Consider the following 55339-nt stretch of genomic DNA (forward strand, 5'->3'; position numbering starts at 1 on the left):
CCCGTCATGCCTGATGACCATAGCGAGCTGGTCCCACCCCTTCCCATCCCGAACAGGACCGTGAAACAGCTCCACGCCGATGATAGTGCGGATTGCCCGTGTGAAAGTAGGTAATCGTCAGGCTCCTCTACAAGCGAGACCCCGGCCCTAAAAAGCCGGGGTTTTTGCTTTTCCGCTCTCCCTATAAGTGAGAGCGTTGTGGGATCGACGCCGAACAAAGTGCTTGACACGATTCGGATGTTCCCCCATAATCATCAGTTCTCTGCGGAGGGGTGCCCGAGTGGCTAAAGGGGGCAGACTGTAAATCTGTTGGCTTACGCCTACGTTGGTTCGAATCCAACCTCCTCCACCAGAATTCAGCTGTAGCAGTGACGGGCCGGTAAAGATTGCGCTAGCAGCTGCGCGATCGAAATGGCCGGCGAACCTCGCGGGTGTAGCTCAATGGTAGAGCAGAAGCCTTCCAAGCTTACGACGAGGGTTCGATTCCCTTCACCCGCTCCAGCGAAGCATTAAAGCGGTTCAGAGCAGTTTTCGCCCATGTGGCTCAGTGGTAGAGCACTCCCTTGGTAAGGGAGAGGTCGGCAGTTCGATCCTGCCCATGGGCACCAGCCGGATCTAGCGGGCGTCTAAAGCCCCGCATCGAGCAGGCAGCAGCAAGCCAGTGATTGTTTGCGCGCCCCGCGCAACGTACGGAAAAATCCTCTTAGGAGTCGAAAATGGCCAAGGGTAAGTTTGAGCGGACCAAGCCGCACGTGAACGTGGGCACGATCGGTCACGTTGACCACGGCAAGACCACGCTGACGGCAGCGATCACGACGGTTCTGACCGCGAAGTTCGGCGGCGAAGCGAAGGCGTACGACCAGATCGACGCAGCGCCGGAAGAAAAGGCACGTGGTATTACCATCAACACCGCGCACGTCGAGTACGAAACGGCTAACCGCCACTACGCACACGTCGACTGCCCGGGCCACGCTGACTACGTGAAGAACATGATCACGGGCGCGGCGCAGATGGACGGCGCGATCCTGGTGTGCTCGGCCGCTGACGGCCCGATGCCGCAAACGCGTGAGCACATCCTGCTCGCCCGTCAGGTCGGCGTGCCTTACATCATCGTGTTCCTGAACAAGTGCGACATGGTCGACGACGCCGAGCTGCTCGAGCTGGTCGAAATGGAAGTGCGCGAGCTCCTGTCGAAGTACGACTTCCCGGGCGACGACACGCCGATCATCAAGGGTTCGGCCAAGCTGGCGCTGGAAGGCGACAAGGGCGAACTGGGTGAGGTGGCGATCATGAACCTGGCCGACGCACTGGACACGTACATCCCGACGCCGGAGCGCGCAGTTGACGGCGCCTTCCTGATGCCGGTGGAAGACGTGTTCTCGATCTCGGGTCGCGGCACGGTGGTGACGGGTCGCGTCGAGCGCGGCATCGTCAAGGTCGGCGAGGAAATCGAAATCGTCGGTATCAAGCCGACGGTGAAGACGACCTGCACGGGCGTGGAAATGTTCCGCAAGCTGCTCGACCAGGGTCAGGCAGGCGACAACGTGGGTATCCTGCTGCGCGGCACGAAGCGTGAAGACGTGGAGCGTGGCCAGGTGCTGGCCAAGCCGGGTTCGATCACGCCGCACACGCACTTCACGGCTGAAGTGTACGTGCTGAGCAAGGACGAAGGCGGCCGTCACACGCCGTTCTTCAACAACTACCGTCCGCAGTTCTACTTCCGTACGACGGACGTGACGGGCTCGATCGAGCTGCCGAAGGACAAGGAAATGGTCATGCCGGGCGACAACGTGTCGATCACGGTGAAGCTGATCGCTCCGATCGCGATGGAAGAAGGTCTGCGCTTCGCAATCCGCGAAGGTGGCCGTACCGTCGGCGCCGGCGTGGTTGCAAAGATCATCGAGTAAGTTTTTTGCCAGTCTCGTTGATCGACTAAGTGGTTTCGGGGTTGGCGATGCCGCCAACCCCAAAATGGTTTAGGGGTATAGCTCAACTGGCAGAGCGTCGGTCTCCAAAACCGAAGGTTGGGGGTTCGATTCCCTCTGCCCCTGCCAACTTCTCGCGCTCAGGCGCGTTGTTCTTTAAGGTGTTATGGCGAATCCTTCCGTCGAAACTGTTAATACTTCCAGCGACAAGCTGATGCTTGCGGCGGGCGTATTGTTGGTTGTGGCCGGGTTCGTAGGGTTCTACTGGCTCGGTAGCCAGGAGTGGTATGTCCGCGGTGCAGCGCTCGCAGTGGGCGTGATCGCGGGGGTGGTGGTCGGTCTTCTCTCGGCGCCCGGCAAGAGCTTCATCGCGTTTGCCAAAGACTCGTACAAGGAAGTTCGCAAGGTCGTCTGGCCGACTCGCAAAGAGGCCACGCAAACGACCCTGGTGGTCTTCGGTTTTGTGCTGGCCATGGCCATCATTCTGTGGGTTTGCGACAAATCCATCGAGTGGGTGATTTTCTCGGCGATTCTGGGTTGGAAATGATATGAGCGATACACCGGCATCCCCGAGCGGAAAACGTTGGTATGTGGTGCACGCCTACTCCGGCATGGAGAAGAGCGTGCAACGTGCGCTTCAGGAGCGCATCGAACGTGCTGGCATGCAGGACAAGTTTGGCCAGATCCTCGTGCCGACTGAAGAAGTGGTCGAGGTGAAGGGTGGTCACAAATCGGTGACCGAGCGTCGTTTCTTTCCGGGCTACGTCCTGGTCGAGATGGAAATGACGGACGAAACGTGGCACCTCGTGAAGAACACGGCAAAGGTGACCGGTTTCGTCGGCGGGGCGCGTAATCGCCCGAGCCCGATTTCGCCGCGCGAAGTCGAAAAGATCATGTCGCAGATGCAGGAAGGCGTTGAGAAGCCGCGCCCCAAGACCCTGTTCGAAGTCGGCGAGATGGTCCGCGTGAAGGAAGGTCCGTTCACGGACTTCAACGGCAGCGTCGAAGAAGTCAACTACGAAAAGTCGCGCGTCCGGGTCTCCGTCACCATTTTCGGTCGCGCCACACCGGTCGAACTCGAATTCGGCCAGGTCGAAAAGCTGTAAATCGAATACTACGGATCGCGCCTCGGGTGCGATCCGTTTTTCCGCGCTTACGGTCCGCGTTATGGCCGTAGAGGAGCGCCAGTAGTCTAATCGGCTGTAGATGCCGCCAAAGCAGTTGGCACAGCGAAGATTGTGGCGAACGCGCGCTACCACTCACCAGAACGCTCACGCGTTCCAAAGAGGTTTCAACATGGCAAAGAAAATCATCGGCTTTATCAAGCTGCAGATTCCTGCAGGTAAAGCCAACCCGTCGCCGCCGGTCGGTCCGGCACTGGGTCAGCGCGGCCTGAACATCATGGAGTTCTGCAAGGCGTTCAACGCGCAGACTCAAGCGATGGAACCGGGTCTGCCGACGCCGGTCGTGATCACGGCATTCGCGGACAAGAGCTTCACGTTCATCCTGAAGACGCCGCCGGCCACGATTCTGATCAAGAAGGCAGCGAAGGTCGACAAGGGTTCGGCCAAGCCGCATACGGACAAGGTCGCTACGATCACCCGCGCGCAAGCCGAGGAAATCGCCAAGACCAAGATGCCGGACCTTACGGCAGCCGATATGGATGCAGCGGTTCGCACGATCGCTGGTAGCGCCCGCTCGATGGGCATCATCGTGGAGGGTGTGTAAATGGCTAAGGTTTCCAAGCGTCAAAAGGCACTGGCTGCCAAGATCGACCGCCAAAAACAGTACCCGATCGGCGACGCACTGTCGCTCGTGAAGGAATGCGCCACGGCGAAGTTCGACGAGTCGATCGACGTCGCAGTGCAGCTCGGCATCGATGCGAAGAAGTCGGACCAGGTCGTTCGCGGCTCGGTCGTTCTGCCCGCAGGTACCGGCAAGTCGGTCCGCGTTGCAGTGTTCGCGCAAGGTGAAAAGGCTGAACAAGCCAAGGCAGCAGGCGCAGAGATCGTCGGTATGGAAGACCTCGCCGAGCAGATCAAGGGCGGCAACCTGAACTTCGACATCGTGATCGCTTCGCCGGACACGATGCGCGTCGTCGGTACGCTCGGTCAGATCCTCGGCCCGCGCGGCCTCATGCCGAACCCGAAGGTCGGCACCGTGACGCCGGACGTGGCGACCGCGGTCAAGAACGCGAAGGCGGGTCAGGTGCAATTCCGTGTCGACAAGGCCGGTATCATCCACGCCACCATCGGCCGTGCATCGTTCGAGCCGACCGCGCTGCGCAGCAACCTGGACGCGCTCCTCGACGCGCTGACCAAGGCGAAGCCGGCAACGAGCAAGGGCGTGTACCTGCGCAAGATCGCTGTCTCGAGCACGATGGGCGTTGGCGTTCGCGTCGACCAGACGTCGCTCGCAGCGTAATAGTTTTGCCGCGTTGAAGCTCGAAAGGGCTGCAGCGCGGATTTAAAGGGCTTTGGGCGGTTGTGCAGCGGCGGTAAGCGCGGTGCAACCGGTTGTCAAAGACCGTTGGCGGAAGTGCAGCAGTTGGGTGCTTCCTTAATGCAAAGCCAACGCAGATGGCGAACCCGAAAAGGTTTTGAAGTGCTGATGTGAGCGGATGCAGGCGGTAACGCCTGACGATGCAAACTGATTTACTCCGGACTGGTCGGTCGCCGTTGTTGAACGCGGCACATGTAGCGAAAGCAAAGTGTGTCGAATCTGGAGGTTAACCGTGCCACTGAACAAAGAAGGTAAGCAGGCCGTCGTGGCTGAAGTCTCCGCGCAAGTCGCGAAGGCTCAGACCATGGTGCTGGCCGAGTATCGTGGAATCGCGGTTGGCGATCTGACCAAGCTGCGCGCGAAAGCGCGTGAGCAGCAGGTGTACCTCCGCGTGTTGAAGAACACGCTGGCGCGTCGCGCTGTCGAAGGTACCCCGTTTGCTCCGCTGGCAGAGCAGATGACTGGCCCCCTGATCTACGGCATCTCGGAAGATGCAATTGCTGCTGCGAAGGTCGTCAATGACTTCGCGAAGGGCAATGACAAGTTGGTCATCAAGGCTGGTTCCTACGAAGGCAAGGTGATGGACGTGGCAGGCGTGCAAGCGCTGGCCAACATCCCGAGCCGCGAAGAACTGCTCTCGAAGCTGCTGTTCGTTATGCAAGCTCCTGTTTCCGGCTTCGCGCGTGCTCTGGCCGCGCTGGCGGAGAAGAAGCAAGCAGAAGCTGCCTGATTTCAGGCAGACGAACGAGCAAGAGCGAGAAAGATCGCTAGCTGTTTCCGAATTCAAATCTGGAGTAATTTCAAATGGCAATCGCAAAAGAAGACATCCTCGAAGCCGTTGGCTCGATGTCGGTTCTTGAACTGAACGAACTGGTCAAGGCGTTCGAAGAGAAGTTTGGCGTGTCGGCAGCTGCTGTGGCAGTCGCTGGCCCGGCAGGCGGCGGCGCTGCTGCTGCTGCTGAAGAGCAGACCGAATTCACGGTCAACCTGCTCGAAGCCGGCGCAAACAAGGTTTCGGTCATTAAGGCCGTTCGTGAACTGACGGGTCTCGGCCTGAAGGAAGCGAAGGACCTGGTCGACGGCGCACCGAAGCCCGTGAAGGAAGCGGTGCCCAAGGCTGCTGCTGAAGAAGCCAAGAAGAAGCTGGAAGAAGCCGGCGCGAAGGCTGAAATCAAGTAAGTTTCAGCGCGCTGTGCGAAGGCTGGCGGTTTTTACACCGCCGGCCTTTTTGTGCTTTGTGGATTCTGCGTTTTTGTGTTCGATTTTTTAGAAGTCGGAGGCGGGATGCGGGATCCAGAAGCCAAAGAAAAACGTCTTTCGCCGGGTGAGTGCCTCAAGGGCATGATCTGTGCGCACGACGCTTCTCTTTGTCTTCTGAAGCGACTGCAGAAGGCAAGTTTGGTCGGGCAGCGGGCACGTTATGACAAGCCGAAATCCGTTGCCGTCAGCCAGCGGTTGGTAGAGGCCAACCACCAAGCTTCCAGGGCTCGCGAAGCCATCGGGTCTCAGTCGGTGAACACTCGGGTCGTCCTACCCGCCGTGATTCGGAGATCGTATGCACTATTCCTTCACCGAGAAGAAGCGTATTCGCAAGAGTTTCGCGAAACGCCCCATCGTTCACCAGGTTCCTTTCCTGCTGGCTACCCAGCTTGAATCATTCAGCACATTCCTGCAAGCAGAAACGGCGACCGCACAACGCAAACCGGAAGGTCTGCAGGCAGCGTTTTCGTCCGTTTTTCCTATTGTTTCCCATAACGGCTTTGCTCGTCTAGAGTTCGTCAGCTACATGCTGTCGTCGCCGGCATTCAACATCAAGGAATGCCAGCAACGCGGTTTGACGTACTGCTCGGCGCTGCGCGCCAAGGTCCGTCTCGTCCTGCTCGACAAGGAATCGCCGAGCAAGCCGGTCGTCAAGGAAGTGAAGGAACAGGAAGTGTACATGGGCGAAATTCCGCTCATGACGCCGACTGGTTCGTTCGTCATCAACGGCACCGAGCGTGTCATCGTCTCGCAGCTGCATCGCTCGCCTGGCGTGTTCTTCGAACACGACAAGGGCAAGACGCACAGCTCGGGCAAGCTGCTCTTCTCGGCCCGTATCATTCCTTACCGCGGTTCGTGGCTCGACTTCGAGTTCGACCCGAAGGACGTGCTGTACTTCCGCGTCGACCGTCGCCGCAAGATGCCGGTCACGATCCTGCTGAAGGCCATCGGCCTCACGCCGGAACAGATCCTCGCGAACTTCTTCGTGTTCGACAACTTCACGCTGATGCCGGAAGGCGCGCAGATGGAGTTCGTACCGGAGCGTCTGCGCGGTGAAGTCGCGCGCTTCGACATCAGCGATCGCGAAGGCAAGGTCATTGTCCAGAAGGACAAGCGCATCAACGCGAAGCACATTCGCGACCTCGAAAGCGCGAAGACGACGTACATTTCGGTCCCCGAAGATTATCTGCTCGGTCGCGTTCTCGCGAAGAACGTCGTCGACGGCGACACGGGCGAAGTGATCGCGAACGCGAACGACGAGATCACCGAAAGCGTGCTCGAGAAGCTGCGCGAAGCGAAGATCAAGGACATCCAGACGCTCTACACGAACGATCTGGACCAGGGTCCGTACATCTCGTCGACGCTGCGTATCGACGAAACCGCCGACAAGATGGCCGCGCGCATCGCGATCTACCGCATGATGCGTCCGGGCGAGCCGCCGACCGAAGAAGCGGTCGAGGCGCTGTTCAACCGCCTGTTCTACAGCGAAGAAGCGTACGACCTCTCGAAGGTGGGTCGTATGAAGTTCAACCGCCGCGTGGGCCGTGACGAAATCGTCGGCCCGATGACGCTGCAGGACGACGACATCCTCGCGACCATCAAGATCCTCGTCGAGCTGCGTAACGGCAAGGGCGAAGTGGACGACATCGACCACCTCGGCAACCGTCGCGTGCGTTGCGTGGGCGAACTCGCGGAAAACCAGTTCCGCGCGGGTCTCGTGCGCGTCGAACGTGCCGTGAAGGAACGCCTCGGCCAGGCCGAAAGCGAAAACCTGATGCCGCACGACCTGATCAACTCGAAGCCGATTTCGTCGGCGATTCGCGAGTTCTTCGGTTCGTCGCAGCTGTCGCAGTTCATGGACCAGACCAACCCGCTCTCGGAAATCACGCACAAGCGTCGTGTTTCCGCACTGGGCCCGGGCGGTCTGACGCGCGAGCGCGCAGGCTTCGAAGTCCGCGACGTGCACCCGACCCACTACGGCCGCGTGTGTCCGATTGAGACGCCGGAAGGTCCGAACATCGGTCTGATCAACTCGCTCGCACTGTACGCGCACCTGAACGAATACGGCTTCCTCGAAACGCCGTATCGCAAGGTGGCAGACGGCAAGGTGACCGACCAGATCGACTACCTGTCGGCGATCGAAGAAGGCCGTTACGTGATCGCTCAGGCGAACGCGGCGGTGGCTGAAGACGGCACGCTGACCGACGAACTGGTTTCGTCGCGTGAAGCGGGCGAAACGCTGATGGTCACGCCGGACCGCATCCAGTACATGGACGTGGCGCCGTCGCAGATCGTCTCGGTTGCAGCCTCGCTGATTCCGTTCCTCGAGCACGACGACGCGAACCGTGCACTGATGGGCTCGAACATGCAGCGTCAGGCCGTGCCTTGCCTGCGTCCGGAAAAGCCGGTCGTCGGTACGGGTATCGAGCGCACCGTTGCGGTCGACTCGGGTACGACGGTTCAGGCGCTGCGTGGCGGCGTGGTCGACTACGTCGATGCAGGCCGTATCGTGATTCGTGTGAACGACGACGAAGCGGTTGCTGGTGAAGTGGGTGTGGACATCTACAACCTCATCAAGTACACGCGTTCGAACCAGAACACGAACATCAACCAGCGTCCGATCGTGAAGATGGGCGACAAGGTTGCGCGCGGCGACGTGCTGGCTGACGGCGCATCGACCGATCTGGGCGAGCTCGCGCTCGGCCAGAACATGCTGATCGCGTTCATGCCGTGGAACGGCTACAACTTCGAAGACTCGATCCTGATCTCGGAGAAGGTGGTTGCGGACGACCGTTACACGTCGATCCACATCGAAGAACTGAATGTCGTTGCACGCGACACGAAGCTCGGACCGGAAGAAATCACGCGCGACATTTCGAACCTCGCGGAAGTGCAGCTTGGCCGTCTCGACGAGTCGGGCATCGTGTACATCGGCGCGGAAGTCGAAGCGGGCGACGTGCTCGTGGGCAAGGTCACGCCGAAGGGCGAAACCCAGCTCACGCCGGAAGAAAAGCTGCTGCGCGCGATCTTCGGCGAGAAGGCTTCGGACGTGAAGGATACGTCGCTGCGCGTGCCCTCGGGCATGAGCGGCACGGTCATCGACGTGCAGGTGTTCACGCGTGAAGGCATCCAGCGCGACAAGCGTGCTCAACAGATCATCGACGATGAACTGAAGCGCTATCGCCTCGACCTGAACGACCAGCTGCGCATCGTGGAAGGCGACGCGTTCCAGCGTCTCGCCCGCATGCTCGAAGGCAAGGTCGCCAACGGCGGTCCGAAGAAGCTCGCGAAGGGCACGAAGATCGAGCGCGCGTACCTCGAAGATCTGGATCACTACCACTGGTTCGACATCCGCCTCGCGGACGAAGAAGCAGCGGCGCAGCTCGAAGCGATCAAGAACTCGATCGAAGAGAAGCGTCACCAGTTCGATCTGGCCTTCGAAGAGAAGCGCAAGAAGCTCACGCAAGGCGACGAACTGCCGCCGGGCGTGCTGAAGATGGTCAAGGTGTACCTCGCGGTGAAGCGCCGTCTGCAGCCTGGCGACAAGATGGCAGGCCGTCACGGTAACAAGGGTGTGGTGTCGAAGATCGTTCCGATCGAAGACATGCCGTACATGGCCGATGGCCGTCCGGCAGACGTCGTGCTGAACCCGCTGGGCGTGCCGTCACGGATGAACGTGGGTCAGGTTCTCGAAGTGCACCTCGGTTGGGCCGCGAAGGGTCTGGGCTGGCGTATTGGCGAGATGCTTGCGCGTCAGACGAAGGTTGCAGAGCTGCGTGAGTTCCTCACGAAGATCTACAACGAATCGGGCCACAAGGAAGACCTCGACAGCTTCAGCGACGACGAGATCCTCGAACTCGCGAAGAACCTGCGCGAAGGCGTGCCGTTCGCAACGCCGGTGTTCGACGGTGCGACCGAAGAGGAAATGGGCAAGATGCTCGATCTGGCATTCCCGGACGACGTCGCCCAGAACCTCGGCATGACGCCCTCGAAGAACCAGGTGCGTCTGTACGACGGCCGCACGGGCGAGATGTTCGAGCGTACGGTGACCGTGGGCTACATGCACTACCTGAAGCTGCACCACCTTGTCGACGACAAGATGCACGCGCGTTCGACGGGTCCGTACTCGCTCGTCACGCAGCAGCCGCTGGGTGGTAAGGCGCAATTCGGTGGTCAGCGCTTCGGTGAAATGGAAGTGTGGGCGCTCGAAGCGTATGGCGCTTCGTATGTGCTGCAGGAAATGTTGACGGTGAAGTCCGATGACGTGACGGGCCGGACGAAGGTGTACGAGAACCTCGTCAAGGGCGACCACGTGATCGACGCGGGCATGCCGGAATCCTTCAATGTGCTGGTGAAGGAAATCCGCTCGCTCGGCATCGACATCGACCTCGACCGCAACTAATCGGACTACGGAGAGAAGGCAATGAAAGCTCTGCTCGATCTATTCAAGCAAGTCCAACAAGAAGAAGTTTTTGACGCGATCAAGATCGGTCTGGCCTCGCCGGACAAGATCCGCTCGTGGTCGTTCGGCGAAGTGAAGAAGCCGGAGACCATCAACTACCGTACCTTCAAGCCGGAACGGGATGGTCTGTTCTGCGCGAAGATCTTCGGGCCGATCAAGGACTACGAGTGCCTGTGCGGCAAGTACAAGCGCCTGAAGCACCGTGGCGTGATCTGCGAGAAGTGCGGCGTTGAAGTCACGCTGGCGAAGGTGCGTCGCGAACGCATGGGCCACATCGAGCTGGCCTCGCCGGTCGCGCACATCTGGTTCCTGAAGTCGCTGCCGTCGCGTCTGGGCATGGTGCTCGACATGACGCTGCGCGACATCGAGCGCGTGCTGTACTTCGAAGCATACGTGGTGATCGAACCGGGCATGACGCCGCTGAAGGCGCGGCAGATCATGACCGAAGAGGATTACTACAACAAGGTCGAAGAGTACGGTGACGAATTCCGTGCCGAAATGGGCGCGGAAGGCGTGCGCGAACTGCTGCGCGCGATCAACATCGACGAACAGGTCGAGACGCTGCGCACCGAGCTGAAGAACACCGGCTCGGAAGCGAAGATCAAGAAGTACGCGAAGCGCCTGAAGGTGCTCGAGGCTTTCCAGCGTTCGGGCATCAAGCCCGAATGGATGGTGCTCGAAGTGCTGCCGGTGCTGCCGCCCGAACTGCGTCCGCTGGTGCCGCTGGACGGTGGCCGTTTCGCGACTTCGGACCTGAACGATCTGTATCGCCGCGTCATCAACCGTAACAACCGTCTGAAGCGTCTGCTCGAGCTCAAGGCGCCGGAGATCATCGTCCGCAACGAAAAGCGGATGCTCCAGGAAGCCGTGGACTCGCTGCTCGACAACGGTCGTCGCGGCAAGGCGATGACGGGCGCGAACAAGCGTCCGCTGAAGTCGCTCGCCGACATGATCAAGGGTAAGGGCGGCCGCTTCCGTCAGAACCTGCTGGGCAAGCGCGTGGACTACTCGGGCCGTTCGGTCATCGTGGTGGGTCCGACGCTCAAGCTGCACCAGTGCGGTCTGCCGAAGCTGATGGCGCTCGAACTGTTCAAGCCGTTCATCTTCAACAAGCTGGAAACGATGGGCGTTGCCACGACCATCAAGGCTGCGAAGAAGGAAGTCGAGAACCAGACGCCGGTGGTGTGGGACATCCTCGAAGAGGTGATCCGCGAGCACCCGGTCATGCTCAACCGTGCGCCGACGCTGCACCGTCTTGGCATCCAGGCTTTCGAGCCGGTGCTGATCGAAGGTAAGGCAATCCAGCTGCACCCGCTCGTTTGCGCGGCGTTCAACGCCGACTTCGACGGTGACCAGATGGCCGTTCACGTTCCGCTGTCGCTCGAAGCGCAGATGGAAGCGCGTACGCTCATGCTCGCGTCGAACAACGTCCTGTTCCCGGCCAACGGCGATCCGTCGATCGTGCCGTCGCAGGATATCGTGCTGGGTCTGTACTACGCCACGCGTGAAGCGATCAACGGCAAGGGCGAAGGCATGACGTTCACGGGCGTGTCGGAAGTGCTGCGCGCGTACGAGAACAAGGAAGTCGAGCTGGCCTCGCGCGTGAACGTGCGTATTACCGAAATGGTCCACAACGAGGACAAGTCGGAAGGCGCACCGGCATTCGTGCCGAAGATCTCGCTGTACGCGACCACGGTCGGCCGTTCGATCCTGTCGGAAATCCTGCCGCCGGGTCTGCCGTTCTCGGTGCTGAACAAGCCGCTGAAGAAGAAGGAAATTTCGCGTCTGATCAACACCGCGTTCCGCAAGTGCGGTCTGCGCGAAACGGTGATCTTCGCTGACCAGCTGATGCAGTCGGGCTTCCGCCTCGCAACGCGCGCCGGTATTTCGATCTGCGTGGACGACATGCTCGTGCCGCCGCAGAAGGAAACCATCGTCGGCGAAGCCGCGAAGAAGGTGAAGGAGTACGACCGTCAGTACATGTCGGGTCTCGTCACCGCGCAGGAACGCTACAACAACGTGGTCGACATCTGGTCGAACACGTCGGAAGCGGTCGGCAAGGCGATGATGGAGCAGCTCGCGACGGAACCGGTGATCGACCGCGACGGCAAGGAAACGCGTCAGGAATCGTTCAACTCGATCTACATGATGGCCGACTCGGGCGCGCGGGGTTCCGCAACCCAGATTCGCCAGCTGGCGGGTATGCGCGGCCTGATGGCGAAGCCGGACGGCTCGATTATCGAAACGCCGATTACCGCGAACTTCCGCGAAGGTCTGAACGTGTTGCAGTACTTCATCTCGACCCACGGTGCACGTAAGGGTCTGGCTGATACGGCACTGAAGACCGCGAACTCGGGTTACCTGACGCGTCGTCTCGTCGACGTCACGCAGGATCTCGTGGTCGTCGAGGAAGATTGCGGCACGTCGAACGGCGTGGCGATGAAGGCCCTCGTGGAAGGCGGTGAAGTCGTCGAAGCGCTGCGCGACCGTATTCTCGGCCGTGTGGCGGTGGCGGACGTCGTCAATCCGGAAACGCAGGAAACGATCTACGCTTCGGGCGACCTGCTCGACGAAGACGCGGTCGAAACGATCGAAAGCCTCGGCATCGACGAAGTGCGCGTGCGCACGCCGCTGACCTGCGAAACGCGTTACGGTCTGTGCGCATCGTGCTATGGCCGCGACCTGGGCCGTGGTTCGCGCGTGAACGTCGGCGAAGCCGTCGGCGTGATCGCAGCACAGTCGATCGGCGAACCGGGCACGCAGCTCACGATGCGTACGTTCCACATCGGTGGTGCGGCGTCGCGTGCGGCAGTGGCCTCGTCGGTGGAAGCCAAGTCGAACGGTACCGTGCGCTTCACGGCGACGATGCGTTACGTTACGAATGCGAAGGGCGAGCAGGTCGTCATCTCGCGTTCGGGCGAAGCCATCATCGCCGACGATCACGGCCGCGAGCGCGAGCGTCACAAGGTGCCGTACGGCGCGACGCTGCTGCAGCTCGATGGCGCAGCGATCAAGGCCGGTACGCAGCTCGCAACGTGGGATCCGCTCACGCGTCCGATCATCACCGAGTACGGCGGTACGGTGAAGTTCGAGAACGTCGAGGAAGGCGTGACCGTGGCCAAGCAGATCGACGACGTCACGGGTCTGTCGACCCTCGTCGTGATCGACGTGAAGCGCCGCGGTTCGCAGGCGGCGAAGAGCGTGCGTCCGCAGGTCAAGCTGCTCGACGCGAACGGCGACGAAGTGAAGATCCCGGGCACGGAGCATTCGGTGCAGATCGGCTTCCAGGTCGGCGCACTGATCACCGTGAAGGACGGTCAGCAGGTGCAGGTCGGTGAAGTGCTCGCACGTATCCCGACCGAAGCCCAGAAGACGCGTGACATTACCGGTGGTCTGCCGCGTGTGGCGGAACTGTTCGAAGCACGTTCGCCGAAGGACGCAGGTATTCTGGCGGAAGTCACGGGTACGACGTCGTTCGGTAAGGACACGAAGGGCAAGCAGCGTCTCGTTATCACGGACCTCGAAGGCAATCAGCACGAGTTCCTGATCGCGAAGGAAAAGCAGGTGCTGGTCCACGACGGTCAGGTCGTCAACAAGGGCGAAATGATCGTGGACGGCCCGGCCGATCCGCACGACATCCTGCGTCTGCAGGGGATCGAGGCGCTGTCGCGTTACATCGTGGACGAAGTGCAGGACGTGTACCGTCTGCAGGGCGTGAAGATCAACGACAAGCACATCGAAGTGATCGTGCGTCAGATGCTGCGTCGTGTGCAGATCACCGACAACGGTGATACGCGCTTCATCCCGGGCGAGCAGGTCGAGCGTTCGGACATGCTGGACGAAAACGACAAGATGAACGCCGAGGACAAGCGCCCGGCAACGTACGAGAACGTGCTGCTGGGTATTACGAAGGCATCGCTCTCGACCGATTCGTTCATCTCGGCGGCATCGTTCCAGGAAACGACCCGCGTGCTGACCGAAGCGGCGATCATGGGCAAGCGCGACGATCTGCGTGGCCTGAAGGAAAACGTAATCGTCGGTCGTCTGATTCCGGCTGGTACGGGTCTCGCCTTCCACAAGGCGCGCCGTGCGAAGGAATCGTCGGATCGCGAGCGTTTCGACCAGATCGCAGCGGAAGAAGCGTTCGAGTTCGGTACGCCGGAAACCCCGGCCGCCGAGCCGCAGCCGCAACAGCCGCATACGACGGACGAGTAAGCGCGGGGCGGCGCAAGCCGCCTTTCGCTGCGGGCTCACATGCCCTCGCAAAAGCCGCCTGGTTTTCACCGGGCGGCTTTTTTATTGGCGCGCGCGTTTCTCGCTTACGCCTGCGGCCTCGTGCCGCAGTGCCGGCCCGCTCGCTGCGCACATCGGTGAGGCGTGCTAACGTAGCGCGCCAAGTCCGCCTGTGTGGGTCTTTTCGTACGACACTGGCGGCGTTTATCTGAATCTGGAGGCGGTAATCATGTGGGTGGTCGGGGTCGGTCTCATCCTGAATCTGGTGGCATGTGTCGCCAGCTTTTCGCAGCTGCTGCATCACGTCAGCAATCAGTCCGCGGCGAACTTCTTCGCGACCTTCCTCGTGATGTGGGCCTTCCTGATCATCGGTTTCATCATGCTGCTGGCGGGCAGGGTCAAGGGCGGCGCTGCGCTGCTGACGATCGGCTCGCTGATGTTCGTCGGCGCCAACGTCGTGCTCTTCGGGGCCAGCGCATTCACGATCGCAGCGGCCATCGTGGCCGTCGTAACGATCGTCGGCGCGTTTCGGATCGTGCGCCGACGCCTCGCTGCCTGACGAACCCGCTTCACCCTGGTGGTTCGCGTTCGCGATCTGCGCGCGCGACTTCCGCGGTTTCTCCTGGCCGAATGGCCAATCTTCACGGTAGCGGCGGTTAAGGCGCGTCCGGGTTGGTAAAATCCTGCCCACCGCCTCAGCTCCGCACGCTCACCGCTTTCATGTCCCGTTCCCTCGAAATCCTCAACGAAGTCTTCGGCTATCCCGCGTTTAGAGGGCAGCAAGCCGAAATCGTCGAGCACGTTGCAGGGGGCGGCGATTCGCTGGTGCTCATGCCGACCGGCGGCGGAAAATCGCTCTGCTACCAGATTCCCGCGCTCGTGCGGCACGAAGCCGGGCTTGGTGCCGGCATCGTCGTGTCGCCGCTCATCGCGCTTATGCAGGACCAGGTGGCCGCGCTCACGGAAGTGGGCGTGCGCGCCGCCTATCTCAACTCGACGCTGAGCGGCGCCGAAGCGGCGGCGACCGAGCGGGCGCTGCGCGAAGGCGATCTCGACCTGCTTTACGTCGCGCCCGAGCGCCTCATGACGTCGCGCTTTCTCGACCTGCTCGAGCGCACTCGCATCGGCCTCTTCGCCATCGACGAAGCACACTGCGTCTCGCAATGGGGCCACGACTTCCGGCCCGAATATATCCAGCTCTCGGTGCTGCACGAGCGCTTTCCGAACGTGCCGCGCATCGCGCTCACGGCAACCGCCGACGCCATCACACGCGACGAGATCGCGCACCGTCTCGCGCTCGACGACGCCCGTGTGTTCGTCTCGAGCTTCGACCGGCCGAACATCCGCTACCGCATCGTCGAGAAGGACAACGCGCGTTCTCAGTTGCTCGACTTCATCCGCGCGGAGCACACGCGCGCCGACGGCACCTCGGATGCGGGCGTCGTCTACTGCCTCTCGCGCCGCAAGGTCGAAGAAACGGCCGAGTGGTTGAAGGGGCAGGGGTTGCGCGCGCTGCCGTACCATGCCGGCATGGAATTCGAGGTGCGCCAGAAGCACCAGGAGATGTTCCAGCGCGAGGAGGGCGTGGTGATGTGCGCCACCATCGCGTTCGGCATGGGCATCGACAAGCCAGACGTGCGGTTCGTCGCGCATCTGGATTTGCCCAAGAGCGTGGAAGGCTACTACCAGGAAACCGGCCGGGCGGGGCGCGACGGGCTGGCGGCCAACGCGTGGATGGCCTACGGCCTTGGCGACGTGGTGCAGCAGCGCAAGATGATCGACGAGTCCGAGGCCGACGAGCAGCACAAGCGCGTGCAGACGGGCAAGCTCGACGCGCTGCTGGGCCTGTGCGAAGCGGCCACGTGCCGGCGCGTGCGCCTGCTCGCGTACTTTGGCGAAGAGAGCAAGCCGTGCGGCAACTGCGATACCTGCCTCGAGCCGCCCGCCACGTGGGACGCCACGCGTGAGGCGCAAATGGCGCTCTCGTGCGTGTTCCGCGCGCAGCGCGCGAGTGGCTTCAATTTCGGCGCCGGCCACCTGATCGACATCCTGCGCGGCAACCGCAACGAAAAGATCCTGCAGCGCGGGCACGAAAAGATCTCCACCTTCGGCATCGGCTCCGCGCTATCGGAGCCGGAATGGCGCGCAATCTTCCGGCAACTGGTGGCGTTCGGGTATCTCACCGTCGACCATGACGGCTACGGCTCGCTCGTGCTCACCGAGGCGAGCAAGGCGGTCCTCAAGGGCGAGCAGAATGTCACGATGCGCCGCTACGTGAAGCCCACGCGTACGCGTACGTCGTCGAGCCGCACGAGCGAGCGCGCCGATCCGACCCTTGGTATGAGCCCGCGTCAGCGCTCGCGCTGGGAGCGCCTGCGCCTGTGGCGCACCGAGACTGCGAAGAGCGAGGGCGTGCCGGCCTACGTCATCTTCCACGACGCTACGCTGGCGGAAATCGCGCGCAACGGCCCGGAGTCGGTGGACGAACTGCGCGACATCCCGGGTATCGGGGCGCGCAAGCTCGAGCGCTTTGGCGAGGAGCTCGTCGAGGTCGTCGGCGACGAATAAGGCGCGCTGTTCCCCACCGGGTATTCCGGACGCCGCCGGATTGTCACGGCGCTGTCACTTCCTCTGTCGTCCGAAATGTCGCAAGCCATTGACTCGCTTGGTCTTTTCGGAATATCATGCTGGGTTCCGGTCTTTGGGATGTCTGTGCTCGTCAATTGATTTGACGAAAACTAACGTCAAATAACCAGTTCCGGAGTTCGATACGTATGGTTTTCCGCTTTGCCCGGAAATAAATGCGTCGATTTTGTTCAATTTCAGGAATAAACAATGCCAACCATCAATCAACTGGTTCGCAAAGGCCGCGCTTCGGAAGCTACGAAGAGCAAGTCGCCGGCCCTGCAGGACTGCCCGCAGCGTCGCGGCGTGTGCACCCGTGTGTACACGACGACGCCGAAGAAGCCGAACTCGGCACTCCGTAAGGTCGCCAAGGTGCGCCTGACGAACGGCTTCGAAGTCATTTCGTACATCGGTGGTGAAGGCCACAACCTGCAGGAACACTCGGTCGTGCTGATCCGCGGCGGCCGTGTGAAGGACTTGCCGGGTGTGCGTTACCACATGGTTCGTGGCTCGCTGGATACCCAGGGCGTCAAGGATCGTAAGCAGGCTCGTTCGAAGTACGGCGCGAAGCGCGCGAAGGCTGCGAAGTAAGAGTCAAGCGTCGTCTGCGCTTTCGAGTGCCGGCGATAAAAGCGACAGGTGCCGGATTGGCCGGTGCTGTCGAGTAAGTGGTCACCCGACCAGGCTGGTAAGTCGTAATGGATGAATCGGGTTAGTTGGTGGCCGCGGAGCGTAGGGTTCAATCCACGCTTCAACTGAAAAGTTAAAGGAAGAAACATGCCGCGTCGTCGCGAAGTCCCCAAGCGGGAAGTGTTGCCGGATCCGAAGTTCGGCAACGTTGATGTAGCCAAGTTCATGAACGTGCTGATGCTCTCCGGCAAGAAGTCGGTTGCCGAGCGTATCGTGTACGGCGCTTTCGAACAGATCCAGACCAAGGGTGGCAAGGACCCGCTGGAAGTGTTCACTGTCGCGCTCAACAACGTGAAGCCGGTGGTGGAAGTGAAGAGCCGCCGCGTTGGTGGTGCGAACTATCAGGTTCCGGTCGAAGTGCGCCCCTCGCGTCGTATGGCATTGGCGATGCGTTGGCTGCGTGAAGCCGCGAAGAAGCGCAGCGAGAAGTCGATGGCCCTGCGTCTGGCAGGTGAGCTCTCCGAAGCGGCCGAAGGCCGTGGCGGCGCGATGAAGAAGCGCGACGAAGTTCACCGGATGGCAGAAGCGAACAAGGCGTTCTCGCACTTCCGCTTCTAAGAGAAAGCCCTTACCGGGGCCTGCTCAAAAAACGGAAAAAATTCCGGGCGGGTGCGCTTATCGAGCGCCTCGCCCGTTTGTGTTCAGGCGCGTTGGGATCAACCCGGTCGGGATCGATCCGGCGCGCACCTCCCGATAGAGGATCAAAGTGGCACGCAAGACTCCTATCGAGCGCTACCGCAACATCGGTATTAGCGCTCACATCGACGCCGGCAAGACGACGACGACCGAGCGCATTCTGTTTTACACCGGCGTGAACCACAAGATTGGTGAAGTTCACGACGGCGCCGCGACCATGGACTGGATGGAGCAGGAACAGGAGCGTGGTATCACGATCACGTCCGCTGCTACGACCGCGTTCTGGAAGGGCATGGGCGGCAACTACCCCGAGCACCGCATCAACATCATCGACACCCCGGGCCACGTCGACTTCACGATTGAAGTCGAGCGCTCGATGCGCGTGCTCGACGGCGCGTGCATGGTCTACTGCGCTGTGGGCGGCGTGCAGCCGCAGTCGGAAACGGTGTGGCGTCAGGCGAACAAGTACAAGGTTCCCCGTCTCGCGTTCGTCAACAAGATGGACCGTACCGGCGCGAACTTCTTCAAGGTCTACGACCAGCTGAAGAACCGCCTGAAGGCGAACCCGGTTCCGGTCGTGGTGCCGATCGGCGCGGAAGAAAACTTCAAGGGCGTCGTCGACCTCCTGAAGATGAAAGCGATCATTTGGGACGAGGCCTCGCAAGGCACGAAGTTCGACTACGTCGACATCCCGGCTGAACTCGTTGACACGTGCAACGAGTGGCGCGAAAAGATGATCGAGTCGGCTGCTGAAGCCAGCGAAGAGCTGATGGAAAAGTACCTCGGCGGCGAAGAGCTGTCCGAAGCGGAAATCGTCAAGGCGATCCGCGACCGGACCATCGCTTGCGAAATCCAGCCGATGCTGTGCGGCACCGCGTTCAAGAACAAGGGCGTGCAGCGTATGCTCGACGCCGTGATCGACTTCCTGCCGTCGCCGGTGGACATTCCCCCGGTCACGGGCGAACTCGAAAACGGCGAGAAGGCAGAGCGCCGCGCATCCGACGACGAGAAGTTCTCGGCACTCGCGTTCAAGATCATGACCGACCCGTTCGTCGGCCAGCTGATCTTCTTCCGCGCGTACTCGGGCGTCGTCAACTCGGGTGACACCGTGCTGAACTCGACCAAGGGCAAGAAGGAACGCCTCGGCCGTATTCTGCAGATGCACGCGAACAACCGCGAAGAAATCAAGGAAGTTCGTGCAGGCGACATCGCCGCAGCCGTTGGCCTGAAGGAAGCAACCACGGGCGACACGCTGTGCGACCCGCAAAACCCGATCATCCTGGAACGCATGGTGTTCCCGGAGCCGGTGATTTCGCAGGCCGTCGAGCCGAAGACCAAGGCTGACCAGGAAAAGATGGGCCTCGCCCTGAACCGCCTGGCACAGGAAGACCCGTCGTTCCGCGTCCAGACGGACGAGGAATCGGGCCAGACCATCATTTCGGGTATGGGCGAGCTCCACCTCGAAATTCTGGTCGACCGCATGAAGCGCGAATTCAACGTGGAAGCGACCGTCGGCAAGCCGCAGGTTGCGTACCGCGAAACGATCCGCGCCACGGCGAAGGATGTCGAAGGCAAGTTCGTCAAGCAGTCGGGCGGTCGCGGCCAGTTCGGTCACGCTGTCATCACGCTTGAGCCGAACGAGCAGGGCAAGGGCTACGAGTTCCTGGACGAGATCAAGGGCGGTGTGATTCCGCGCGAATTCATCCCGGCGGTGGACAAGGGTATCCAGGAAACGCTGAAGGCTGGCGTGCTGGCGGGCTTCCCGGTCGTCGACGTGAAGGTTCACCTGACGTTCGGTTCGTACCACGACGTTGACTCGAACGAAAATGCGTTCCGCATGGCTGGTTCGATGGCGTTCAAGGAAGCAATGCGCAAGGCGCAGCCGGTCATCCTCGAACCGATGATGGCTGTGGAAGTCGAAACGCCGGAAGACTACATGGGCAACGTGATGGGCGACCTGTCGGGCCGTCGCGGTATCGTCCAGGGCATGGAAGACATGGTTGGCGGCGGCAAGATCGTTCGCGCTGAAGTGCCGCTGTCGGAAATGTTCGGCTACTCGACGTCGCTGCGCTCGCTGACGCAAGGTCGTGCAACGTACACGATGGAATTCAAGCACTACGCAGAAGCACCGCGTAACGTGGCCGACGCGATCATCAGCGCGAAGGCGAAGTAAGCATCGGCGCTCATTTGAGCACGCAGCGGGCCCGGCATGGGCTGGGCCCGCGTAGCACAGTCACCGATTCATCACTTTTTTGAAAGAAGAGAAACATGGCAAAAGGTAAATTCGAACGGACCAAGCCGCACGTGAACGTGGGCACGATCGGTCACGTTGACCACGGCAAGACCACGCTGACGGCAGCGATCACGACGGTTCTGACCGCGAAGTTCGGCGGCGAAGCGAAGGCGTACGACCAGATCGACGCAGCGCCGGAAGAAAAGGCACGTGGTATTACCATCAACACCGCGCACGTCGAGTACGAAACGGCTAACCGCCACTACGCACACGTCGACTGCCCGGGCCACGCTGACTACGTGAAGAACATGATCACGGGCGCGGCGCAGATGGACGGCGCGATCCTGGTGTGCTCGGCCGCTGACGGCCCGATGCCGCAAACGCGTGAGCACATCCTGCTCGCCCGTCAGGTCGGCGTGCCTTACATCATCGTGTTCCTGAACAAGTGCGACATGGTCGACGACGCCGAGCTGCTCGAGCTGGTCGAAATGGAAGTGCGCGAGCTCCTGTCGAAGTACGACTTCCCGGGCGACGACACGCCGATCATCAAGGGTTCGGCCAAGCTGGCGCTGGAAGGCGACAAGGGCGAACTGGGTGAAGTGGCGATCATGAACCTGGCCGACGCACTGGACACGTACATCCCGACGCCGGAGCGCGCAGTTGACGGCGCCTTCCTGATGCCGGTGGAAGACGTGTTCTCGATCTCGGGTCGCGGCACGGTGGTGACGGGTCGCGTCGAGCGCGGCATCGTCAAGGTCGGCGAGGAAATCGAAATCGTCGGTATCAAGCCGACGGTGAAGACGACCTGCACGGGCGTGGAAATGTTCCGCAAGCTGCTCGACCAGGGTCAGGCAGGCGACAACGTGGGTATCCTGCTGCGCGGCACGAAGCGTGAAGACGTGGAGCGTGGCCAGGTGCTGGCCAAGCCGGGTTCGATCACGCCGCACACGCACTTCACGGCTGAAGTGTACGTGCTGAGCAAGGACGAAGGCGGCCGTCACACGCCGTTCTTCAACAACTACCGTCCGCAGTTCTACTTCCGTACGACGGACGTGACGGGCTCGATCGAGCTGCCGAAGGACAAGGAAATGGTCATGCCGGGCGACAACGTGTCGATCACGGTGAAGCTGATCGCTCCGATCGCGATGGAAGAAGGTCTGCGCTTCGCAATCCGCGAAGGTGGCCGTACCGTCGGCGCCGGCGTGGTTGCAAAGATCATCGAGTAAATCGAGTAGAATACTCGGCTCGCTGTAGAAGTTGATGTACCCAGGGACCACCTCGCGGCGCCTTGCCGCAGGGTGGTCCTGCGCTCTTTATCTCGTCTGGCGGCGCAAGTCCGCCTCGCTCTTTTCAAGGAATCATCATGCAGAACCAAAAAATCCGTATCCGTCTGAAGGCTTTCGACTACCGTCTGATCGACCAGTCGGCTGCTGAAATCGTCGATACGGCGAAGCGCACGGGCGCCATCGTGCGCGGTCCGGTGCCGCTGCCGACGCGTATCCAGCGTTTCGACATCCTGCGTTCGCCGCACGTCAACAAGACGTCGCGCGATCAGCTCGAAATCCGCACGCACCTGCGCCTGATGGACATCGTCGACCCGACGGACAAGACCGTTGACGCGCTGATGAAGCTGGACCTCCCGGCTGGCGTGGACGTCGAAATCAAGCTGCAGTAAGAGCCTCCAGCGCCGCCAGAAACTTCGGGTGGCGCTAAGTCTTTGATTGCTTGCGGAAAACGAGAAAGGTCGTTATACTTGACGTCTTTTCGCGCGTTTGCGCAAAAAATCGGTGTGTCCCTTTCGAGCCTTTACCTCGAAAACATGCCGGTACTTTGTAAATTAGCCCCGACCAATCGCAGTCGGGAATGGAGAAAACGATGAGCCTTGGACTCGTAGGTCGCAAGGTTGGCATGACCCGTATCTTCACGGCCGAAGGGGATTCGATTCCCGTGACCGTGCTGGACGTGTCCGACAACCGCGTGACGCAGATCAAGACTGTAGAAACCGACGGCTACACGGCCGTGCAGGTTACTTTCGGTACGCGCCGTGCATCGCGCGTGACGAAGCCGCTCGCAGGTCATCTCGCCAAAGCTGGCGTTCAAGCCGGTGAAATCCTCAAGGAATTCCAGATCGACGCCGCTAAGGCCGCCGAACTGTCCGCTGGCGCCGTGATCGGTGTGGAACTCTTCGAAGAAGGCCAGAAGATCGACGTGCAAGGCACCTCGATCGGTAAGGGCTACGCCGGTACCATCAAGCGTTACAACTTCGCTTCGGGTCGTGCTTCGCACGGTAACTCGCGCTCGCACAATGTGCCGGGCTCGATCGGTATGGCGCAGGATCCGGGTCGCGTGTTCCCGGGCAAGCGCATGACCGGTCACATGGGTGACGAAACCGTGACGGTGCAAAACCTCGAAATCGCCCGTATCGACGCAGAGCGCAAGCTGCTGCTGGTCAAGGGTGCCGTGCCGGGTGCAAAGGGCGGCAAGGTTTTCGTGACGCCCGCCGTCAAGGCGCGCGCCAAGAAAGGAGCGCAATAATGGAACTGAAGCTCCTGAACGCTAATGGTCAGGAAGGCGCAGCGGTTAACGCGTCGGACGTCGTGTTCGGCCGTGACTACAACGAAGCGCTGATCCACCAGATCGTTGTCGCCTACCAGGCGAACGCGCGCAGCGGTAACCGCGCGCAGAAGGACCGCGAACAGGTCAAGCACACCACCAAGAAGCCGTGGCGTCAGAAGGGTACGGGCCGCGCTCGTGCCGGTATGTCGTCGAGCCCGCTGTGGCGCGGCGGTGGTCGCATCTTCCCGAATTCGCCGGAAGAAAACTTCTCGCACAAGGTCAACAAGAAGATGCATCGCGCAGGCCTCTGCTCGATCTTCTCGCAGCTGGCCCGCGAAGGCCGCATCTCGGTCGTCGAAGAGCTCTCGCTCGAAGCGCCGAAGACGAAGCTGCTGGCCGAAAAGTTCAAGGCCATGGGTCTCGAATCCGTGCTGGTCATCACCGACACGGTCGACGAGAACCTGTATCTCGCGTCGCGCAACCTGCCCCACGTGGCAGTCGTTGAGCCGCGTTTTGCCGACCCGCTCTCGCTGATCTACTTCAAGAAGATCCTGATCACGAAGGCAGCGGTCGCCCAGATCGAGGAGTTGCTGTCATGAGCGAGATTCGCAAGAACGATCATCGTTTGATGCAGGTCCTGCTCGCACCGGTGATCTCCGAAAAGGCGACGCTGGTTGCGGAGAAGAACGAACAAGTCGTCTTCGAAGTCGCGCCGGACGCGAACAAGCAGGAAGTCAAAGCTGCTGTCGAGCTGCTGTTCAAGGTGGAAGTCGAGTCCGTCAACGTGCTGGTCCAGAAGGGCAAAGCCAAGCGCTTTGGCCGCTTCAACGGCAAGCGCAAGGACGTGAAGAAGGCGTATGTCTGCCTGAAGCCCGGCCAGGAAATCAACTTTGAAGCGGAGGCCAAGTAATCATGGCAATCGTGAAAGTTAAGCCGACCTCGCCGGGTCGCCGCGCGATGGTCAAGATCGTCAACAAGGACCTCCATAAGGGCGCACCGTTCGCGGCGCTGCTCGAAAAGAAGTCCTCGACGGCTGGCCGTAACAACAACGGTCGCATCACGACGCGTCACCAGGGTGGCGGTCACAAGCAGCACTACCGTGTGATCGATTTCCGTCGTACGAAGGATGGCATCCCCGCGAAGGTGGAGCGTCTCGAGTATGACCCGAACCGTAGCGCGAACATTGCGCTGGTTCTTTACGCAGACGGCGAGCGCCGCTACATCATCGCGCCGAAGGGCGTGACGGTTGGCACGCAGCTGATGTCGGGTTCGGAAGCGCCGATCCGTGCAGGCAACACGCTGCCGATCCGCAACATTCCGGTCGGTACGACGATCCACTGCATCGAAATGCTGCCGGGCAAGGGCGCGCAAATGGCGCGTTCGGCTGGCACGTCGGCAATGCTGCTGGCACGTGAAGGCGTCTACGCGCAGGTTCGTCTGCGTTCGGGCGAAATCCGCCGCGTGCACGTCGAATGCCGCGCAACGATCGGTGAAGTCGGCAACGAAGAGCACAGCCTCCGTCAAATCGGTAAGGCTGGCGCGAACCGCTGGCGCGGTATCCGCCCGACGGTCCGTGGCGTTGCAATGAACCCGGTCGACCACCCGCACGGTGGTGGCGAAGGCAAGACTGCGGCTGGTCGCGACCCGGTGAGCCCGTGGGGCACGCCGACGAAGGGCTATCGCACCCGCAGCAACAAGCGCACGACGAGCATGATCGTCCAGCGCCGTCACAAGCGTTAAGGAGTAGGCAATGGCACGTTCTATTAAGAAAGGTCCGTTCTGCGACGCCCATTTGCTGAAGAAGGTTGAGGCGGCTGCAGCATCGCGTGACAAGAAACCGATCAAGACCTGGTCGCGTCGCTCGACGATCCTGCCGGATTTCATCGGCCTGACGATCGCCGTGCACAACGGCCGTCAACACGTTCCCGTGTATGTCACGGAAAACATGGTCGGCCACAAGCTTGGCGAGTTCGCACTGACCCGTACGTTCAAGGGTCACGCGGCCGACAAGAAGGCCAAGAAATAAGGGGCAATCAAGATGGAAGTGAAGGCAATTCATCGCGGTGCCCGCATCTCGGCGCAGAAGACGCGCCTTGTGGCTGACCAGATCCGCGGTCTGCCGGTCGACAAGGCACTGAACGTTCTGACGTTCTCGCCGAAGAAAGCGGCTGGCATCGTGAAAAAGGTTGTGCTCTCGGCGATCGCAAACGCGGAACACAACGAAGGTGCTGATATCGACGAGCTCAAGATCAAGAGCATCTACGTCGACAAGGCAGCTTCGCTGAAGCGTTTCACCGCGCGCGCCAAGGGCCGCGGCAACCGCATCGAGAAGCAATCCTGTCACATCACTGTGACGGTCGGGAATTAAGGAGCCATACGATGGGACAGAAAATTCATCCGACTGGCTTCCGTTTGGCCGTCAGCCGCAATTGGGCTTCGCGTTGGTACGCGAACAACAACAATTTCGCGGCGATGTTGAAGGAAGACATCGGTGTTCGTGAATACCTGAAGAAGAAGCTGAAGAACGCTTCGGTGGGCCGTGTTGTGATCGAGCGTCCGGCTAAGAACGCTCGCATCACGATTTACAGCTCGCGCCCGGGTGTGGTGATCGGCAAGAAGGGCGAGGACATCGAACTCCTCAAGGCCGAACTCCAGAAGCGCATGGGCGTTCCGGTTCACGTGAACATCGAGGAAATCCGCAAGCCGGAAACCGATGCTCAACTGATCGCCGATTCGATCACGCAGCAGCTCGAGCGCCGCATCATGTTCCGTCGCGCAATGAAGCGCGCGATGCAGAACGCAATGCGTCTGGGTGCCCAGGGCATCAAGATCATGAGCGCCGGCCGTCTGAACGGTATCGAAATCGCACGTACCGAGTGGTACCGCGAAGGTCGAGTGCCGCTTCACACGCTGCGTGCCGACATCGACTACGCAACCTCGGAAGCGAAGACGACGTACGGCATCATCGGCGTGAAGGTTTGGGTCTACAAGGGCGACACGCTCGGCCGCAACGACGCACCGGTGGTGGAAGAAGTCGCCGAAGAAAAGCGTCCGCGCCGCAATGCGCGTCCGGGCGATCGTCGTCCGCGCCGTGATGGCGAAGGCGCACCGGGTGCCCGTCGTGGCGCACCGCGCCGTGGCGCCGGCGGTGACGGCAAGAGTGGAGAATAACGATGCTGCAACCGAAACGCAGGAAGTATCGCAAAGAGCAGAAGGGTCGTAACACCGGTATCGCAACGCGCGGCAACGCCGTTTCGTTCGGTGAATACGGTCTGAAGGCTATCGGTCGTGGTCGCCTGACCGCGCGTCAGATTGAAGCTGCGCGTCGTGCAATGACGCGTCACATCAAGCGTGGCGGCCGCATCTGGATCCGTATCTTCCCGGACAAGCCGATCTCGCAAAAGCCGGCGGAAGTGCGTATGGGTAACGGTAAGGGTAACCCTGAGTACTACGTCGCCGAGATTCAGCCGGGCAAGATGCTGTATGAAATGGATGGTGTGTCCGAAGAACTGGCCCGTGAAGCCTTCCGTCTGGCTGCAGCCAAGCTGCCGCTGAAGACGGTCTTCATGGTTCGCCAGCTCGGCGCCTAAGGAGTGATTGATGAAGGCATCTGAACTTCTTCAGAAAGACAAGGCCGCGCTCGACAAAGAGCTGTCGGACCTCTTGAAGGCGCAATTCGGCCTGCGCATGCAACTCGCGACCCAGCAGCTCACGAACACGAGCCAGCTGAAGAAGGTTCGTCGCGACATCGCACGTGTGCGGACCGTCCTGACTCAGAAGGCGAACCAGAAATGAACGAAAGCGTGAAAACCTCGCTTAAGCGGACGCTGGTCGGCAAGGTCGTCAGCAACAAGATGGACAAGACGGTCACCGTCCTGGTCGAGCGCCGCGTCAAGCACCCGATCTACGGCAAGTACGTTGTGCAGTCGAAGAAGTACCACGCTCACGACGAAGCGAACACGTACAACGAGGGTGACCTCGTTGAAATCCAGGAAACCCGTCCTCTCTCGAAGACGAAGGCCTGGACCGTGTCGAAGCTGATCGAAGCAGCACGCGTCATCTAAAAGTGGCGCAACACCCCGGGGAGCAACTTCCCGGGGTGTAGAAGTAATTGAAATCGCTGAAGATTTCGCTTGCTAGACCAAGATTATCGAGTTATAGTCTTGGTCTTCCCTCTTTATGGGTTTGCTGTTGGCAAAGCGGCAGGCGGAAATAGGTGGGGAAGCAGATCCGGACGCCAGTCCGGGTTAGCAAGATTCACCGGAATGCGATGGCCGGTTTCGTTTGCCGTCGCTGCTGTTCTTACCCAAGCAGCTGAGCGGTCGTTCTAGTGGCGGCGCGGCTGACGGGACCAAGACTGACCGGATGTGCCATGGTGGCGCGACCGGATTAAGTTGGGAAAGATAAACCATGATCCAGACCGAAACTCGGCTTGAAGTAGCCGACAACACGGGTGCACGTGAAGTCCTGTGCATCAAGGTGCTCGGCGGCTCGAAGCGTCGTTATGCCAGCATTGGCGACATCATCAAGGTGAGCGTCAAGGAAGCAACGCCGCGCGGGCGCGTAAAGAAGGGCGAAATCTACAACGCTGTTGTGGTTCGCACTGCGAAGGGCGTGCGCCGTCAAGACGGCTCGCTGATCAAGTTCGATGGCAACGCCGCCGTGCTTTTGAATACCAAGCTTGAGCCGATCGGCACCCGTATCTTCGGGCCGGTTACGCGTGAGCTGCGTAGCGAACGATTCATGAAGATCGTTTCGCTGGCGCCGGAAGTGCTGTAAGGAGCCGCGATGAACAAGATTCGCAAGGGTGACGAAGTTATCGTCGTTACCGGCAAAGATAAGGGCAAGCGCGGCGTCGTGCTGGCCATCGGCGAAGAGCGCGTCACTGTCGAAGGCATCAACATCGCGAAGAAGCATGTGAAGCCGAACCCCATGAAGGGTACGACGGGTGGCGTGGAAGCCAAGGCAATGCCGCTGGCTATCTCGAACGTCGCACTGGTCGACGCGAACGGTAAGCCGTCGCGCGTGGGCATCAAGGTCGAAGGGGACAAGAAGGTTCGTTTCCTGAAGACGACCGGTGCTGTTCTGAGCGCCTGACGCTGCGGAGTAAAAAATGGCACGTTTGCAAGAATTTTATAAAGAGAAGGTCGTTCCTGGCCTGATCGAGAAGTTCGGTTACAAGTCGGTCATGGAAGTGCCGCGCCTCACCAAGATCACCCTGAACATGGGTGTTGGTGAAGCCGTCGCTGACAAGAAGGTCCTCGAGCACGCCGTTGGCGACCTCACGAAGATCGCCGGCCAGAAGCCCGTCATCACGAAGTCGCGCAAGGCAATCGCCGGCTTCAAGATTCGCGAAGGCTACCCGATCGGCACGATGGTTACGCTGCGTGGCAATGCCATGTACGAATTCCTGGACCGTTTCGTGACGGTTGCGCTGCCCCGCGTGCGCGACTTCCGTGGCGTGTCGGGCAAGGCATTCGACGGCCGTGGTAACTACAACATCGGTGTGAAAGAGCAGATCATTTTCCCCGAAATCGACTACGACAAGATCGACGCGCTGCGTGGGCTGAACATCAGCATCACGACGACCGCGAAGACCGACGAAGAAGCAAAGGCACTGCTCGCCGGCTTCAAGTTCCCGTTCAGAAACTGAGGTTACCGTGGCTAAACTGGCACTGATCGAACGTGAAAAGAAGCGCGCTCGTCTGGCAGCGAAATTCGCGCCGAAGCGCGCAGCGCTGAAGGCGATCATCGACGACCAAAGCAAGTCGGAAGAAGAGCGCTATTCGGCTCGCCTGGAACTGCAACAACTGCCCCGCAACTCGAACCCGACTCGCAAGCGTAACCGCTGCGCGCTCACGGGTCGTCCGCGTGGCACGTTCCGCAAATTCGGTCTCGCACGTAACAAGATTCGTGAAATCGCGTTCCGTGGTGAGATCCCTGGCATCACCAAGGCGAGCTGGTAATAGGAGAAACATAAATGAGCATGAGTGATCCTATCGCCGATATGCTGACTCGCATCCGCAATGCGCAGATGGTCGAGAAGGTTTCGGTTGCTATGCCCTCGTCGAAAGTGAAGATTGCGATTGCGCAGGTTCTGAAGGACGAAGGCTATATCGACGACTTCGCGGTGAAAACCGAAGGTGCGAAGTCGGAATTGAACATCGCGTTGAAGTACTACGCTGGCCGTCCCGTTATCGAGCGCATCGAACGCGTCTCGAAGCCGGGTCTGCGCGTGTACCGCGGCCGCAACGACATTCCGCAGGTCATGAACGGCCTGGGCGTTGCGATCGTGTCGACGCCGAAGGGTGTGATGACGGACCGCAAGGCGCGCGCTACTGGCGTCGGCGGCGAAGTTATCTGCTACGTCGCTTAAGGCCTAAGGAGAAGAAACATGTCTCGAGTAGGTAAGAGCCCGATCGCGCTGCAAGGCGCAGAAGCGACGCTCAGCGACGAGAAGATTACCGTCAAGGGCCCGCTGGGTACGATTTCGCAAGCTGCGAACCGCCTCGTGAAGGTGGTGAACGACAACGGCACGCTGAAGTTCGAGCCGACCGACGAAAGCCGCGAAGCCAATGCGATGTCGGGCACGATGCGCGCGATTGTCGCGAACATGGTGCAAGGCGTGACGAAGGGTTTCGAGCGCAAGCTGACGCTGGTTGGCGTTGGTTATCGTGCTCAAGCGCAAGGCGACAAGCTGAACCTGTCGCTGGGTTTCTCGCACCCCGTGGTGCACCAGATGCCGGAAGGCGTGAAGGCCGAAACCCCGTCGCAAACGGAAATCGTGATCAAGGGGATCGACAAGCAACAAGTTGGCCAGGTCGCTGCGGAAGTCCGCGGCTACCGCCCGCCGGAGCCCTATAAGGGCAAGGGTGTGCGCTACGCCAACGAGGTTGTGATCCTCAAAGAAACGAAGAAGAAGTAAGGGTGCGCAATCATGGATAAGACTCAATCTCGCCTGCGCCGCGCTCGTCAGACGCGTCTCAAGATCGCTGAGCTGCAGGTCGCGCGTCTGGCCGTGCATCGCACGAACACGCACATCTATGCACAAGTGTTCTCGCCCTGCGGCACCAAGGTGCTGGCCAGCGCGTCGACGCTCGAAGCTGAAGTGCGTGCGCAACTGGCTGACCAGTCGGGCAAGGGCGGCAATGTCGCCGCGGCCTCGCTGATCGGCAAGCGTATCGCAGAAAAGGCTAAGGCCGCCGGCATCGAATCCGTCGCCTTTGACCGCTCGGGTTTCCGCTATCACGGCCGCGTCAAGGCGCTGGCTGATGCTGCGCGCGAAGCCGGGCTCAAGTTCTAAGGAAGGAATTCGTCATGGCAAAGATGCAAGCGAAAGTTCAGGCTGACGAACGCGACGACGGCCTCCGCGAAAAAATGATTTCGGTCAATCGCGTGACCAAGGTCGTGAAGGGTGGCCGTATTCTCGGCTTCGCCGCACTGACCGTGGTTGGCGACGGTGATGGCCGCGTCGGTATGGGCAAGGGCAAGTCGAAGGAAGTGCCCGTTGCTGTCCAGAAGGCGATGGAACAAGCTCGCCGCAACATGTTCAAGGTGCCCCTGAAGAACGGCACCCTGCAACACGAAGTGCACGGCAAGCACGGCGCATCGGTCGTCCTCCTCGCTCCGGCGAAGGCAGGTACGGGCGTGATCGCCGGCGGCCCGATGCGCGCAGTGTTCGACGTGATGGGCGTGCAGAACGTCGTGGCCAAGAGCCACGGTTCGACGAACCCGTACAACCTCGTTCGTGCCACGCTGGACGGTCTGCGCAAGCAGTCGACCCCGGCTGACATCGCGGCGAAGCGCGGCAAGTCCGTCGAAGACATTCTGGGCTAAGGGTGGGCACCATGTCTGAAAAAACTGTCAAGGTTCAGCTCGTCAAGAGCCTGATTGGGACCCGCGAAACGCACCGTGCCACTGTGCGCGGTCTCGGCCTGCGCCGCCTGAACTCGGTCTCCGAGCTGCAGGACACGCCGGCTGTGCGCGGCATGATCAACAAGGTCTCGTACCTCGTTAAGGTCATCGGCTAAGCGGTCGACCAAAGACTCCAGGAGTTGAAAATGGAATTGAATAACCTGAAGCCGGCAGAAGGTGCGAAGCACGCAAAGCGTCGCGTCGGCCGCGGCATCGGCTCCGGCCTCGGCAAGACCGCTGGCCGTGGTCACAAGGGTCAGAAATCGCGTTCGGGCGGCTTCCACAAGGTCGGCTTCGAAGGCGGTCAGATGCCTCTGCAGCGTCGTCTGCCGAAGCGTGGCTTCACCTCGCTGACGAAGGAATTCGTCGGTGAAGTGCGCCTCGCCGACATCGAGAAGCTGCCGGTCGACGAAATCGATCTGCTGGCTCTCAAGCAGGCAGGCCTCGTGGGCGAACTGACCCGCAGCGCGAAGATCATCGCCACCGGCGAGATCAAGCGCAAGGTCGTCGTGAAGGGTCTGGGTGCGACGAAGAATGCGCGTGCTGCGATTGAAGCGGCAGGCGGTTCTTTTGCCGAGTGATTGTGAGTGGTGCGTGCGGGCTTGCCCGCCGTCACTAGCATCTGCATCGGAGAAGCTACTTGGCTAACAGCCCGAGTCTCGCAAAAACCGGTCGCAGCGCTCCGAAGTTCGGCGACCTGCGTCGGCGTGCAGTGTTCCTGCTGCTGGCGCTGGTCGTTTATCGTATCGGCGCGCATATTCCGGTTCCGGGTATCGATCCGGACCAACTGGCGAAGCTCTTTCAGAGCCAGTCGGGCGGCATCCTTGGCATGTTCAACATGTTCTCGGGTGGCGCACTGTCTCGGTTCACGATCTTCGCGCTGGGTGTGATGCCGTATATTTCGGCGTCGATCATCCTGCAGCTGATGGCGATCGTCTCGCCGCAGCTGGAAGCGCTGAAGAAGGAAGGGCAGGCTGGACAACGCAAGATCACGCAGTACACGCGGATCTTCACGGTGGTGCTGGCGACGTTTCAGGCGTTCGGCATCGCGGTCGCGCTGGAAAACCAGCCTGGCCTCGTGATCGATCCGGGCATGGTGTTCCGCTTGACGACGGTCGTGACGCTCGTAACGGGCACGATGTTCCTGATGTGGCTTGGTGAGCAGATCACGGAACGCGGGCTTGGCAACGGTATCTCGATCATCATCTTCGGCGGGATCGCGGCAGGCTTCCCGAATGCGCTCGGTGGGCTTTTCGAACTGGTTCGCACCGGCTCGATGAGCATCATCTCGGCGATCATCGTGGTCGTTCTGATCGCAGCCGTGACGTACCTGGTGGTGTTCATCGAACGCGGCCAGCGCAAGATCCTCGTGAACTATGCGAAGCGCCAGGTCGGTAACAAGATTTACGGCGGGCAGTCGTCCCACCTGCCGCTCAAGCTGAACATGTCGGGTGTGATTCCGCCGATCTTCGCGTCGTCGATCATCCTGTTCCCGGCAACCATCCTGAACTGGTTCAGTTCGGGTTCGCGAACCGGCTGGTTTGCGGACACGCTGCACAACGTGGCCGAAGCCCTCAAGCCTGGCCAGCCCGTGTACGTGTTGCTGTACGCGTTGGCGATCGTGTTCTTCTGCTTCTTCTACACCGCACTGGTGTTCAACAGCAGGGAAACGGCCGACAACCTGAAAAAGAGTGGCGCGTTCGTACCTGGCATCCGTCCGGGCGATCAGACGGCACGCTATATCGACCGCATCCTCACGCGTCTGACGCTGGCCGGTGCGATCTATATCGTGTTCGTTTGCCTGCTGCCGGAGTTTCTGGTGCTGCGCTGGAATGTGCCGTTTTATTTTGGTGGAACGTCGCTGCTGATCATTGTCGTCGTCACAATGGACTTCATGGCGCAGGTGCAGTCGTACGTGATGTCGCAACAATATGAATCGCTGCTCAAGAAGGCTAACTTCAAGGGCGGCGGCGTCCCGATGCGTTAAAAGGACCTATGGCCAAAGACGATGTAATCCAGATGCAAGGCGAGGTTATCGAAAACCTCCCCAACGCGACCTTCCGGGTGAAGCTGGAAAACGGCCATGTCGTTCTGGGACATATTTCCGGAAAAATGCGGATGCACTACATCCGCATTCTCCCGGGCGACAAGGTGACGGTTGAGTTGACGCCTTACGATCTGTCGCGTGCGCGGATCGTGTTCCGGGCGAAGTGATTTAGGAAAAAGGGTAATATCATGAAAGTGATGGCATCGGTAAAGCGCATTTGCCGCAACTGCAAAATCATCAAGCGCAACGGCGTCGTTCGCGTGATCTGCAGCTCGGACCCGCGCCACAAGCAGCGCCAAGGCTGATTAGCGCGCTTGCGCTTTTTGTTTGAGGAAAAACAATGGCTCGTATTGCAGGGGTTAACATCCCGAACCACCAGCACACCGAAATCGGCCTGACGGCAATTTTTGGTGTTGGCCGCACGCGTTCGCGCAACATCTGCGTGGCCGCCGGTGTGCCGTTCAACAAGAAGGTCAAGGACCTGAACGACGCGGATCTGGAAAAGCTGCGTGAGGAAGTGGGCAAGTTTGTCGTCGAAGGCGATCTCCGCCGTGAAGTGACGATGAACATCAAGCGCCTGATGGACCTCGGCTGCTACCGCGGCGTGCGCCATCGCAAGGGCCTGCCCCTGCGTGGCCAGCGTACGCGTACCAACGCACGTACGCGTAAGGGTCCGCGCCGCGCAGCACAGTCGCTGAAGAAGTAAGCGGAACTGAAAGTTACAGGAAAACGTAATGGCTAAGGCTTCGAACAACTCCGCGGCGCAACGCGTTCGCAAGAAGGTTAAGAAGAACGTCGCCGAGGGCGTGGTTCACGTTCACGCGTCGTTCAACAACACGATCATCACGATCACCGACCGTCAAGGCAACGCGCTTGCTTGGGCAACGTCGGGCGGTCAGGGCTTCAAGGGTTCGCGTAAGTCGACGCCCTTCGCAGCTCAGGTCGCAGCTGAATCGGCTGGCCGTGTTGCAATGGAATACGGCGTCAAGAACCTCGAAGTGCGTATCAAGGGCCCCGGCCCGGGTCGCGAATCGGCGGTGCGCGCGCTGCATGGTCTTGGCATCAAGATCACCGCGATCTCCGACGTTACGCCGGTCCCGCACAACGGCTGCCGTCCGCCGAAGCGCCGCCGTATCTAAGGCGTCGTTTTAGCCGAACGCCTGAGCCGCCGGAAACGGCGACCCAGGCTCTCGGCGTTATTGAATTGACTAAGCCCACCGTTCGGTTCAAAGAGCCGGACTAGCGCGAAGGCCGGGTTTTCCCGTTTAGCCCTCGCGTGATCAATTATCGAAGGAAAGCAACGTGGCACGTTATATCGGCCCGAAGGCCAAGCTGTCCCGCCGTGAAGGCACCGACCTCTTCCTGAAGAGCGCGCGCCGCTCGCTCGCCGACAAGTGCAAGCTCGACAGCAAGCCGGGTCAGCACGGCCGCACCTCGGGCGCCCGTACGTCCGACTACGGCACGCAGCTTCGCGAGAAGCAAAAAGTGAAGCGTATCTACGGCGTGCTCGAGCGCCAGTTCCGCCGCTACTTCGCGGAAGCTGACCGCATCAAGGGCAACACCGGCGAAAACCTGCTGCAACTGCTCGAATCGCGTCTCGACAACGTCGTGTACCGCATGGGCTTCGCTTCGACCCGCGCTGAAGCGCGTCAGCTCGTGGGCCACAAGGCTCTCACGGTGAACGGCGTCGTTTCGAACATCCCGTCGATGCAAGTGAAGGCTGGCGACGTCGTCGCGATTCGCGAAAAGGCGAAGAAGCAGGCGCGTATCGTCGAAGCCCTCTCGCTCGCAGAGCAAGGCGGCATGGCAAGCTGGGTGTCGGTCGACGCGAAGAAGTTCGAAGGCACGTTCAAGGGCATGCCTGAGCGCAGCGACATCGCTGGCGACATCAACGAAAGCCTGATCGTCGAATTGTATTCGCGGTAATCGGATTGACGGCCGGGGTAACCTCTGTGCTTCGCGCAGGAGGCGGCCTCGGCCGTTTTTTTCAGGTTGTTGCCATCTCAGCCTTATCGGTGTAACGAGCCGAGGGTATTGAAAAGGAAAACCTATGCAAACCAGTTTGTTGAAACCCAAGATCATCGCTGTGGAATCGCTCGGCGACAACCACGCGAAAGTGGTCATGGAGCCGTTCGAACGCGGTTATGGCCACACCTTGGGTAACGCGCTCCGGCGCGTGCTGCTGTCGTCGATGGTGGGCTACGCGCCGACCGAAGTGACGATCGCAGGCGTCGTGCACGAATACTCGACGCTCGATGGTGTGCAAGAGGATGTGGTCAACCTGCTGCTGAACCTGAAGGGTGTCGTTTTCAAGCTGCATAACCGTGACGAAGTGACGGTTACGCTGCGCAAGGAAGGCGAAGGCGTTGTCACCGCTGGCGACATCGAACTCTCGCACGACTGCGAAGTGATCAACCCGGATCACGTGGTTGCGCATCTGACGAAGGGCGGCAAGCTCGACGTGCAGATCAAGATCGAAAAGGGCCGTGGCTACGTGCCGGGCAACGTGCGCCGTTACGGCGACGAGTCGGCCAAGATCATCGGCCGCATCGTGCTGGACGCGTCGTTCTCGCCGGTTCGCCGCGTGAGCTACGCCGTGGAAAGCGCGCGTGTCGAACAGCGTACCGACCTCGACAAGCTCGTGATGAACATCGAAACCAATGGCGTGATCTCGCCTGAGGAAGCGATCCGCCAGTCGGCCCGCATCCTCGTGGATCAGCTGTCGGTGTTCGCGGCTCTGGAAGGCACGGAAACGGCCGCGGAAGCGCCTTCGCGCGCACCGCAGATCGACCCGATCCTGCTGCGTCCGGTGGACGATCTCGAACTCACGGTTCGCTCGGCGAACTGCCTGAAGGCCGAGAACATCTACTACATCGGCGATCTGATCCAGCGCACCGAGAACGAGCTGCTCAAGACCCCGAACCTGGGTCGCAAGTCGCTCAACGAGATCAAGGAAGTGCTCGCTTCGCGCGGTCTCACGCTCGGCATGAAGCTCGAAAACTGGCCGCCGGCTGGTCTCGATAAGTAAGAAGTCTGGCACGGACGCGGATTTTCCTTTAAAATCCGCGTCTTGCCTTTTTCACGTACCGGCCCGTGCCTCGATAGTTGCGAGGCGATAGAAGAGCTGGACCAAAACTTTGTTTCAAGGAAATTGAAATGCGTCACCGTCATGGTCTGCGGAAACTGAACCGCACGAGCAGCCACCGTCTGGCAATGCTCCGTAACATGTCCAACTCGCTCATCGAGCACGAAGTCATCAAGACGACGCTGCCGAAGGCGAAGGAACTCCGTAAGGTTGTCGAGCCCCTCATCACGCTGGGCAAGAAGCCGTCGCTCGCAAACCGTCGTCTGGCGTTCAACCGCCTGCGCGATCGTGACTCGGTCACGAAGCTGTTCGACGTGCTCGGTCCGCGTTTCGCGAACCGTCCGGGCGGCTACCTGCGTATCCTGAAGTTCGGTTTCCGTGTTGGCGACAACGCACCGATGGCACTGGTCGAACTGCTCGACCGTCCGGAAGTCGCGGAAGAGAACGTCCAGGAAGCGGAATAAGCTTTCCGTCGCTCGATCCCCGGATTGAGCGGCATGCGAAAAAGCCAGGCCTAGCCTTAATGCCGTTCAGTTAAGGTCCCGTTTCAGGTACCGAACGGTGTAGCGGAAAGGTCTGGACTTGACGGCCCGTGCGCAAGAGCGCCCGGGCCGTTTTTCGTTGGCGAGCTGCTTGAGCCGCTGGCGCAGGCGCACGAGCAGCGCAGGAAGTTTGCCGTACGAGCGGGTCACGGCTGCCCATGACATCTCATACTGAATCGTGTGAAACGCGCGGATGAAGCTCAGGTCCCCGGGGGCGCGTCCGGCCTCAAGCGCGGCCTTCGCCACCTCCAGCCGGATCAGGTTGTAGGCAATCAGGGCGCCCCAGAACTCCTGGTAGACGCCGTCAACGGTCTGGCTGCGCAGGGTCAACTCCATGCCCAGCATCGACTGCTTCAATTCCCGGTAACTGGTCTCGATCTGCCAGCGACGTGCGTAGCAGGACACGATGTCCGTTGCCTCGAACCGCTCTCGATCACACAGGGAGCTGAGCAATACCCGCTGCCGGCCACGCGCATCGACGGCAAGCACGGCGCGGGCTTGCCAGAACTCAGGCAGTTCCGGACAGGCCTTTCGCGCCTGCGGCGAGACGCGCATGCGCACCAACTGGTCGCCGGGCTCGCCGCTGAGCACCTCCCAGCGCGTATTGGACTTGGCTGGAATGATGAAATGCCGGTTTGCGCCGCCCGAGACCAGGTTGCACAGCAGTTGGGCTGACAGAAACCCTTTGTCGAACACCGTAATGGAGTTCTGCGGCACCCGCGCAACAAGCTGGCGCGCCGAGATCATCTCGTTCACGTCGTAAGGGCCGAATTCGACGTCGCGCACCAGGTGGGTGGAAATGGCAGTAAGCGTGACTGCGCGCAACTGGGGGTAGCTGCCGACCCGGTCATGCGCGGCTGTGGACGACCCGAAATGCTCGCGGTTGGCGGCACTGTCGGCCGTGCGCAGCGTGGTGCCGTCCATTGCGAACAGCGAGAATCCCTTGAAGAGGTAATGCGCCTGATCCTGCACAGACCAGTTCCTGGCGCATTCGTGAAAGAGCCACGCCAGGGGCGCCGCGCCAGTGCGCTGTCGAGCCTGGGCGATGGCGCTCTTGCTGACAAATGACGCATCGGGTGCGGGAAGCGCAAGCCCCAGTGCGTCAACGACCTCGCTGACTGACTGATGCCGGTATAGCGCCAGGGCGATCACCAGCCACACCACCTGCTGCGCAGGCAGACGGCGACGCCGGATGCTGGCGCTGCCGCTAGCCTGGACCGCCTGCTCAATCCATTCGTATGGCAGATGCTGTCCCAGCCTATCCCATTCGAATGGCGGGTGCGCTCGACAAGCAGGGGAAGGGTGTCAACCAGCATGGCGACGAAAGTTAACATCGCCGCGACGTGTTTACAACCCCTTTGCTCCACCAACAAAAATGCCGTTCAGTTGCTTAACTGAACGGCATTAAGGCCTAGCCTGGCTTTTTTGTTTTCGGGCGCGGATGAAATCGCGTCGAACCGTGTTTACCGGTTGCAGTCCCCTTTTGCCTCACGGTGCACGAGAGAAGCCGATCGGCGCCGATGGTACGATTACGTTCTGCCCCGAAGCCCGCTTGCCGTCGCACGCGGGCACCACGCCGGAGTTCGTCGTGACCCTCAATGTGACCCTGATGCTGACTACGGTGCCCGACGAGGGCACCGCCGAAACGCTCGCCGCCGGGGCGCTCGCGCAGCGCCTCGCCGCATGCGTGACGCGCCTGGGCGCCGTCCACTCGCAGTATCACTGGCAGGGCAACATCGAGTCGGGCAACGAGATCCAGCTGCTCTTCAAGACGAGCCTCGCCCGCGCGGCCGAGCTCGAACAGTTCATCCAGACCCAGCATCCCTACGAGACGCCCGAGATTCTCTCGTGGCAAGCCACGGCGTCGAATGCCTACGGGCAATGGGTCAATGCCGAGACTCAGCGCACCCTTCATGTCTAACCGCTTCGATCGGCGCTCGCGCGCCGCGCCGTACGCTTCGCTGCCCGGCTTTCTCCTGCTCGTCTGCGCTCTGCTGCCGATGCTGTTCGGTGCGTCGCTCGCGCGTGCGGCCGACGACGACTTCCTGCCGCCCGACCAGGCCTTCACGTTCAGCGCGAGCGAAGCGCCGGGCATGGTCGACGTGCACTTCAAGATCGCCGACGGCTACTACATGTACCGCGAGCGCTTCGCGTTCGCCGCGCGCAACGGCACGGCGCAGCTCGGCGAGGCGCAGATCCCGCCCGGCCATGTGAAGTTCGATCCGACCTTCCAGAAGAATGTCGAAACCTATCGGGGCGAGCTGACGATCCGCGTGCCGGTGCAAAAGGCGAGCGGTCCGTTCGATCTCGCGGTGACATCGCAGGGCTGCGCCGACGCGGGTATCTGTTATCCGCCCGCGGAACACGTGTTCCACGTGAGCGGCGCGGCTTTGCAGGCCGCTACGCCCGCCCAGAGCCCCGTGCCGGGAGCAGCAAGCCCGACGCCCGCGCCCCAGCCACAGACGAGCGCAGCGCCCGCAGCAGGCGACACCGGGGAGCCCTGGTACGAGCGCGCGACGAGCGCCGACTACGCCCAATCGCTGCTGCAAGGCGGCGGCTTTTTCGCCGTGGTCGGCCTGTACTTCGTGGCCGGCATGGTGCTGAGCCTCTTGCCCTGCTCGTACCCGATGATCCCGATCCTCTCGGCGATCATCGTCGGCGAGGGCGCCCGCGCCACGCGCTCGCGCGGCTTCGCGCTGTCGTTCGTCTACGTGCTCGGCATGGCGCTCGTCTACACGGTGCTGGGCATTGCCGCTGCGCTGGTCGGCCAGAGCCTTGGCGCATGGCTGCAGAACCCGTGGGTGCTGGGCGTGTTCGCGGTGCTCCTCACCGCGTTCGCCGTCATGCTGATCGCGGGCTACGACATCGCCCTGCCGCAGCGCTGGCAGGACGGCGCCTCGCGCGCCACCCAGGGCCGTTCCGGCGGCAAATTCGCCGCCGTCGCCGTGATGGGCGCGCTTTCCGCGCTCGTGGTCGGCGCCTGCATGACCGCGCCGCTCTTCGCGGTGCTGGCGTTCATCGCACACACGGGCAACGCCGTGCTCGGCGGCGCGGCGCTCTTTGCCATGGGCCTGGGCCTTGGCGTTCCGCTGATGATCCTCGGCCTCGGCGCGGGCTCGCTGCTGCCGCGTGCGGGTACGTGGATGGATGGCGTGAAGGTGTTCTTCGGCGTCGTGCTGCTCGCGGCCGCGCTGTGGATCGTCTGGCCGGTGCTCGGCGCCACCGCGCAGATGCTGCTTGCCGCCCTCTGGCTGCTGCTCGCGGCCGCCGCGCTCGGGCTGTTCACGCCGAACGCGGGTGCGGCCAACGTCTGGCGGCGCCTCGGGCGTGGTCTCGGCGCCGCGTTCGCGATCTGGGCCGCGACGCTGATCGTCGGTCTGGCGGCGGGTTCGACCGATCCGCTGCGCCCGCTTGCGGTGCTGGCCGCGCGCGTGGGCGGCGCGAGCGATGTTGCCGGCGCCGGCGCGGCGCAGACCGCCGGCGCCGGCGAAGCGAACGCATTGGTCTTCGCACCCGTGCGCTCGCCCGCGCAGCTCGACGCGGCGCTCAAGACTGCGGGCAAGCCGTCGATGCTCGACTTCTACGCCGACTGGTGCGTGAGCTGCAAGGAAATGGAGAAGTTCACGTTCAGCGACCCGCGCGTGCAGGCGCGCCTCGCGGAGCTGGGGCTGCTGCGCGCCGATGTGACCGCCAACAATTCGGACGACCAGGCACTGCTCAAGCGCTTCGGCCTCTTCGGACCGCCGGGCATCATCTTCTTCGATACGCAAGGGCGCGAAGTGCTGCGCGTGGTCGGCTACGAGAATGCCGACCGCTTCCTCGCGCGCCTCGATCGCGTGACGGCGCCGGCGCCGCAGACGCCGGCAGCGCCATCGACCTGATTGGCCGGATCGGCGGCATTGCGCGTGTGTGAGAACGCGCATCGGCCCAAAAGCAAAAAGGCACGTCCGTGGACGTGCCTTTTTTCATGCGATGCGCTCAGCGCTTACTTCTGCGCGCGCAGCAAACGCGCGGCGTCGAGCGCGAAATACGTGAGGATGCCGTCGGCTCCCGCGCGCTTGAACGCGAGCAGCGATTCCATCATCACCTTGTCGTGATCGAGCCAGCCGTTCTGCGCGGCGGCCTTGAGCATGGCGTACTCGCCGCTCACCTGGTACACGTAGGTCGGGAAGCGGAATTCGTCCTTCACGCGGCGCACGATGTCGAGATACGGCATGCCGGGCTTCACCATCACCATGTCGGCGCCTTCCTCGATGTCGAGGCGCACTTCACGCAGCGCCTCGTCGGAGTTCGACGGGTCCATCTGGTAGGTCATCTTGTTGCCCTTGCCCAGATTCGACGCCGAGCCCACGGCGTCGCGGAACGGACCGTAGAACGCCGAAGCGTATTTGGCCGAGTACGCCATGATGCGCGTGTGGATGTGGTTCTCGCTTTCGAGCATCTCGCGGATCGCACCGATGCGCCCGTCCATCATGTCCGAAGGCGCGACGATATCGACGCCGGCTTCCGCCTGTGCACGGGCCTGCGCGACGAGGATCTCGATGGTCTCGTCGTTGATGACGTAGCCGTTCTCGTCGAGCACGCCGTCCTGGCCGTGGCTCGTGTACGGGTCGAGCGCGACGTCGCACAGCACGCCGAGGTCGGGGAAGCGCTTCTTCAGTTCGCGCACGGCGCGCGGAATCACGCCGTCGGGGTTCGTCGCCTCGATGCCATCGGGCGTCTTGAGCGCCGGATCGACGACGGGGAAGAGCGACAGCACCGGAATGCCGAGTTCGACGCACTGTTCGGCGACGCCCATCAGCAGATCGATCGACACGCGTTCGACGCCAGGCATCGACGGCACGGCTTCGCGCACGTTGTTGCCCGCAATGACGAATACGGGGTAGATCAGGTCGTTCGTGGTGAGGAGGTTTTCGCGCATCAGACGGCGCGAGAAATCGTCACGTCGCATGCGGCGCGGACGATGATGCGGATAGAAGCTCATGTCGGCGGATATCTTGAAACGGGATGGGTCCCGGGGCGCAGGAAACTTTTCGGGACAATGGTATATCATACCGATCGAGCGAGGCGCCTGGCGCCGAGCTCCCCGCTTCTCCTCCCTGAGCGGGTGCCTGTCGTTTTTCGATAAGGCTGTTTAACCCGCCGGAAACCACGGCGGGTTTTTTTATGTGCGCCGGAAGGGGCGTAGCAAGACCCGCGGCGCAGACCGGAAAGGGCGCTTATGCCCGGCGTTGGCGTGGTCTGCGTGCGCTAGCGCACATAACGCGGCAGATGCCGCGCCGGCCTTGCGAAAAGATCTGATGAATGCGCGTGAAAAGCCCGACAGTGTGGGCTTTTGCATGATCGAGGGCCGGCCTGAAGCGACTGGCCCGAGGGCGTTACTCCGCTTGCGCGTCGGTTTCGCCGACCGATGCCTGCGGCACGATCCAGCTCTCGATCACGGCGTGCGCCTCGTCGAGCCCCACGCGCTTGAGCGCCGAAAAGAGCTGGGCGCTCAGCTTCCCTTCGTAGCCTTGCTTGCTGTACTCGTCGAACGCCTTGTTGGTCGTGCGCAGCGCGAGCACGCTTTCCTGACGCGTCAATTTGTCGCACTTCGTAAGGAGTGCGTGAATCGGTTTGCCCGTCGGCGCGAACCACTCGATCATGCGGCGGTCGAGGTCGGTGAGCGGGCGGCGCGCGTCCATCATCAGGATGAGGCCGGAGAGTTGCGCGCGCGTTTGCAGATAGAGCGAAAGCAACTGCTCCCAGTGCGCCTTCGCGGCGGCCGGCACTTCGGCGTAACCGTAGCCGGGCAGGTCGACGAGATAACCCGCCGGTTCGTCGGCGGGGCCGACCGAGAAGTAGTTGATGTGCTGGGTGCGGCCTGGCGTCTTCGAGGCGAAGGCGAGCCGCTTCTGGTTGCACAGCAGATTGATGGCGGTGGACTTGCCGGCGTTCGAACGGCCGGCGAACGCTACCTCGGGCCGCGCCGTAGCGGGCAGGTCGCGCAGATGGTTCACCGTCGTGAAGAAGCGGGCTTGGTGCAGCAGGAAGGCCATCGGAAAAGGACCACAATGTGAGACAACGCGGCGGGTGGCCCGCCGGGCCCGGACGCGCCCGGGATGGATTCTGGGATATCGGGGGCAGGCCCGACTGGCGCCGTGGCGCCTTGCGCGCTATTGTACAATGCGATGGTTTACTGAATACCAGCGAGGCCGGCGCGGGCCTTTCGAGGTAGATCGGTCGCTGTCGTACATTGCAGAACCTGATTCCCACAAGACGAAACAAGGTGCGCGAATGAATCGACTGGGCAAGTGCTTGAAGGTGTTCGAGAGTGCGATAGCGTCAGGTCTTACAGCAGGTTTATTCATGATGGCGGGGCAGGCAAGCGCGGCGGATCAGGGAACGCCGGCCAAGCCCGACGTCGCCCGGGGGCAAGCCATTGCCGCGCAGGTGTGCGCGGCCTGTCACGCGGCCGACGGCAACAGCACCGGTGGCGCGTATCCCAAGCTCGCCGGCCAGCACGCCGACTATCTCGTCAAGCAACTCAAGGACTTCAAAGCGCAGCCCGGCGGCAAGCCCGCGGCGCGCGCAAACCCCATCATGGCCGGCTTCGCTGCCGCGCTGTCAGACCAGGATATGATCAACGTCGCAGCCTGGTTCTCCTCCCAGACATCCAAACCCGGCTACGCGCGCGACGCGAAGACCGTGCCGTTCGGCCGGTCGATCTGGCGCGGCGGCATCGCCGACAAGGGCGTGCCGGCCTGTGCGGCGTGCCACGGACCCACGGGTCAGGGGATTCCGATCCAGTATCCGCGCCTCTCGGGCCAGTGGTCGGAATATATCGTTGCACAGCTCAATGCTTTCCAGCAGGGCACGCGTAACAATAACGATCCGATGCGCACCATCGCGCACCGCCTCTCAGACGACGAGATCAAGGCCGTTGCCGATTACGCGGCCGGCCTGCATTGAGCGCAGCAGGTTTGCCGCGCGTTTGATCAGCAGTTCCACGGCGCGGCCGGCCGGAAAACAAGAAAAGGGTGAGGGCGTCGTCACGCTGGCGGCGCGCCTGCACCCTTTTTTGCTGTAGCGCCTGTTCGGCAAGAAAGCAGCAAGAGCGAAAAAGCGGAGTTTGAATGAGCGTCACCACGCAGGGTTTGCAGTTGAATGTTCGCCAGAAGGCGGTGAGGAGCGCCGTCGAGCTGATCAGCTCGATGCGCTTCGCAATTGCGCTGCTCGTCGTGCTCGCCATTGCGAGCATCATCGGCACGGTGCTCACGCAGGACGACCCGTACCCGAACTACGTCAACCAGTTCGGCCCCTTCTGGGCCGACATCTTCCGCTCGCTGAGCCTCTACACGGTCTACAGCGCGTGGTGGTTCATGACGATCCTCGGCTTTCTCGTGGTGTCGGTTTCGCTGTGCGTGATCCGCAACGCGCCGAAGATGCTCGCGGACATGAAGAGCTGGAAGGACAAGGTCCGCGAAGGCAGCCTGCGCGCGTTCCATCACAAGGGCGAGTTCGCGGTGGAGGGCGGCTCGCGCGAGCAAACGGCCGCCACGCTCGGCAAGCTGGCGGGGCGCATGGGCTACCGGTTCGTCACGCGCGAGAGCGATGGCGCCACGCTCATTGCGGCCAAGCGCGGTGCGCTCACCAAGATCGGCTACATCTTCGCGCACCTCGCGATCGTGATCATTTGCCTCGGCGGCCTGCTCGACAGCAATCTGCCGATCAAATTCCAGATGTGGCTGTTCGACAAGACGCCGATCCGCAGCAACGCAGTCATCAACGACATTGCGCCCGAGCACCGGCTCTCGCAATCGAACCCGACCTTCCGCGGCTACGCCTGGGTGCCCGAGGGCCAGTTCGTCTCCACGGCCATCCTCAACCAGCCCGATGGCTCGCTGATCCAGGACCTGCCGTTCTCGATACAACTCAACAAGTTCATCGTCGATTACTACTCGACGGGCATGCCCAAGCTGTTCGCGAGCGACATCGTCGTGATCGACCACAAGACCGGCCAGCGCGTTCCGGCGCGCATCGAGGTGAACGAGCCGTTCGAGTACGACGGCGTGTCGATCTATCAGTCGAGCTTCCAGGACGGCGGCTCGCAGATGTCGATGACGGCGTGGCCCATGTCGGGCGCAGGCGCGAAGAGTTTCCCGTTCGGCGGCACGATCGGCAATTCGGCGCCGCTCGCGGTGCCCGCCGGCCAGACGGTGCCGGGCGTGGACGGTCAGACCATCGAATTCGCGGACTTCCGCGCGATCAACGTCGAGAACATCTCGAATGGCAGCGGCGCGAACGACGCGCGCGGCGTGGCGCACCAGTCGCTCAAGGAGGCGTTCGACGAGCGCCTCGGCTCCGGTGCGAAGAGCTCGAAGCCGCTCGACCTGCATAACGTCGGCCCCTCGGTGCAGTACAAGGTGCGCGACAAGAACGGCCAGGCGCGCGAGTACAACAACTACATGCTGCCCGTGGACGTGGGCGGCGGCGATCGCATGTTCCTCGCGGGCATGCGCGAGAATCCCGACGATCCGTTCCGCTACCTGCGTATTCCCGCCGACAGCGGCGGCACGCCGAAGGAGTGGATGATGCTGCGCGCGGCCTTCGAGGACCCCGCATTGCGCGTGCAGGCCGCGAAGCGTTTCGCCGCGCGCTCGGTCCCCGATTCGAACCGGGAGCTGCAACAACATCTCGAGGACAGCGCCGAGCGCGTCTTGACCCTGTTCGCAGGCTTGGATGCCCCGCAGGCCGGTGCTGCGGGCGCTGCAGGCGCCGCTGGCGGTTTCCAGGCCGTGGCGGCGTTCATCGACAAGTCGGTGCCGAAGGAGCAGCAGGAAAAGGCGGCGAGCCTCCTGCTGCGCATGCTCGAGGGTGCGACATGGGACCTCTGGCAGCTCGCGCGCGAGCAGGCCGGCGAGTCCGACCTGAAGCCCGATGCCGACGCCGCGCGCTTCGTGCAGGACTCGATCAACGCGATTTCCGACAGTTTCCTGTATGGATCGCCTGTCTATCTACAGCTCGATTCATTCAAGCAGGTGCAAGCTTCGGTATTTCAGTTGACGCGCGCGCCGGGCAAGAAAGTCGTGTATCTTGGCAGCCTATTGCTCGTGCTCGGCATCTTCTCGATGTTCTACGTGCGTGAGCGGCGTCTGTGGTTCTGGCTGAAGGACCGGAAGGGGCAGGACGGTCAGGACCACGGCGTCGACGTCATCATGGCGATGTCGACCGCCCGCCGTACCCTCGACTTCGAGAAGGAGTTCGCCCGTACCCGCGACGCGGTCGGCCGTGCGCTAGGCGCGGCGCCGCAAACCGGCACCGCGAACGAGGCGGGCGACACGAACGGCAGCGGCACGGACCGTGCGCCCTGATTCACGCACGCGATTACAGCCACTCACGATCAACACCGGTAAGCCCATGGACTTGTCTCAGGTTTCCTCCTCCGCGAAGGCTCGCCGCGCCGAACGTGCGCAGGTGGCCAATGCCGCTGTGGCGCACGGCGCCGCGACTGCCCGCGATCCCCTCGCCGACGCCCTGTTCGACGAACGCCCCTTGCTGCGGCGCCTGACGGTGGTGGACTGGCTGTTCGCGCTGGCGCTCGTGGCGGGCGCGGGCTTCGCGCTCTCGCGCTACCACGCGCACATGAATTACTACGACAAGCTGGTGCTGTGCGGCACGACGCCGGCGCTCGTCGTGCTGGGCTGGCGCTGGAAGCCGGCGCGGCTGCTCATGGCCGGCATCGCGGTGCTCGCGCTGTTCGCGATCCAGATCTACCAGGGCGACCTCGCGCGCGCGGATCAGGCGTTCTTCCTCAAGTATTTCCTCTCCAGCCAGTCGGCCATTCTGTGGATGAGCGCGCTGTTCGTGCTCGCCACGCTGTTCTACTGGATCGGCCTGCTCTCGCGCTCGCCCTCGGGCGGCTCGATCGGCTCGAAGCTCACATGGGCGGCGGTGCTCATGGGCTTCGTCGGCCTGATGGTGCGCTGGTACGAGTCCTATCTCATCGGCGCGGACGTCGGGCACATTCCCATCTCGAACCTCTACGAAGTGTTCGTGCTGTTCAGCCTCATCACCGCGCTCTTCTATCTGTATTACGAAAGACACTACGACACGCGTGCGCTCGGCGCGTTCGTGCTGCTCGTGATCGGCGCGGCCGTGGGCTTCCTGATGTGGTACTCGATCTCGCGCGACGCGCAGCAGATCCAGCCGCTCGTGCCCGCATTGCAGAGCTGGTGGATGAAGATCCACGTGCCCGCGAACTTCATCGGCTACGGCAGCTTCGCGCTTTCGGCCATGGTGGGCGTGGCGTACATCATGAAGGAGCGCGGCGTGCTGGCGGACCGCCTGCCCGCGCTCGAGGTGCTCGACGACGTCATGTACAAGTCGATCGCCGTGGGTTTCGCGTTTTTCACCATCGCGACCATTCTCGGCGCGCTGTGGGCCGCGCAGGCCTGGGGCGGCTACTGGAGCTGGGACCCGAAGGAAACCTGGGCGCTGATCGTGTGGCTCAACTACGCGGCCTGGCTGCACATGCGCCTCATGAAGGGCCTGCGAGGCGGCGTGGCGGCCTGGTGGGCGCTCACCGGGCTGCTCGTCACGACCTTCGCATTCCTCGGCGTGAACATGTTCCTTTCGGGCCTGCACAGCTACGGCAAGCTGTAACCAAATCGGCCCGCAAGACGAATTAACCGTCGGATGCCTCGCGCTCCGACGGTTTTTTTTCGTCCGCCCGGAAGTTTTCTGCGAATTGCGCGTTTGCCCGCTTGAGGTCATCCAGTCGATCCACGTCGTGCACAGCACGCCAGGACGGGTCGAGATACGATCAATGTGCTGGCGGCGCACGCCACGCAAGAAGCAGGAGCAGCGATATGTGGATCAAGCGGAGCAGCAGGATCTTGCTCAACGGCGACGACATCCCCGCGAGCGAAATCACGCCGCAAAAGGTGTACGAACAGCGCCGGCGCATTCTGCGGGCCGCGGGCGCGCTCGCGCTCGGCGGCATTGCGGGGCCGTTCGGTGCAACGCAGGCGCTTGCGGAATACGCCCCCGGCGACCCGAAGGCGCAGAAGCTCGCCGCGCAGACGAACACGAAGTTCGTCGCGCTCGACAAGGTCACGCCCTACAAGGACATCACGACCTATAACAACTTCTACGAGTTCGGCACGGACAAGGGCGATCCGGCTCAAAACGCGCACACGCTGCGGCCGCGCCCGTGGAAGCTGAGCGTCGAGGGCGAGGTGAAGAACCCGAAGGTCTACGACATCGACGAGATCCTCAAGCTCGCGCCGCTCGAAGAGCGCGTGTACCGGCATCGTTGCGTGGAGGGCTGGTCGATCGTCGTGCCGTGGATCGGTGTTTCGCTTTCCGAACTGATCCGCCGCGCGCAGCCCACGGGCAACGCACGCTACGTGCAGTTCATCACGCTCGCCGACCCCTCGCAAATGCCGGGCCTCGCCGAGCCGATTCTCGACTGGCCGTATTCCGAAGGCCTGCGCATGGATGAAGCGATGAATCCGCTCACGCTGCTCACGGTCGGCCTCTACGGCCAGGTGCTGCCGAACCAGAACGGCGCGCCCGTGCGGGTGATGGTGCCGTGGAAGTACGGCTTCAAGAGCGCGAAGTCGCTGGTGAAGATCCGCTTCGTCGAGAACCAGCCGCCCACGAGCTGGAACAAGTACGCGCCGAACGAATACGGCTTTTATTCGAACGTGAATCCGAACGTCGATCACCCGCGCTGGAGCCAGGCCACGGAGCGGCGCATCGGCGAGGACGGCTTCTTCCAGCCCAAGCGCAAGACGCTCATGTACAACGGCTACGGCGACCTCGTCGCGTCGATGTATCAGGGCATGGATCTGCGCAAGAACTTCTGAGCAACGAGCTAGATGGAGCGAGAGATGGAATCGACGACGACACCACAGGCTGCCGCGCGCGTGGGGGCGGGCCAGGCGCGTCCTGCGCGAAAGGCGGGGAGCGTGACGGCTCCGCGCTGGCTGCCGTGGGCGAAGGCGGCGGTGTTCGTCGCGGCGCTGTATCCGCTCGCGCGCCTCGTGCTGTTCGGCTTCACGGACGGACTCGGTGCGAATCCGATCGAGTTCATCACGCGCTCCACGGGCCTGTGGACGCTGGTGTTCCTCTGCATCACGCTCGCGGTCACGCCGCTGCGACGACTCACGGGCTGGAATACGCTGGTGCGCTTTCGGCGCATTCTGGGCCTCTTCGCGTTTTTCTATGCGACGCTGCACTTCACGACCTACATCTGGTTCGACAAGTGGTTCGACGTTGCCGCGATGCTCAAGGACGTGGGCAAGCGGCCGTTCATCACGGTGGGTTTCGCGGCGTTCGTGCTGCTGATTCCGCTCGCCGTGACGTCCACGCGCGCGATGGCGCGCCGGCTCGGACGCCGCTGGCAGACGCTGCATCGGCTCATCTACGCGATCGGCGTGCTGGCGATCCTGCACTTCTGGTGGATGAAGGCGGGCAAGCACGACCTCGTGTTGCCCAAGCTCTACGGCGCGATCATGCTGGCGCTGCTCGGCTGGCGCGTGGCCGTGTGGCTGCTGGCGCGCTGGCGTGCCGCGCGCGCGGGGGCGGGCGCCGCGTAGGTGCATCGCGCGCAGGCAGGCAAACAAAAAGCGACGCCGTAGCGTCGCTTTTTTCATGGGCGTGCGAACGAAAGACTCAGTCCGGCAGCACGCGCTCGCTCGCGAACAACTGCGCCACGCTTTCGCGCTCGCGCGCGAGATGCACGCGTTTGCCGTCGACCATCACCTCGGCCGCGCGCGCCCGCGTGTTGTAGTTCGAGCTCATCACGAAGCCGTAGGCGCCCGCGGAGCGGATCGCGAGCACGTCGCCCGGTTCGATCGCGAGCGAGCGGGCGCGGCCCAGCCAGTCGCCGCTCTCGCACACGGGGCCGACCACGTCGTAGGTCTGCGGCGCCGACTGGCGCGCAACGACCGGTTCCATCGCGTGATACGCGTCGTACATGGCGGGACGGGCGAGGTCGTTCATCGCGGCGTCGACGATCGCGAAGTTCTTTTCCGAGCCCGGCTTGAGGAACTCGACCGTAGTGAGCAGGATGCCCGCATTGCCCACGAGCGAGCGGCCCGGCTCGAAGTACACCTCGCGCGTCTTGCCCGTTTTCGCGCCATACGCCTCGATGCGATCGAGCACCGTGCGCACGAACTCGCCGATATCGGGCGGCGTTTCGTCGTCGTAGGTGATGCCGAGGCCGCCGCCCACGTCGATGTGGCGGATGCTCACGCCGTCGGCTTCGATCTGGTCGACGAGCTCGAGCAGCTTGTCGATGGCGTCGAGATACGGCGCGATTTCCGTGATCTGCGAGCCGATGTGGCAGTCGATGCCGACCACGTCCAGGTGTGCCATGGCCGCGGCGGTGCGATAGGTCGCGCGCGCTTCCTCGAACGCCACGCCGAACTTGTTCGCCTTCAGGCCGGTGGAAATGTACGGGTGAGTTTTCGGATCGACGTCCGGGTTCACGCGCAGCGAAACCGGCGCCTTCTTGCCGAGCTGGCCCGCCACGTCGTTGAGGCGGTCGAGTTCGGGAATCGACTCGACGTTGAAGCACTTCACGCCCGCTTCGAGCGCCTCGCGCATTTCGCCAGCGGTCTTGCCGACGCCCGAGAACACCACGTCCTCTGCCTTACCGCCTGCCGCGAGCACGCGGGCGAGCTCGCCCGCCGAAACGATGTCGAAGCCCGCGCCTTCGCGCGCGAACACGTTGAGCACGGCGAGGTTGCTGTTCGCCTTGACCGCGACGTGCACCTTGGCGCGGCGGCCGGCGCAGGCGTCGGCGTAGGCGTGCCATGCGGCGGTGAGTGCCGCGCGCGAATACACATACAGCGGCGTGCCGTACTGTGCGGCGAGATCTGCGGCCGGGACGCCCTCTACGAAGAGCGTGCCGTTATCGCGGTGAAAAGCGGACTGGGTCATGCGAGTGGTTTACTGGGTTGGCGTGGCGTCGGAAGCCGGTTGTGGGCTGCCGGTGGTCGCGGGCGGGGTGCCGAGTTCGGTGTCCGGGGACAACGACAGCGGCGTGCCGGAGGTGTCCGGAATCGTGCCAACCGGTGCCGATGCCGATTCGGGCGCACTTGCGGGCGCGCCTGCAGGCGTCGCGCCGGTTTCCGGCTGCGTGGTTTCGAAATTGGGCTTGGGCGGAAGCGGCGGCACGGTGGGCATGTAGAGCGCACCGCGCTGGCCGCAGCCTGCGAGCGCGACGGCGCCGATCGCAAAAGCCGCTAGAATCGCGCGGGGCGTCCATGCGCTGGGGGCCGCTGCGCGCGTCCGGGAAATGACACGCATAATTGTCCCTGAATGAATAACCGGTGGAGTTTAGCATGCCAGACAATGACTACCTGAGCCGCGCGGAGGCCGTGCTGGCGGCCGTAGAGCGCGCCGTGGACGAGGCCGAAGCGGACATCGAACTGGAGCGCAGCGGCAACGTTCTGACGCTCGAATTCGAGAATCGCACGAAGATCATCGTGAATTTGCAGCCGCCGATGCGCGAAATCTGGATCGCGGCGAAGGCAGGCGGTTTCCACTATCGCTTCATCGATGGCGAATGGCGCGACACGCGCACGGGCACCGAATTCTTCTCGGCGCTCACGGCGTATGCAACGGAGCAGGCGGGCGAGCCGGTACGGTTCGAGCCATAAGCTCGCAAGCGTGAGTTCGTAAAAGAAACGGGCGCCAGTCGAAAGACTGTGAACTGAACCCCAAGAGTTGGACATCGATCCGACCCTTGGGGTTTTTTCATGACCGCGGTTGCGGCGTGCCTCAGTGCCCGCGGAACAGATTCATGATGTCTTCCTTCTCCTTCGCGTTCACGTGCTCCGGGGCGGGCGCGGCGCCCGCATCGTCCGCGCCCGATGCGCCGCTCGCCGACGCTTCGAGCGCCGCCTGACTGATGCCCACGGTCGAGACGAAGCCGTGGCCCGGCGTGGCGTCGGCGTAGTAGAGCTCGTCGCCGAGCGTGACGATGCCGTCCGGCATCGCCATTCTGTACTCGGGCACGCCGCTTAGCGCCTTCTGCATGTAGTCGATCCAGACCGGCAGCGCGAGACCGCCGCCCGTTTCCTTGTCGCCGAGGCTGCGCGGATTGTCGTAGCCGATCCAGGCGATCGCGGCCAGCGTGCGCTGATAGCCCGCGAACCACGCGTCGCGCGAGTCGTTGGTCGTGCCGGTCTTGCCGCCCAGGTCGGTGCGCTTGAGGGCGTTCGACTTCGCGCCCGTGCCGCGCTGCGCGACGCTCTGCAAGAGGCTGTTCATGATGTACGCGTTGCGCGGGTCGATCGCGCGCGGCGCGTTCTGCTCGGCCACGAGCGGCTGCGCCTGGGCGACCACCATGCCGCGCTGGTCGGTGACTTCGGCGATCAGATACGGATTCACGCGATACCCGCCGTTGGCGAACACCGAGTAGCCGGCGGCCATCTGCAGGGGCGTGACGAGACCGGCGCCGAGCGCCATCGGCAGGTAGGCGGGATGCCGGTCGGCGTCGAAGCCGAAGTGCGTGATGTACTGCTGCGCGTACTTCGTGCCGATGTGGTTGAGGATGCGGATCGACACGAGGTTCTTCGACTTCATGAGCGCCGTGCGCATGCTCATCGGGCCGTCGAAGCCGCCGCCATAGTTCTTCGGCTCCCACGGCTGGCCGCCCGTTTCGGCGGCGCTGAAGAAGAGCGGCGCGTCGTTGATGATAGTCGCCGGCCCGAGCCCCTTGTCGAGCGACGCCGAGTAGATGAACGGCTTGAAGCTCGAACCCGGCTGGCGCCACGCCTGGGTGACGTGGTTGAACTTGTTCTTGTTGAAGTCGAAGCCGCCGACGAGCGCGCGGATCGCGCCGTCCTGCGGCACGATCGAGATGAACGCGCCTTCGATTTGCGGCAGCTGCGTGATCGACCACTCGCCCGCGTTGTTGCGCGCGAGGCGGATGATGGCGCCGGGCCGGATCTTCTGCGACGGCTGCGCGCGCGCGGAGAGCGCGAACTGCGCGAAGCGCAGCCCGTCGCCGGTGATGCTCGTGGTGTTGCCGTCCATGAACGTGACCCGCACTTCCTTCGGGCTCGCCGCGGTCACGACCGCCGCCACGAGTTCACCGTTGTCGGGGTGCTCGACGAGTGCGTCGTCGATGGCCTGCTCGCGCTCGTCGCTGTCCGTGGGCAGGTCGATGAACGCCTCGGGCCCGCGATAGCCGTGGCGTCGCTCGTAGTCCATCAGCCCCTTGCGCAGCGCGCGATAGGCGACGTCCTGGTCGGCGGAGTCGATGGTGGTGACGACGTTCAGTCCGCGCGTGTACGCCTCCTCGTGGTACTGCGCGTACATCATCTGGCGCACCATTTCCGCGACGTACTCGGCGTGGACGCTGAATTCCTTGCCCGCGCCCTTGACGACGAGCGGCTGCGCCGCGGCCTCGTCGTACTGCTGCTGGGTGATGTAGTGCAGCTCGAGCATGCGCTGGAGAATGTACTCTTGGCGCACTTTCGCCCGCTTCGGGTTGACGACCGGGTTGTAGGCCGACGGCGCCTTGGGCAGCCCGGCCAGCATCGCGCACTCGGCGAGCGTGAGGTCCTTCAGATCCTTGCCGAAGTACACGCGCGCGGCGCTCGCGAAGCCATACGCGCGCTGGCCCAGATAGATCTGATTCATGTACACCTCGAGAATCTGATCCTTCGAGAGCTTCGACTCGATCTTGTAGGCGAGCAGCATCTCGTAAATCTTGCGCGTGTAGGTCTTTTCGCTCGAAAGGAAGAAGTTGCGCGCCACCTGCATAGTGATCGTGCTGGCGCCCTGGGTGGCGTGGCCATTGGTGAGCGCGACGAAGCCCGCGCGCGCGATGCCGGCGAGATCGACGCCGCCGTGATCGTAGAAGCGCGCGTCTTCGATGGCCAGAATGGCCTTCTTGAGGTTGTCAGGCACGTCCCTGAAATGGACGATGTCGCGCCGCTCCTCGCCGAATTCGCCGATCAGCACGTGGTCGCGCGTGTAGATGCGCAGCGGCACCTTCGGGCGATAGTCGGTGAGCGCCTCGAGCGACGGCAGGTTGGGCGTCGCCACGACGAGCGCGTAGCCGAGCACCAGCGCGACGCACACCACGCCGGCGAAGATGAGGCCGAAAAAGGCGATCAGCAGCGTGGCCCACCACGGGCGCTTGCGCCGCCGGGGCGGCTCGGGCGGCGTGGAAGGCGGTACGGACGAAGGAAGCTGATCTTGCATACGAACACCAGAAAAACGGTCCCGCGATTATAGCCGCCGCTCGCTCACGGGCTTTCGAGATGCTTACATGGACGGCGCATGCGAGCACGCAACCCGCTGTTTCTGTCGACGCGTCTGCTGACGCTTATTGCTGATATCCGCACTGTAGACGCGCCCCTCGCGCGTGGATAGCGCTGGCGGCGATCGTTGGCCGTTCGGCCGAGTATTCGTGCGCCGCCCCGCTTCGCACAATTTCTCCATCGACGCGCTGCGAACGGTTTGCGGCGCACGGACAAACGGGAGGGATGCGATGGGTTTCGGGAATCCGCTGTTGTTGGGCGCTCGCCGCTTTGCCGCGGGTGTGGATTTAAGCGCGCGCGGGGTCACGCTGGTGGTGTTGAGCCAGCGCATTGTCGGGGCGGGGCCGGTCCGCCTCGAATGGCTGGCGGGCGCGCCGCTCGCGCGCGAGGCGCTCGCCGGCGCGGAGATCGTCGACCGGGCGGCCATCGTCGCGGCGCTTCGCGGCGTGTTTGGCGAGTTGCCGCGCGCCAGCGCCGCGGCGTCGCTGCGTTGCGCCATGGCGCTGCCCACGAGCGCGACGCTCGTCGCGACCGTGCCGCTCGCGCGTCTTGCGCCGGCGGGTGCGATGGACGAGTCGGGTATTCACGCGGCGCTCGAGCCGCTCGTGCTGGCGGAGGCGGAACGCGTGGCGGGCGTGGAGCGCGGCGAGCTGGCGGTCGACTGGAGCGTGCTGCCGGCCACGCCGCGCAGCCACGAAGCGCAGGTGACGATCGCGGCGACGGCGCGGCAGCATCTCGAAGCGCGCATCGAGTGTGCGGCCATGGCGGGCATCACGTTGTGCGCCGTGGACGGCGAAGCGCACGCCGCGTTGCGCGCCATGCGGCACGCGGCGGTGTACGAGTTGCCGCCGCACGAGCCCTGGGTGGCGATCTGGGTCGGCCCGGAAGGCGTGCATGGCTGGTTGCTCGTCGACGACTCGGTCATCCGGCACATGCGCTTTCCCGCGCTCGAACATGCCGATCTCGTGGAGGCGCTGCGCGACCTCGTCGACGGCGAGCAGGCCGGCTGCGTGCAGGTCTCGGGCGAGCTTGCCATGCTGCGCGGCGCGAACTTCACGATGGCCGACATCGGCGACGCGCTGGGCGCGCCAGTGCTGCCCTTCGAATGCGCACCGCTGGCCGACATCGAGTGGCCGCTCGCGGCGACGCTGTTGCATGATCCGGCGTGCGCGGTGGCGTTCGGACTCGCGTTGCGCGGGGTGGCGGAATGACGCTCGCGCGCGCCGTGCGCGAGTTACCGCGTCGGGCCGTCGGCGGATTCAATCTGCTGCCGTGGCGGCAGCGCGCCATTCGCAGGCGGCGTTGCTGGCGCCTGCTCGAATGGGGCGCCGCGGCGCTTGGCGGGTGCGCGTGTGCGCT

At 62.4% G+C, this 55339-nt stretch carries 60 protein-coding genes, 4 tRNA genes and 1 rRNA gene (1 of these 65 cut by a window edge); 59 read left to right on the forward strand and 6 right to left on the reverse strand.

Features of this window, described 5'->3' with window-relative positions; genetic code table 11:
- Positions 1 to 9 precede the first annotated feature (9 nt).
- The 49 genes from rrf (at position 10) to rplQ (ending at position 36632) form a co-directional block, all read left to right on the forward strand.
- Positions 10 to 123 (forward strand): 5S ribosomal RNA (gene rrf, locus AB4Y42_RS32750).
- Positions 124 to 266: 143 nt separating this feature from the next.
- Positions 267 to 352 (forward strand) — tRNA-Tyr (locus AB4Y42_RS32755).
- Positions 353 to 427: 75 nt separating this feature from the next.
- Positions 428 to 501, forward strand: a tRNA-Gly gene (locus tag AB4Y42_RS32760).
- A 32-nt stretch (positions 502 to 533) separates the two neighbouring features.
- Positions 534 to 608: transfer RNA gene (locus tag AB4Y42_RS32765), tRNA-Thr, on the forward strand.
- Positions 609 to 716: 108 nt separating this feature from the next.
- Entirely contained in the window at positions 717 to 1907 is a 1191-nt protein-coding gene (tuf, locus tag AB4Y42_RS32770; RefSeq protein ID WP_028371383.1) for an elongation factor Tu, read from the forward strand.
- Positions 1908 to 1978: 71 nt separating this feature from the next.
- Positions 1979 to 2054 (forward strand) — tRNA-Trp (locus tag AB4Y42_RS32775).
- A gap of 37 nt (positions 2055 to 2091) precedes the next feature.
- Positions 2092 to 2472: a preprotein translocase subunit SecE gene (secE, locus tag AB4Y42_RS32780; RefSeq protein WP_028208940.1), complete on the forward strand. Its 381-nt coding sequence runs from the start codon at positions 2092 to 2094 to the stop codon at positions 2470 to 2472.
- Position 2473: 1 nt separating this feature from the next.
- Positions 2474 to 3031, forward strand: coding sequence for a transcription termination/antitermination protein NusG (gene nusG, locus AB4Y42_RS32785; protein WP_028208939.1), 558 nt, complete (start codon positions 2474 to 2476; stop codon positions 3029 to 3031).
- Between the two features lie 190 nt (positions 3032 to 3221).
- On the forward strand, positions 3222 to 3653 hold the full coding sequence (gene rplK / locus AB4Y42_RS32790) for a 50S ribosomal protein L11 (protein ID WP_028208938.1): 432 nt from the start codon (positions 3222 to 3224) through the stop codon (positions 3651 to 3653).
- Positions 3654 to 4349, forward strand: a complete 696-nt coding sequence (gene rplA, locus AB4Y42_RS32795) for a 50S ribosomal protein L1 (RefSeq protein WP_042272956.1) — start codon at positions 3654 to 3656, stop codon at positions 4347 to 4349.
- 310 nt (positions 4350 to 4659) lie between these two features.
- Positions 4660 to 5157, forward strand: coding sequence for a 50S ribosomal protein L10 (gene rplJ / locus AB4Y42_RS32800; protein WP_069269335.1), 498 nt, complete (start codon positions 4660 to 4662; stop codon positions 5155 to 5157).
- A 74-nt stretch (positions 5158 to 5231) separates the two neighbouring features.
- Entirely contained in the window at positions 5232 to 5606 is a 375-nt protein-coding gene (gene rplL, locus AB4Y42_RS32805) for a 50S ribosomal protein L7/L12 (RefSeq protein ID WP_027821097.1), read from the forward strand.
- A gap of 376 nt (positions 5607 to 5982) precedes the next feature.
- Positions 5983 to 10089, forward strand: a complete 4107-nt coding sequence (rpoB, locus tag AB4Y42_RS32810; protein WP_069269333.1) for a DNA-directed RNA polymerase subunit beta — start codon at positions 5983 to 5985, stop codon at positions 10087 to 10089.
- Between the two features lie 21 nt (positions 10090 to 10110).
- Positions 10111 to 14364, forward strand: coding sequence for a DNA-directed RNA polymerase subunit beta' (rpoC, locus tag AB4Y42_RS32815; protein ID WP_368691422.1), 4254 nt, complete (start codon positions 10111 to 10113; stop codon positions 14362 to 14364).
- Positions 14365 to 14611: 247 nt separating this feature from the next.
- Positions 14612 to 14941 carry a hypothetical protein gene (locus AB4Y42_RS32820; RefSeq protein ID WP_368691423.1) on the forward strand — a complete coding sequence of 110 codons (330 nt, stop codon included), beginning with the start codon at positions 14612 to 14614 and terminating at the stop codon, positions 14939 to 14941.
- Between the two features lie 161 nt (positions 14942 to 15102).
- Positions 15103 to 16950 (forward strand): DNA helicase RecQ, encoded by a 1848-nt coding sequence (gene recQ / locus AB4Y42_RS32825; RefSeq protein ID WP_368691424.1) that lies wholly within the window; start codon positions 15103 to 15105, stop codon positions 16948 to 16950.
- A 267-nt stretch (positions 16951 to 17217) separates the two neighbouring features.
- The gene (rpsL, locus tag AB4Y42_RS32830) at positions 17218 to 17598 is read left to right on the forward strand and encodes a 30S ribosomal protein S12 (RefSeq protein ID WP_027797953.1); all 381 of its coding nucleotides are present in this window, start codon (positions 17218 to 17220) and stop codon (positions 17596 to 17598) included.
- Between the two features lie 186 nt (positions 17599 to 17784).
- Entirely contained in the window at positions 17785 to 18255 is a 471-nt protein-coding gene (gene rpsG / locus AB4Y42_RS32835; protein ID WP_006053291.1) for a 30S ribosomal protein S7, read from the forward strand.
- A 148-nt stretch (positions 18256 to 18403) separates the two neighbouring features.
- Complete coding sequence (fusA, locus tag AB4Y42_RS32840) at positions 18404 to 20506, forward strand: elongation factor G (protein ID WP_368691425.1); 2103 nt, start codon at positions 18404 to 18406, stop codon at positions 20504 to 20506.
- 95 nt (positions 20507 to 20601) lie between these two features.
- Positions 20602 to 21792, forward strand: a complete 1191-nt coding sequence (gene tuf / locus AB4Y42_RS32845) for an elongation factor Tu (RefSeq protein ID WP_028371383.1) — start codon at positions 20602 to 20604, stop codon at positions 21790 to 21792.
- A 137-nt stretch (positions 21793 to 21929) separates the two neighbouring features.
- Complete coding sequence (rpsJ, locus tag AB4Y42_RS32850) at positions 21930 to 22241, forward strand: 30S ribosomal protein S10 (protein ID WP_017777154.1); 312 nt, start codon at positions 21930 to 21932, stop codon at positions 22239 to 22241.
- A 200-nt stretch (positions 22242 to 22441) separates the two neighbouring features.
- Entirely contained in the window at positions 22442 to 23101 is a 660-nt protein-coding gene (gene rplC, locus AB4Y42_RS32855) for a 50S ribosomal protein L3 (protein WP_028206511.1), read from the forward strand.
- A complete protein-coding gene (rplD, locus tag AB4Y42_RS32860; RefSeq protein WP_028213350.1) occupies positions 23101 to 23721 on the forward strand; it encodes a 50S ribosomal protein L4 in 621 nt (206 codons plus the stop codon). Before rplC ends, rplD begins: the two co-directional genes overlap by 1 nt.
- The gene (gene rplW / locus AB4Y42_RS32865; RefSeq protein ID WP_028206513.1) at positions 23718 to 24032 is read left to right on the forward strand and encodes a 50S ribosomal protein L23; all 315 of its coding nucleotides are present in this window, start codon (positions 23718 to 23720) and stop codon (positions 24030 to 24032) included. The genes rplD and rplW overlap by 4 nt, the downstream gene beginning before the upstream one ends.
- 2 nt (positions 24033 to 24034) lie before the next feature.
- Positions 24035 to 24862: a 50S ribosomal protein L2 gene (gene rplB, locus AB4Y42_RS32870; RefSeq protein WP_069268211.1), complete on the forward strand. Its 828-nt coding sequence runs from the start codon at positions 24035 to 24037 to the stop codon at positions 24860 to 24862.
- Between the two features lie 10 nt (positions 24863 to 24872).
- Complete coding sequence (rpsS, locus tag AB4Y42_RS32875; RefSeq protein ID WP_006998484.1) at positions 24873 to 25148, forward strand: 30S ribosomal protein S19; 276 nt, start codon at positions 24873 to 24875, stop codon at positions 25146 to 25148.
- Between the two features lie 12 nt (positions 25149 to 25160).
- On the forward strand, positions 25161 to 25490 hold the full coding sequence (gene rplV, locus AB4Y42_RS32880; protein WP_004199272.1) for a 50S ribosomal protein L22: 330 nt from the start codon (positions 25161 to 25163) through the stop codon (positions 25488 to 25490).
- 11 nt (positions 25491 to 25501) lie between these two features.
- Positions 25502 to 26293: a 30S ribosomal protein S3 gene (gene rpsC, locus AB4Y42_RS32885; RefSeq protein ID WP_027797287.1), complete on the forward strand. Its 792-nt coding sequence runs from the start codon at positions 25502 to 25504 to the stop codon at positions 26291 to 26293.
- 2 nt (positions 26294 to 26295) lie between these two features.
- A complete protein-coding gene (rplP, locus tag AB4Y42_RS32890) occupies positions 26296 to 26712 on the forward strand; it encodes a 50S ribosomal protein L16 (RefSeq protein ID WP_042269753.1) in 417 nt (138 codons plus the stop codon).
- A 10-nt stretch (positions 26713 to 26722) separates the two neighbouring features.
- The gene (rpmC, locus tag AB4Y42_RS32895) at positions 26723 to 26917 is read left to right on the forward strand and encodes a 50S ribosomal protein L29 (protein ID WP_028206515.1); all 195 of its coding nucleotides are present in this window, start codon (positions 26723 to 26725) and stop codon (positions 26915 to 26917) included.
- Positions 26914 to 27186, forward strand: coding sequence for a 30S ribosomal protein S17 (gene rpsQ / locus AB4Y42_RS32900; protein WP_028206516.1), 273 nt, complete (start codon positions 26914 to 26916; stop codon positions 27184 to 27186). The genes rpmC and rpsQ overlap by 4 nt, the downstream gene beginning before the upstream one ends.
- A gap of 346 nt (positions 27187 to 27532) precedes the next feature.
- Complete coding sequence (gene rplN, locus AB4Y42_RS32905; RefSeq protein ID WP_028206517.1) at positions 27533 to 27901, forward strand: 50S ribosomal protein L14; 369 nt, start codon at positions 27533 to 27535, stop codon at positions 27899 to 27901.
- 9 nt (positions 27902 to 27910) lie between these two features.
- Positions 27911 to 28219 carry a 50S ribosomal protein L24 gene (gene rplX, locus AB4Y42_RS32910; RefSeq protein ID WP_069268212.1) on the forward strand — a complete coding sequence of 103 codons (309 nt, stop codon included), beginning with the start codon at positions 27911 to 27913 and terminating at the stop codon, positions 28217 to 28219.
- Between the two features lie 16 nt (positions 28220 to 28235).
- Positions 28236 to 28775 (forward strand): 50S ribosomal protein L5, encoded by a 540-nt coding sequence (gene rplE / locus AB4Y42_RS32915; protein ID WP_069268213.1) that lies wholly within the window; start codon positions 28236 to 28238, stop codon positions 28773 to 28775.
- 7 nt (positions 28776 to 28782) lie between these two features.
- Positions 28783 to 29088: a 30S ribosomal protein S14 gene (rpsN, locus tag AB4Y42_RS32920; RefSeq protein ID WP_069268214.1), complete on the forward strand. Its 306-nt coding sequence runs from the start codon at positions 28783 to 28785 to the stop codon at positions 29086 to 29088.
- 14 nt (positions 29089 to 29102) lie between these two features.
- On the forward strand, positions 29103 to 29498 hold the full coding sequence (rpsH, locus tag AB4Y42_RS32925; RefSeq protein WP_027819345.1) for a 30S ribosomal protein S8: 396 nt from the start codon (positions 29103 to 29105) through the stop codon (positions 29496 to 29498).
- A gap of 18 nt (positions 29499 to 29516) precedes the next feature.
- On the forward strand, positions 29517 to 30047 hold the full coding sequence (gene rplF / locus AB4Y42_RS32930; RefSeq protein WP_133186304.1) for a 50S ribosomal protein L6: 531 nt from the start codon (positions 29517 to 29519) through the stop codon (positions 30045 to 30047).
- Positions 30048 to 30059: 12 nt separating this feature from the next.
- Positions 30060 to 30425, forward strand: a complete 366-nt coding sequence (rplR, locus tag AB4Y42_RS32935; RefSeq protein ID WP_027819343.1) for a 50S ribosomal protein L18 — start codon at positions 30060 to 30062, stop codon at positions 30423 to 30425.
- Between the two features lie 14 nt (positions 30426 to 30439).
- Positions 30440 to 30958 carry a 30S ribosomal protein S5 gene (gene rpsE / locus AB4Y42_RS32940; protein WP_028206522.1) on the forward strand — a complete coding sequence of 173 codons (519 nt, stop codon included), beginning with the start codon at positions 30440 to 30442 and terminating at the stop codon, positions 30956 to 30958.
- Positions 30959 to 30969: 11 nt separating this feature from the next.
- The gene (gene rpmD / locus AB4Y42_RS32945; protein ID WP_010106952.1) at positions 30970 to 31152 is read left to right on the forward strand and encodes a 50S ribosomal protein L30; all 183 of its coding nucleotides are present in this window, start codon (positions 30970 to 30972) and stop codon (positions 31150 to 31152) included.
- Between the two features lie 30 nt (positions 31153 to 31182).
- Positions 31183 to 31617, forward strand: a complete 435-nt coding sequence (gene rplO, locus AB4Y42_RS32950; protein ID WP_028206523.1) for a 50S ribosomal protein L15 — start codon at positions 31183 to 31185, stop codon at positions 31615 to 31617.
- Between the two features lie 59 nt (positions 31618 to 31676).
- Positions 31677 to 33023 carry a preprotein translocase subunit SecY gene (gene secY, locus AB4Y42_RS32955; protein ID WP_028206524.1) on the forward strand — a complete coding sequence of 449 codons (1347 nt, stop codon included), beginning with the start codon at positions 31677 to 31679 and terminating at the stop codon, positions 33021 to 33023.
- An 8-nt stretch (positions 33024 to 33031) separates the two neighbouring features.
- Complete coding sequence (infA, locus tag AB4Y42_RS32960) at positions 33032 to 33250, forward strand: translation initiation factor IF-1 (RefSeq protein WP_004521905.1); 219 nt, start codon at positions 33032 to 33034, stop codon at positions 33248 to 33250.
- A 21-nt stretch (positions 33251 to 33271) separates the two neighbouring features.
- Positions 33272 to 33388 carry a 50S ribosomal protein L36 gene (gene rpmJ / locus AB4Y42_RS32965; protein WP_027819338.1) on the forward strand — a complete coding sequence of 39 codons (117 nt, stop codon included), beginning with the start codon at positions 33272 to 33274 and terminating at the stop codon, positions 33386 to 33388.
- A gap of 35 nt (positions 33389 to 33423) precedes the next feature.
- On the forward strand, positions 33424 to 33789 hold the full coding sequence (rpsM, locus tag AB4Y42_RS32970) for a 30S ribosomal protein S13 (protein WP_028213337.1): 366 nt from the start codon (positions 33424 to 33426) through the stop codon (positions 33787 to 33789).
- A 28-nt stretch (positions 33790 to 33817) separates the two neighbouring features.
- Entirely contained in the window at positions 33818 to 34222 is a 405-nt protein-coding gene (gene rpsK, locus AB4Y42_RS32975; protein ID WP_006052224.1) for a 30S ribosomal protein S11, read from the forward strand.
- Positions 34223 to 34385: 163 nt separating this feature from the next.
- Positions 34386 to 35009, forward strand: coding sequence for a 30S ribosomal protein S4 (gene rpsD / locus AB4Y42_RS32980; protein ID WP_368691426.1), 624 nt, complete (start codon positions 34386 to 34388; stop codon positions 35007 to 35009).
- Between the two features lie 124 nt (positions 35010 to 35133).
- Positions 35134 to 36111 carry a DNA-directed RNA polymerase subunit alpha gene (gene rpoA / locus AB4Y42_RS32985; protein WP_254337073.1) on the forward strand — a complete coding sequence of 326 codons (978 nt, stop codon included), beginning with the start codon at positions 35134 to 35136 and terminating at the stop codon, positions 36109 to 36111.
- 128 nt (positions 36112 to 36239) lie between these two features.
- Complete coding sequence (gene rplQ, locus AB4Y42_RS32990) at positions 36240 to 36632, forward strand: 50S ribosomal protein L17 (protein WP_027797304.1); 393 nt, start codon at positions 36240 to 36242, stop codon at positions 36630 to 36632.
- A 66-nt stretch (positions 36633 to 36698) separates the two neighbouring features.
- Here the strand turns inward: rplQ and AB4Y42_RS32995 are convergent, their stop codons facing one another.
- On the reverse strand, positions 36699 to 37967 hold the full coding sequence (locus AB4Y42_RS32995; RefSeq protein WP_368696530.1) for an IS4 family transposase: 1269 nt from the start codon (positions 37965 to 37967) through the stop codon (positions 36699 to 36701).
- Positions 37968 to 38319: 352 nt separating this feature from the next.
- Here AB4Y42_RS32995 and cutA point away from each other — a divergent pair, with 352 nt between their 5' ends.
- Positions 38320 to 38631, forward strand: a complete 312-nt coding sequence (cutA, locus tag AB4Y42_RS33000; protein WP_211254093.1) for a divalent-cation tolerance protein CutA — start codon at positions 38320 to 38322, stop codon at positions 38629 to 38631.
- Positions 38624 to 40591: a protein-disulfide reductase DsbD gene (gene dsbD / locus AB4Y42_RS33005; RefSeq protein WP_368696489.1), complete on the forward strand. Its 1968-nt coding sequence runs from the start codon at positions 38624 to 38626 to the stop codon at positions 40589 to 40591. The genes cutA and dsbD overlap by 8 nt, the downstream gene beginning before the upstream one ends.
- 104 nt (positions 40592 to 40695) lie before the next feature.
- Here the strand turns inward: dsbD and hemB are convergent, their stop codons facing one another.
- The gene (hemB, locus tag AB4Y42_RS33010; RefSeq protein ID WP_028206531.1) at positions 40696 to 41694 is read right to left on the reverse strand and encodes a porphobilinogen synthase; all 999 of its coding nucleotides are present in this window, start codon (positions 41692 to 41694) and stop codon (positions 40696 to 40698) included.
- A 394-nt stretch (positions 41695 to 42088) separates the two neighbouring features.
- On the reverse strand, positions 42089 to 42748 hold the full coding sequence (gene yihA, locus AB4Y42_RS33015) for a ribosome biogenesis GTP-binding protein YihA/YsxC (protein WP_368691428.1): 660 nt from the start codon (positions 42746 to 42748) through the stop codon (positions 42089 to 42091).
- A 238-nt stretch (positions 42749 to 42986) separates the two neighbouring features.
- Between yihA and AB4Y42_RS33020 the strand changes: the two genes are divergently transcribed.
- From AB4Y42_RS33020 to msrQ, 5 genes are all read left to right on the forward strand, one after another.
- Positions 42987 to 43661 carry a cytochrome c gene (locus tag AB4Y42_RS33020; protein WP_368691429.1) on the forward strand — a complete coding sequence of 225 codons (675 nt, stop codon included), beginning with the start codon at positions 42987 to 42989 and terminating at the stop codon, positions 43659 to 43661.
- Positions 43662 to 43825: 164 nt separating this feature from the next.
- A complete protein-coding gene (locus AB4Y42_RS33025; protein ID WP_368696490.1) occupies positions 43826 to 46063 on the forward strand; it encodes a cytochrome c biogenesis protein ResB in 2238 nt (745 codons plus the stop codon).
- Positions 46064 to 46109: 46 nt separating this feature from the next.
- Positions 46110 to 47354 (forward strand): c-type cytochrome biogenesis protein CcsB, encoded by a 1245-nt coding sequence (gene ccsB / locus AB4Y42_RS33030; RefSeq protein ID WP_368696491.1) that lies wholly within the window; start codon positions 46110 to 46112, stop codon positions 47352 to 47354.
- A 206-nt stretch (positions 47355 to 47560) separates the two neighbouring features.
- The gene (gene msrP, locus AB4Y42_RS33035; RefSeq protein ID WP_368696492.1) at positions 47561 to 48562 is read left to right on the forward strand and encodes a protein-methionine-sulfoxide reductase catalytic subunit MsrP; all 1002 of its coding nucleotides are present in this window, start codon (positions 47561 to 47563) and stop codon (positions 48560 to 48562) included.
- A 12-nt stretch (positions 48563 to 48574) separates the two neighbouring features.
- Complete coding sequence (msrQ, locus tag AB4Y42_RS33040) at positions 48575 to 49294, forward strand: protein-methionine-sulfoxide reductase heme-binding subunit MsrQ (RefSeq protein ID WP_368696493.1); 720 nt, start codon at positions 48575 to 48577, stop codon at positions 49292 to 49294.
- 76 nt (positions 49295 to 49370) lie between these two features.
- Here the strand turns inward: msrQ and lysA are convergent, their stop codons facing one another.
- Positions 49371 to 50642, reverse strand: coding sequence for a diaminopimelate decarboxylase (lysA, locus tag AB4Y42_RS33045; RefSeq protein ID WP_368696494.1), 1272 nt, complete (start codon positions 50640 to 50642; stop codon positions 49371 to 49373).
- A gap of 9 nt (positions 50643 to 50651) precedes the next feature.
- The gene (locus AB4Y42_RS33050) at positions 50652 to 51011 is read right to left on the reverse strand and encodes a lipoprotein (protein WP_368691435.1); all 360 of its coding nucleotides are present in this window, start codon (positions 51009 to 51011) and stop codon (positions 50652 to 50654) included.
- Between the two features lie 35 nt (positions 51012 to 51046).
- Between AB4Y42_RS33050 and cyaY the strand changes: the two genes are divergently transcribed.
- On the forward strand, positions 51047 to 51364 hold the full coding sequence (cyaY, locus tag AB4Y42_RS33055; protein WP_028206540.1) for an iron donor protein CyaY: 318 nt from the start codon (positions 51047 to 51049) through the stop codon (positions 51362 to 51364).
- A gap of 121 nt (positions 51365 to 51485) precedes the next feature.
- On the opposite strand, the gene AB4Y42_RS33060 is transcribed toward cyaY, so the two are convergent.
- Positions 51486 to 53921, reverse strand: coding sequence for a penicillin-binding protein 1A (locus AB4Y42_RS33060; protein WP_368696495.1), 2436 nt, complete (start codon positions 53919 to 53921; stop codon positions 51486 to 51488).
- Between the two features lie 289 nt (positions 53922 to 54210).
- Here AB4Y42_RS33060 and pilM point away from each other — a divergent pair, with 289 nt between their 5' ends.
- Positions 54211 to 55191 (forward strand): type IV pilus biogenesis protein PilM, encoded by a 981-nt coding sequence (pilM, locus tag AB4Y42_RS33065; RefSeq protein ID WP_368691437.1) that lies wholly within the window; start codon positions 54211 to 54213, stop codon positions 55189 to 55191.
- Positions 55188 to 55339: the 5' portion of a fimbrial assembly protein gene (locus AB4Y42_RS33070; RefSeq protein ID WP_368691438.1), read on the forward strand. It continues 520 nt past the right edge of the window; the window shows 152 of its 672 coding nt (coding positions 1-152); the start codon lies at positions 55188 to 55190; its stop codon lies beyond the right edge, outside the window. Before pilM ends, AB4Y42_RS33070 begins: the two co-directional genes overlap by 4 nt.

The organism is Paraburkholderia sp. EG286B, from assembly GCF_040965655.1.
In the GTDB taxonomy this organism is placed as follows: Bacteria; Pseudomonadota; Gammaproteobacteria; order Burkholderiales; family Burkholderiaceae; genus Paraburkholderia.

Bases quoted from the DNA above. Each gene is read 5' to 3' on its own strand.
- tuf (WP_028371383.1), top strand. From the start codon at position 717: ATGGCCAAGGGTAAGTTTGAGCGGACCAAGCCGCACGTGAACGTGGGC.
- secE (WP_028208940.1), top strand. From the start codon at position 2,092: ATGGCGAATCCTTCCGTCGAAACTGTTAATACTTCCAGCGACAAGCTG.
- nusG (WP_028208939.1), top strand. From the start codon at position 2,474: ATGAGCGATACACCGGCATCCCCGAGCGGAAAACGTTGGTATGTGGTG.
- rplK (WP_028208938.1), top strand. From the start codon at position 3,222: ATGGCAAAGAAAATCATCGGCTTTATCAAGCTGCAGATTCCTGCAGGT.
- rplA (WP_042272956.1), top strand. From the start codon at position 3,654: ATGGCTAAGGTTTCCAAGCGTCAAAAGGCACTGGCTGCCAAGATCGAC.
- rplL (WP_027821097.1), top strand. From the start codon at position 5,232: ATGGCAATCGCAAAAGAAGACATCCTCGAAGCCGTTGGCTCGATGTCG.
- rpoB (WP_069269333.1), top strand. From the start codon at position 5,983: ATGCACTATTCCTTCACCGAGAAGAAGCGTATTCGCAAGAGTTTCGCG.
- rpoC (WP_368691422.1), top strand. From the start codon at position 10,111: ATGAAAGCTCTGCTCGATCTATTCAAGCAAGTCCAACAAGAAGAAGTT.
- AB4Y42_RS32820 (WP_368691423.1), top strand. From the start codon at position 14,612: ATGTGGGTGGTCGGGGTCGGTCTCATCCTGAATCTGGTGGCATGTGTC.
- recQ (WP_368691424.1), top strand. From the start codon at position 15,103: ATGTCCCGTTCCCTCGAAATCCTCAACGAAGTCTTCGGCTATCCCGCG.
- rpsL (WP_027797953.1), top strand. From the start codon at position 17,218: ATGCCAACCATCAATCAACTGGTTCGCAAAGGCCGCGCTTCGGAAGCT.
- rpsG (WP_006053291.1), top strand. From the start codon at position 17,785: ATGCCGCGTCGTCGCGAAGTCCCCAAGCGGGAAGTGTTGCCGGATCCG.
- tuf (WP_028371383.1), top strand. From the start codon at position 20,602: ATGGCAAAAGGTAAATTCGAACGGACCAAGCCGCACGTGAACGTGGGC.
- rpsJ (WP_017777154.1), top strand. From the start codon at position 21,930: ATGCAGAACCAAAAAATCCGTATCCGTCTGAAGGCTTTCGACTACCGT.
- rplC (WP_028206511.1), top strand. From the start codon at position 22,442: ATGAGCCTTGGACTCGTAGGTCGCAAGGTTGGCATGACCCGTATCTTC.
- rplD (WP_028213350.1), top strand. From the start codon at position 23,101: ATGGAACTGAAGCTCCTGAACGCTAATGGTCAGGAAGGCGCAGCGGTT.
- rplW (WP_028206513.1), top strand. From the start codon at position 23,718: ATGAGCGAGATTCGCAAGAACGATCATCGTTTGATGCAGGTCCTGCTC.
- rplB (WP_069268211.1), top strand. From the start codon at position 24,035: ATGGCAATCGTGAAAGTTAAGCCGACCTCGCCGGGTCGCCGCGCGATG.
- rpsS (WP_006998484.1), top strand. From the start codon at position 24,873: ATGGCACGTTCTATTAAGAAAGGTCCGTTCTGCGACGCCCATTTGCTG.
- rplV (WP_004199272.1), top strand. From the start codon at position 25,161: ATGGAAGTGAAGGCAATTCATCGCGGTGCCCGCATCTCGGCGCAGAAG.
- rpsC (WP_027797287.1), top strand. From the start codon at position 25,502: ATGGGACAGAAAATTCATCCGACTGGCTTCCGTTTGGCCGTCAGCCGC.
- rplP (WP_042269753.1), top strand. From the start codon at position 26,296: ATGCTGCAACCGAAACGCAGGAAGTATCGCAAAGAGCAGAAGGGTCGT.
- rpmC (WP_028206515.1), top strand. From the start codon at position 26,723: ATGAAGGCATCTGAACTTCTTCAGAAAGACAAGGCCGCGCTCGACAAA.
- rpsQ (WP_028206516.1), top strand. From the start codon at position 26,914: ATGAACGAAAGCGTGAAAACCTCGCTTAAGCGGACGCTGGTCGGCAAG.
- rplN (WP_028206517.1), top strand. From the start codon at position 27,533: ATGATCCAGACCGAAACTCGGCTTGAAGTAGCCGACAACACGGGTGCA.
- rplX (WP_069268212.1), top strand. From the start codon at position 27,911: ATGAACAAGATTCGCAAGGGTGACGAAGTTATCGTCGTTACCGGCAAA.
- rplE (WP_069268213.1), top strand. From the start codon at position 28,236: ATGGCACGTTTGCAAGAATTTTATAAAGAGAAGGTCGTTCCTGGCCTG.
- rpsH (WP_027819345.1), top strand. From the start codon at position 29,103: ATGAGCATGAGTGATCCTATCGCCGATATGCTGACTCGCATCCGCAAT.
- rplF (WP_133186304.1), top strand. From the start codon at position 29,517: ATGTCTCGAGTAGGTAAGAGCCCGATCGCGCTGCAAGGCGCAGAAGCG.
- rplR (WP_027819343.1), top strand. From the start codon at position 30,060: ATGGATAAGACTCAATCTCGCCTGCGCCGCGCTCGTCAGACGCGTCTC.
- rpsE (WP_028206522.1), top strand. From the start codon at position 30,440: ATGGCAAAGATGCAAGCGAAAGTTCAGGCTGACGAACGCGACGACGGC.
- rpmD (WP_010106952.1), top strand. From the start codon at position 30,970: ATGTCTGAAAAAACTGTCAAGGTTCAGCTCGTCAAGAGCCTGATTGGG.
- rplO (WP_028206523.1), top strand. From the start codon at position 31,183: ATGGAATTGAATAACCTGAAGCCGGCAGAAGGTGCGAAGCACGCAAAG.
- infA (WP_004521905.1), top strand. From the start codon at position 33,032: ATGGCCAAAGACGATGTAATCCAGATGCAAGGCGAGGTTATCGAAAAC.
- rpmJ (WP_027819338.1), top strand. From the start codon at position 33,272: ATGAAAGTGATGGCATCGGTAAAGCGCATTTGCCGCAACTGCAAAATC.
- rpsM (WP_028213337.1), top strand. From the start codon at position 33,424: ATGGCTCGTATTGCAGGGGTTAACATCCCGAACCACCAGCACACCGAA.
- rpsK (WP_006052224.1), top strand. From the start codon at position 33,818: ATGGCTAAGGCTTCGAACAACTCCGCGGCGCAACGCGTTCGCAAGAAG.
- rpoA (WP_254337073.1), top strand. From the start codon at position 35,134: ATGCAAACCAGTTTGTTGAAACCCAAGATCATCGCTGTGGAATCGCTC.
- rplQ (WP_027797304.1), top strand. From the start codon at position 36,240: ATGCGTCACCGTCATGGTCTGCGGAAACTGAACCGCACGAGCAGCCAC.
- cutA (WP_211254093.1), top strand. From the start codon at position 38,320: ATGCTGACTACGGTGCCCGACGAGGGCACCGCCGAAACGCTCGCCGCC.
- dsbD (WP_368696489.1), top strand. From the start codon at position 38,624: ATGTCTAACCGCTTCGATCGGCGCTCGCGCGCCGCGCCGTACGCTTCG.
- hemB (WP_028206531.1), bottom strand. From the start codon at position 41,694: ATGAGCTTCTATCCGCATCATCGTCCGCGCCGCATGCGACGTGACGAT.
- yihA (WP_368691428.1), bottom strand. From the start codon at position 42,748: ATGGCCTTCCTGCTGCACCAAGCCCGCTTCTTCACGACGGTGAACCAT.
- AB4Y42_RS33020 (WP_368691429.1), top strand. From the start codon at position 42,987: ATGAATCGACTGGGCAAGTGCTTGAAGGTGTTCGAGAGTGCGATAGCG.
- AB4Y42_RS33025 (WP_368696490.1), top strand. From the start codon at position 43,826: ATGAGCGTCACCACGCAGGGTTTGCAGTTGAATGTTCGCCAGAAGGCG.
- ccsB (WP_368696491.1), top strand. From the start codon at position 46,110: ATGGACTTGTCTCAGGTTTCCTCCTCCGCGAAGGCTCGCCGCGCCGAA.
- msrP (WP_368696492.1), top strand. From the start codon at position 47,561: ATGTGGATCAAGCGGAGCAGCAGGATCTTGCTCAACGGCGACGACATC.
- msrQ (WP_368696493.1), top strand. From the start codon at position 48,575: ATGGAGCGAGAGATGGAATCGACGACGACACCACAGGCTGCCGCGCGC.
- lysA (WP_368696494.1), bottom strand. From the start codon at position 50,642: ATGACCCAGTCCGCTTTTCACCGCGATAACGGCACGCTCTTCGTAGAG.
- AB4Y42_RS33050 (WP_368691435.1), bottom strand. From the start codon at position 51,011: ATGCGTGTCATTTCCCGGACGCGCGCAGCGGCCCCCAGCGCATGGACG.
- cyaY (WP_028206540.1), top strand. From the start codon at position 51,047: ATGCCAGACAATGACTACCTGAGCCGCGCGGAGGCCGTGCTGGCGGCC.
- AB4Y42_RS33060 (WP_368696495.1), bottom strand. From the start codon at position 53,921: ATGCAAGATCAGCTTCCTTCGTCCGTACCGCCTTCCACGCCGCCCGAG.
- pilM (WP_368691437.1), top strand. From the start codon at position 54,211: ATGGGTTTCGGGAATCCGCTGTTGTTGGGCGCTCGCCGCTTTGCCGCG.